We start from the raw sequence: 57,671 nt of genomic DNA on the forward strand, positions 1-57,671 counted from the left end.
GGTGTCGCCGACAGATACCTGCCAGGAGACGACCTCTCCCTCGGTGAGCCCTTCGCCCGGGTCAGGCATGGAGTAGTTCTTCACGTGAATACCTCGATCAGTGTCGCAAGGAGGGGGTCAGTAGGCCAGGGATCGGTCAACGGCGTCAATGATGCGGTCGACGTCGGGGATGTGCTCACCCTCGGCCTTGGCCGGCGGGTATGGGGTCGACCATCCGGTCACGCGCAGCACCGGGGCCTCCATGACGTAGTAGAGCTCCTCGCCCAGACGGGCCGCGATCTCCGCTCCGATGCCCTGGGTGCGAGGCGCCTCCTGAACGATGATCGCCCGCGTCGTGCGCCGCACCGACTCATAGACCGTCTCCATGTCGAGCGGGGACAGGCTGCGCAGGTCGACGACCTCAAGCTCGTGGCCCTCGTGGGCAGCCTCCTCGGCTGCATCCAGGCAGGTCTCGACGAGGGGTCCGTAGCACAGCAGGGTGGCATCAGTTCCGGGACGGACGATGCGCGCCTCGTGAAGGGCACGTTCAGGGGTCTCGGAGACCTCACCACGGGTGTAGTACCGACGCTTCGGCTCGAAGAAAATCACCGGGTCCGGGCTCTCGATGGCCTGGCGCAACATCCAGTAAGCGTCGTCGGGGTTGGAGCAGCTGACCACCTTGAGGCCCGGGGTGGTCGCGTAAAACCCCTCCGGGGACTCCGAGTGGTGTTCCGGGGAGCCGACGCCACCGCCGAACGGAATACGGATCGTCACCGGCAGGGACCACCGTCCGCCCACACGGGCGCGATACCTGGCCAACTGAGAGACGATCTGGTCGAAGGCCGGAGCGCTGAAGCCGTCAAACTGCAACTCGACGCAGGGGCGGTACCCGCGCATGGCCATGCCGATGGCGGTTCCGACGATGCCCGACTCCGCCAGCGGGGAGTCGATGACCCGACGCCCGCCAAATTGTGCTTTGAGACCATCAGTGATGCGGAAGACACCGCCGAGGGTCCCGACGTCCTCTCCCATGATCACCACGTGGTCGTCAGCAGCCAAGGCGTCGGCCAGACCGGCATTGAGGGCCTTGGCCAGGGTCGTCTCCCCCTGCGGGCGCGCGCTCTGTGAGTTCTCGCTCATCAGTTGTCCTCCTCCCACGAGGCGATCTCCTCGGCGTCAGCAAGGACGTCAGGGGTCGGCTCGGCGTACACGTCCGACATGAGCTCTGCCATGACGGGCACAGGGTTCTCGTGAACAGCAGCGCGAACCTCGGCCCCGAAGGCCTCCTCGCGCTCGGCCAGACCGTCAAGCCATTCCTCGTCAATGACCCCGCGATCCTGCAGGTAGGTCCGCAGCCTGACGATGGGGTCGGTTTTCCCCCACGTCGCCTCCTCGTCGGCGCTGCGGTAACGGGTGGGGTCGTCGGTGGTGGTGTGAGCGCCCATCCGATACGTCCACGCCTCGACGAAGACCGGCCCCTTGCCACGACGGGCGTGGTCGAGGGCGGTTCGTAGTACGGCTGTCATGGCGACGACGTCGTTTCCGTCCACCTGCACGGCCGGGATGCCGAAACCGATCGCGCGACGGAACAGGGAGGTCGGGGACTGCACCGTCGTCGGCTCGGAGATGGCCCATTGATTGTTGACGCACACGAACACCACGGGTGCGTTCATCGAGGCGGCGAACACGTAGGCCTCGTTGGTGTCTCCCTCGCTCATGGCCCCGTCACCGTGGAAATCCAGCGCGGCAGCAGGGGCGCCACCGGCCTCGACGTCACGCTGAATACCCATGGCATAACCGACGGCATGCAGAGTGCCCGACCCGATCATCACCGGGTAGGCGCTGAAGTGAGTGGCGACGGTGTCCCAGGCACAGTGGGCATTGCCATTCCACGAGTCGAGGATGTCAGCGACGCTGACCCCCATCGCGTGGGCCAAACCCTGCTCGCGGTAGGTCGGGAAAACTTGGTCGTGGTCACCCAATGCCAGCCACGCGCCAGCCTGAGTGGCCTCCTGGCCCATGTGCGGGGGCCACAGGCCGAGCTCCCCGTGACGCTGCAAGGCGGTGCTCTCGACGTCCAGACGCCGGGTCATGACCATCATCTCGAGGGCCTTGACGAGATCCTCGTCGTCGACATTGACAGGGAAATCCGGGTGGGGGGTGAAGTGTCCCTTGTCGTCGAGAATCCGCACCATTGCAGGATCGGGACGATTGACGGGATGGTGTGTTGCCGGCGGGATGAACGGGTCCGTATCACCCTCGTCAGCACTAAAGGTCTCGGTCACATCTTCCTCCTGGTCGAATGTTCCGTACTTCATTCTGAACGCCGAGGAGTCCAGTTCCAAGCAGAACTCACCGTTTCACAGGGAGCCAATGACCACGAGGTTACCGTTCCGTAGGTTGTCCCCGGTTGCGACCCCGGTAGTTGACTCTCACAGGCGCTTGCGTACGCTCAACTGGTGAGCAAAACAGTGGCGATCATCGGTGCCGGGATGACAGGTCTGACGGCCGCACACCAGCTGCGGGGCCACGGTTGCCGAGTTGTCGTCCTGGAAGCAGGACAATGCGTCGGCGGACAGGTGAGGTCTCGTCGGCTTGGCTCCGACATCGTCGACATGGGAGCCGAGGCCGTGCCGCTACGCGCCCCCGGAGTCTCCGATCTGGTGTCCGAACTGGGGCTGACGGACTCGATGCGCCACCCCGCCCCCGGGCGCACCCTGTTGTCGAGCCGACGCGGGGTCGTCGAGATGCCGGCCGGGGTGACCCCCGTCGGGCCCACGAAGTTCCTGCCGACCATCGCCTCGCGGATCCTCTCCCCCGTCGGTCTGCTGCGGGCTGGTCTGGAACCGTTCAATACCCACCCGCACCCTGACGACGTCAGCGTCGGGCAGTTCATCTCGCAACGTTTTGGTGACGAGGTCGGCCGGGCCGTCGTCGATCCCCTGCTGGGTGGCATCCACGCCGCCGACATCGACACCTTCTCCCTTGCGATGGCGGCCCCAGCCTTGGGACAGACGGTCAAGAAGGGTGATTCCATCGTCGCCGGAACCCTCAAGCGCAACGCCGCCGCGACGTGGTCGCGTATCCGTCATCGTCGGCAACGCTCCGGGCCTGGCACCCCTGCCACCGCAACGTGGCAACACGGGTTGGTGACGCTACCCGAGGCGCTGGCTGAGGGCCTCACCGTCCATACCAACACCCGTGCCACGGGGATCCGACGGGTTGGCCACGAATGGGTCGTCGACGTCACCGGTCCACGCGGGATCGGAGCGGTTGCCGCCGATGAGGTCATCATCGCCACGCCAGCCAGGGTCACGTCGGCCCTGCTGTCCCTGGCCCACCCGGAGGCCTCAGACCTGCTGTCGCAGTGTGAGAGCACCACAGTTGCCACGCTCGTCGTGCGCACTGATCCGGTGGATCACCCGATCGCCACGGCTCAGACGTGGTTCATCGGTTCGGCGTGGTCCCCACTGATTCGCCAGGTGACGAACCTCTCGACGAAATGGCGCCTGCCCGAGACCACTCTCCGGATCGCCATAGGTCGTCAAGGTGGAACACCCATCGACGACCTGTGCGACGACGACCTCGTTGCCATGACCGTGGCAGAACTGGGACGCCTGGGATTGGCCATCCACCCCCACGACCACGTCATCGAACGTCACCGTGGCGCGATGCCGCAGCCAGCCCCAGGTCACCGGGAGCGCATGGGCAAGCTCGCCACCATCCTGGACAACACCGGGCTCCACGTCGGCGGGGCCGGGATCGACGGGGCCGGAGTCGGTACCGCGATCGTCGCCGGCCGACGTCTTGCCCGTCAGATCACCTCGGAGGAGGACAAGTGACCACCACGACTGACCATTCCGCCCAACCGATGCAGCCCGGCCACCCAGGTGCGTCCGCGGGACACCCAGGTGCGTCTTCGGGTCACCCAGGTGCGTCCGCAGGCCATCCCGGAGGGCATCCTGGCGGACACCCGGGAGGTCATCCCGGCGGTCACCCCGGCCACGGCCCGCTCGTCCGCGAGATCAAGCACGACCTCAACGACAAGCCCTTCATCGTCATCTGGGAAGTCACCCGCGCTTGTGCCCTGGTCTGCCAGCACTGCCGTGCCGAGGCTCAACACCACGCCGCTCCCGGCCAGCTGACGAACGCCCAGGGCCACGAACTCATCGACCAGCTGACCAGCTATGAGCGCCCCTACCCGATGCTCATCCTCACCGGTGGTGACTGTTTCGAGCGGCCTGACCTCGTGGACCTCATTGAGTACGGCGTCAGCAAGGGCCTGCACGTGTCGATCTCACCCTCGGTGACCCCGCTGTTCACCTACGATCGGGTCAAGGCCGTGCAGGACGCCGGGGTCTCGATGATGTCGATGTCCCTGGACGGCGGCTCGGCGTCAACCCACGACGCCTTCCGTGGCTTCCCGGGAACCTTCGAGCGCACCGTCGAGGCCTGCCACATGCTGCGCGAGATGGGAATGAAGTTCCAGCTCAACACGGTCTTCACCGCCAAGAACATCCACGAGGCACCGCAGATGCTCAAGAACGCCATTGATCTGGGGGCGTTCATGTTCTACACGTTCATGCTGGTGCCCACCGGACGCGGGGCCCAGCTCGACATGCTGTCCCCGCTGGAGCGCGAGGACGTCCTGTACTGGTTGCACGACAATTCCACGCGCATCGCCGTCAAGACGACCGAGGCCCCGCAATACCGACGCATCGCCTTCCAGCGCGAGGCCGTCCGTCAGGGCAAGGAGCGTCCGGTTCGCCACGGCGAGCTCTACGAGTGGCTGACCCGCGAGACGAACAACCTCCTCGGCGAGGCCATCGAGGACCCGCGCCCACCGCGCACCCCGCTGGCCATCAATTCCGGGTCCGGATTCGCCTTCATCGACCACACCGGGGACGTCTACCCGTCGGGATTCCTGCCGATCCACTGCGGGTCGATCAAGGACAAACCCTTCCCCGAGATCTACCGGAACTCCCCGGCGTTCCAGGGACTACGCAACCCGAATGGGTTCTCCGGCAAGTGCGGAGCCTGCAACTTCAACCACTTCTGTGGTGGATCGCGCTCGACGGCCTACGCCATGACCGGGGACTACCTGGCCTCCGACCCGTCGTGTGCCTACGTGCCACCGGGCTACCATGGCGAGCTGCCCGAGGGAGTTCCCGCCGAGGGACTGCCAAGGCTGTGAGTTCGGTAAGGCTACCATTAGTACGCCCGCTGAAAGTATCAGCAAGGTGAATTCCTCATGGCGAAGTTCCTCCCGACCCTTGCGGGCCCAGCCAAAAATCGGTGACCCTATTCATGTATGCCTTCGGGCACACACGAATACTCGGACGACTCCAGGGAGAACCCATGAATCACCGACACCAGGCCCGCGTCGTCGGCTTGTCGGTGCTGTGCGTGGCCGGGATGGGTGGCAGCCTCATCGCCAACCCGGCTTCCGCCGCACCGAGCGCAAGTGACGCCCCGTCCACATCCTCCAACCCAGCCGAGATGTGCGCGGTCGACACGAACGTCGACATCTTCAACTTCAACGACTTCCACGGCCGCATCGCCAAGGGTGCCAACCTCTTCACCCCCGTCGTCGAGGCTCGCAATGCCAACGGCGACGACAACGTCCTGCTGCTCAGCGACGGCGACAACGTCGGTGGTTCAACCTTCGAGTCCGGCTCCCTCAATGACGAGCCGACCATCGCCATGCTGGACGCCGTCGGCGTCGAGGCCAATGCCGTCGGCAACCACGAGTTCGACAAGGGCTGGAAGGATCTCGCCGAGCGCATCATTCCGCACACCACCAAGAGCCCCTACCTGGGTGCCAACGTCTACGAGAAGGGCCCGACCACGGTGGCCGCTCCTCTCAAGGCGTCGACCGTCATCGTCAAGAATGGTGTGCGCATCGGCGTCATTGGTGCCGTCACCTCGGACCTCCCCTCCCTGGTCTCCCCCGCCGGCATCGCCAACCTCACCATCGGTGACCCGGTCAAGGCCGTCAACGCCGAGGCCAAGCGCCTCAAGAGCGAGGGCCTGGCCGACATCGTCGTCGCCGAGTACCACGACGGTGCTGCTGACGGCTCTGCCGATCCGGCCAGCCAGGGCGGAAACTTCGCTCCGATCTACGCCGACACCTCCGCCGACGTCGACATGGTTTTCACCGGCCACACCCACCAGGTGTACTCGTGGAAGGACAAGGCCGGCGCCCCGCTGCTGCAGGCCGGTTCCTACGGCGAGCACCTGGCCAAGGTGACGGTGGCCTGGGACTCCGAGCACAAGAAGCTGTGCTCGCTGGACGCCGCGATCATCGACCCGGCCGAGACCCCGGCCGATGATCCGACCATCGCCAAGGTCACCTCGATCTACGAGGACGCCAAGGCCAAGTCGGATGAGGTCGGCGCCGAGGTGATCGGGCACGAGGACGCCCCGATCACCACCCCGTCGAACAAGGAAGACCAGAACTTCGCCGCCAACGTCCGTGACCGTGAGTCGACGATGTCCAACATGGTCGCCGACATGTTCAAGGACACCCTCGGCAAGGACGACCCGAACTTCATCGGTCTGCAGAACCCTGGTGGCACTCGCGCTTCCCTGCTCGAGAAGGACATCACCTACAAGCAGGCCGCCCAGGTGCTCCCCTTCGCCAACACGCTGATGACCACCAAGATCACCGGCGCCCAGTTCAAGACGGTGCTGGAGCAGCAGTGGCAGCGCGACACAGACGGCAAGGTCCCGTCGCGTCCCTACCTGCAGCTCGGCGTCTCCAAGAACGTCACCTACACCTACGACGAGTCCCGCAAGGAGGGCGACCGCATCACCGCCATCTGGATCAACGGCAAGCCGATCGATCCCAAGGGCACCTACACCGTGGGTTCGGGCTCCTTCCTCATCGCCGGTGGTGACAACTTCACCGAGCTCGCCAAGGGATCCAAGCCGATCGACACCGGCAAGATCGACCTGTCCGCCTGGGTCGACTGGATCAAGGCTCAGAAGAACCTCACGCCTGACTTCGCCAAGCGTGCCGTCTCCCTGACGACCTCCCTCAAGGACGACATGTCCAAGGAGGCCATCTTCACCGTCGGCAAGCCGGCCGACAAGGCTGTTGCCCCCGACACCGTCGACTTCACCTCGAAGGGCGCCGTCGTCAACAAGACGATGAAGACTCAGATCGTTCAGGGCGACAAGGCCGTCGACGTCGCCGCCGCCCCGGTCAAGGACGGCTCGTCCTCGGTGACCGTCAAGGTGCCGACCGACAAGGGTCTGGTCAGCGGTGATGCCACCATCGTCTTCACCTTCCCGGAGTCGGGCACCACGGTGCGCTTCGCCGCCGAGCTGTCGGTTCCCGCCGGCGCTGAGCCTGGCGGCGTCGTGACCCCGAAGCCCGGTCATTCGGCAACCCCCGGCCACAGCGTCAAGCCGGGAACCCCCGGATCTGTCGATGGCTCCGGCCACGGCAAGCCCGGCCTGCCGAGCACCGGCGTCTGATCTGAGGATCGCCACAACCTCACGCAAACAACCCCGGCCCAGGATTTCCCTGGGCCGGGGTTGTTGTGTGCCTGGGGTCAGCCGAGGCGGGATCGGGGTCCGCCGACCTGGTGGAAATACCGGTTATGACCGTGGGTGCTGCCACCTCGCGTAGCAGCACCCCCCATCACAATCGCGAACACCACACACGGGCAGCGAGGCCGACGCAACCTACCGCCTCCAGGACCGAGGGTCCGCCGACCTGGTTGGCCGCTCAGGCGAGGGACTTCTGCCAAGCCTGGTGGAGCTCGGCGTAGCGTCCACCCCGGGCTTCCAGCTCGGCCGGGGAGCCATCCTCCTGAATCTGGCCGTGTTCCAACACGAGCACCCGGTCGGCGATCTCCACCGTCGACAGGCGATGGGCGATGATGACGGCAGTCCGGTCGGCCAGGATCGTGCGCAGGGCTCGCTGCACCAGACGCTCCGAGGGGATGTCCAGGGACGACGTCGCCTCGTCGAGGATGAGCACCGCGGGATCGGCCAGGAAGGCCCGGGCAAAGGCCACCAACTGACGCTGGCCGGCCGACAGGCGTCCCCCGCGCTGGGAGACGTCGGTGTCGTAGCCCTCGGGCAGGGCGCGGATGAACCCGTCCGCGCCGACAGCTCGGGCAGCGGCCTCAACCTCCTCGCGGGTGGCGTCGGGGCGTCCGAAGGAGATGTTGTCGGCGATGGTGCCGGCGAAGATGAAGTTCTCCTGGGTCACCATCGTCACCGCCCGACGCAGGTCGGCGTCCGACAGTTCCCGCAGGTCGTGGCCGTCAAGACGCACCTGCCCGCGCACCGGGTCGTGGAAGCGCGAGATGAGCTTGGCGATGGTCGTCTTGCCGGCACCCGTCGTCCCCACCAGGGCGACCGTCTGGCCGGCAGGAATGTGCAGGTCGAGGTCAGGAAGCACCTCATGCTCGGAGTTGTACCCAAAGGTGACGTGGTCAAAATCCACCGCTCCGTCGGCCGTCGTGAGCTGGGCGGGGTGTGCCGGCTCCGCAACCTCCGATTCCTGTTCGAGCACTCCCGACAACTTCTCCAGTGCCGAAGAAGCCGACTGGAAGGTGTTGTAGAACTGGCCGATGTCCTTGAGGGGCTCGAAGAATTGTCGCAGGTACAGCAGGAAGGCCGTCAGAACGCCGATCGTCGTCCAGCCGCGCAGGGCGAAGTAACCGCCGACGAGCAGCATGAGGCCGATGGTCATGTTGCCGATCAAGGTGATGCCCGGCATGAAGATCGCGAAGAGCCGCATCGCCCGGACGTTGATGCCGCGGTACTGGTCGGCCAGCTCGGTGAAGATCTCCTGGTTGCGCGGCTCGCGGCGGTAAGCCTGGACCGCCTTGATGCCGGTCATCGTCTCGGTGAACTGAATGATGACCTGGGCCGAGGCGTTGCGGACCTTGCGGAAGGTACGGCTCGACTCCGCCGAAAACCACTTCACCAGCAGGGACACGAAGAACAGCGAGGCCAGGCAGATGAGGCCCAGCCGCCAGTCCATGACGAGCAGCATGACCCCGGTGCCGATGAGGGTGAGCAGGGCCGAGACAAGACCGTCGAACCCCTCTCCCATGAGCTCGGCGATGGCGTCGATGTCGCTGGTCATGCGGGAAACGACACGCCCCGAGGTGTACGTGTCGTGGAAGGCGACATCGAGACCCTGGAAGTGACGAAACACCCGGCGTCGCAGCTCGAGCAGCACGTCTTGACCAATGCGTCCAGACACCCGCAGGAAGTAGATACGAGTCGTCACCTGGATCACCAGGACGATGAGCATGGTGATGACGGTGACAACGAGGTTGTGCGCCGAACCGCCGTGCATGAGAGGCGGGATACCCAGGTCGATGCCGCGGCGAACCAGGGCCGGGGAGGCGAGGCGGGCGATGTTCTCCACGACAATGGCCGCCAGCAACACCCAGACCACGGTCTTGTAGGGCTTGAGAAGGTCCCACAACAACGCCCGGGAGCGAGCCTTGAGCAGGCCGGCAGCCTTGACGGAAACCTCGTTGGCCTCCTCGTTGGCGACGCCGCGCCAGTCATCGGCGGTGCGCGTGGCCTCATCGGTGCCCTTGGCCTCAGCGGAGCGCTTGTCCTGTGCTGAGCGCTTCTGGTCGGCGGTGGTCTTCTCGGGAGTCCTATCGCCTTCTGCCACCTCGTCAGTCACGATCGGCCTCCTTTCCCGTGTTCGCCACATACTCGCCGGACATCCCCTGCTCGGCGTCATAGTCGGCGCTCAACAACTCCCGGTACTCCGGGACGCTCGCCAGCAGTTGCGAGTGCGTGCCAACGTGGGTGATCGTCCCCTCCTGCAGCAGGGCGACCCGGTCGGCCAGCAGGACGGTGGAGGCTCGGTGGGCGACGACGATTCCCGTCACCCCGACGAGGACCCGCTTCAGGGCTGCCTCAACAAGGGCCTCGGTGTTCATGTCCAGGGCCGAGAGGGTGTCATCGAGGACGAGAATGCGCGGGTTGACCAGTACCGCGCGCGCCAGGGCCAGACGCTGCCGCTGACCCCCCGACAGGCTCATCCCTTGTTCGCCGATGCGGGTGTCCAGACCCCACGGGAGGTCCCAGACGAACCCGGCCTGAGCAACGTCTATGGCCTGTGCGATCTCCTCCTCGGTGGCCTCGGGCCGGCCGAGGGTGAGGTTTTCCCGGACGCTCATCGAGAACAAGGTGGCGTCCTCGAAGGCGGTGGCGACGATGCTGCGCAGGTTCTCGACCTCGAGGTCGCGCACATCGACCCCGTCGATACGGATCGCGCCATCGGTGACGTCGGCCAGCCTCGGGACGAGGGCCGTCAGGGTCGTCTTGCCCGATCCGGTGCCGCCAACCAGGGCGATCGTCTCGCCGGGAGCGATGGTGAGGTTGACGTGACGCAGCACGTCCTCGTCAGAGTCGGGGTAGTGGAAGGAGACGTCGTCGAAGATGAGTTCGCCCTGCGGGTCGTCGAGGCGACGCGGCCCGTCGTGGATGGTCTCGGGGGCGTCGAAGATCTCGGTGATGCGGTCGGAAGCCGTCATGGCGTCCTGGGTCATCGACAGCAGGAATCCCAGCGAGGAGATCGGCCAGATGAGGCTGAGCATCAGGGTGATGAAGGCGACCAGGGTTCCCAAGGTGAGGTGACCGTGCGCTGCGGCGTAGGCGCCGATGGCCAACACGACGATGAGGGTGAGGGTCGGGATGGCCTCGAGGAAGGTCCAGAAGGCCGAGACCAATTTCACCCGGTTCAGGCTGGTCTGCCACAGGGTGGTCGCCTTGGCGTCAAACCCCTCGTACACGTGCTCAGACCGGCCGAAAGCCTTGATGACACGCAGCCCATGGACCGATTCCTCGACGGCTGAGGCGACGTCGCCGGTCTGATCCTGGATGGTGCGGGAGATTTTGACGTAACGGCGCTCGTTCCACAGGCACAACCAGACGATCGGGACCGCCGAGACCAGCACGACGACGCCCAGCGGCCAGTACATCCGCAGCAACAAGATCGTCACGACGACGATCTGGAAGGTGTTCATGATGATGAACAACAGGCCGAATGCGATGAAGCGGCGCAGCGTCGAGAGGTCGTTCATGATGCGGCTGAGCAACTGACCCGACTCCCACTGGGTGTGGAAACCCAGCGGTAGGCGCTGCAACTTGGCGTACATGTCCAGCCGAATGCCGGCCTCGACGCCCAAGGTGGCCCGCGCGACGACCCAACGGCGCAGGAACATGAAGAGGGCCTCGACGACGCCGACCCCAATCGCGGCGGTGCCCAGCACCCACAGACCACGGTGGTCGGAGTGGGCGACCGGGCCGTCAATGATGCGTCGGGTCAGCAGCGGGGTGACGATGCCGGCGATCGTCGAGAGGAAGGCGAAGACCACCATGGTGACGAACCGGCCAAGGTAGGGACGCATGTAGGTGCGGGCCCGCCACAGGTTGGCGAGTCGACTGCCGTTCGACGGGGGTGGGGCGAGGGCCGGTTCGCGGGTCAGTGCGTCGGCATAAAGGGTGCGAACTTCGTCGCTGATCCCGGCCTCGGTGGCCTGGCTGCTGTGTTCTGACGTCATGGTGGGCATGAATCTCCCGGCGAGATGGTCGATGGGCTGGTCGGTCCGCGAAGGGCGCGGGTGTGGTGTTCCTCACTCAGGGATTCATGGTTCGAGGATATTGCAGGTTGAGGCGCCAGTCTGCGATTCGATACAACAGACACCGATTGTCAGCCGACCCCGCCCTCGCGTCATCGCTGTCCACCGGAACCACGCCCCTGCCCACCTCAGGCAGACTGGACCCATCGTCTGTGGAAGGAACTCCTGTGAGCAAGCAGAACCCGCCCTCGGTCATTTTTGTGTGCTGGGGAAACATCTGTCGTTCCCCGATGGCCGAATTCGTTGCCAAGAAGATGTTGTCCGACGAGGGCCTGGAGGCCCGCATCACCAGCGCCGGTGTCAGCGATGAGGAGCACGGCTCACCGATGGACCCGAGAGCTGCATCAGTCCTGACGTCCCACGGATACCCCTGCTCGGGCCACAGGGCCCACCAGATCGACGAGTCCGAGATCATGTCGGCCGATCTCGTCATCGCCGCCGAACCGCGCCACATCACGATGATGAAGCGCATGGCACCTGAGGCCGACAATCTCCGCCTCATCCGTGACTATGACCCCAACTGCAAACCCGGCACATCCCTGCCAGACCCTTGGTACGGCTCGGCCGACGGATTCGAGGACACCCTGGCAGCCATCGAGGCCGCAATGGCCGGAATCGTTGCCGAAGTGCGCTCTCTGATCTGATCCAGTTGCCTGCCATCGCGCTGGTCCCCCAAGACCACTCGGGCCGGCACTATAGGCTGTCCCCATGAGTTTGTTCTTGGTCGGTGGAGGGTATGACGACTCACTGGCGGAGGTCTACGACGAGTTCGTCTCCCAGGCCCGCCATCACAACGCTGACGCTCCGGTTGCGGTCGTCGTGGCCGGTCCTGCTTCCGAGTCCGCCGACCACCTCGCCGAGCTGACGCACATCGTCACCTCCCGATGGGCGGACGCGAACATCCTCCCCATCCACCTCGATGGTCCGGGTACCGCCCCGACAATGGGCGATCCTGCCACCCCACTGTGGGCCACCAACGAGTCCTTCCAGCTTCCTGAGGGCCTGGACACCCTTGCCGGCATCATCGTCGGAGGCGGAGCCGTCCCCAGTTACATCAACGGTCTGGCACCAGCCGCTGAGCAACTCTCGATGCTGGTGCGCGGCGGTGCGCCGTGGCTGGGCTTCTCGGCCGGCGCGATGGCTCCCAGCATCACCGCTCTGGCCGGAGGTTGGCAGCTCCAGGGGCGCCGCGTGGGCCAGCCGGCAGGAGCCGAGGGATACGAGGAGGTCACCTTCGTCGAGGGTCTTGGCCTGGTCAGCCTGACCGTCACCACCCACAACGACACCCTGTCTGGCGACGGCCTCCTCATCTCCGCCGTCGAGTCCGGCCTGCTGTCCAGCGCTGTTGCCGTCGACGAAGGCACCTGCCTGCGCATCGACGCCTCGACCGGCCACACCGAGGTGATGGGACGTGGCCTGGTTCGCTGGTTCACCCGCGACGTCAACGGCGTCCTCGTACGTTCCCAACGCTCCATCACCCCAGAAACCACTCCCGCCCCTCACAAGCCCCGCTTCGACGGTCTGGCCAAGGTGGCGGCTGCCACCCGTGCCGCCCATGACAAGGAAGAACGCGAGAAGGCGGCCCTGCAGCGCGCCGAGGAAAGACGCCGTACGCGAGAGGCGAGGCCTGCCGCTGACCAGACCCCGGCCCCCGAGGACTCTCCCGTACCCGAGGACTCCCCCGTACCCGAGGACTCCTCCGTACCCGAGGACTCTCCCGTACCCGAGGACTCCGCCCTCCCCAAGGACTCTGCGACCTCGACGGAACCGGCCACAGAGCCCACCCCCACGACAGACCCGGTGACCCAGCCCACACCAGAGCCAGCCGCTGGCCCCACCCCGACGGAGGACGTCAAGCCATGAGCATGCACATTCTCGTCGTTGACGACGACCGCGCGGTGCGAGAGTCCCTCGCTCGCTCCCTGCAGTACAGCGGCTACGAGGTCGACAGTGCTGCTGACGGCGTCGAGGCCCTTGCCCACCTGTCCGGCAACCATCCTGACGCCGTCATCATGGACGTCATGATGCCGCGTCTCGACGGGCTCGAGGCCACTCGGATGTTGCGCAGCAACGGCAACGACGTCCCGATCCTCATCCTCACCGCCCGCGACGCCGTCGACGACCGTGTGGACGGCCTGGATGCCGGTGCAGACGACTACATGGTCAAGCCCTTCGCCCTGGACGAGCTGCTGGCCCGCCTCCGGGCTCTGACTCGTCGTTCCCGCCCTGAGCCGGAGCCCGCCGAGGCCCCCGAGCAATTGTCCTTCGCTGATCTCACCTTGGACCCAGGCACCCGTGAGGTCACCCGCGGCAACCGTCGTATCAGCCTGACGCGCACCGAGTTCGCCCTGTTGACCGTCTTCCTCCACAACCCGGAGAAGGTGTTGGAGCGCTCGTGGCTGCTGCACGAGGTGTGGGGATTCGACTTCCCGACGACGGCGAACTCCCTCGAGGTGTATATCGGATATTTGCGCCGCAAGACCGAGCACGATGGTGAGCCTCGTCTCATCCACACCGTCCGGGGGGTCGGCTACGTGCTGCGGGAAGCGAATTCGTGATCCGTCGTTGGTGGCGCAGCCTGCTGAATTGGCGCCCACTGCCACGTCGCATGACGATGGGGCGCCGGGTCAGCCTCCTGGTGTCGATTGCCGTGGTCATTGCGGTGGCGTTGACCTCCCTGTCTGCCTGGCTCATGACCCGCATCTCGCTGTACAACGAGCTGGACGAGCAGCTGACACGGATGGCCACGACCATCTCTCCGAGCGTCGCCGCCGACCCTCAGAACCTCGGCGGGCTGGAAGCCGGTTCTCTGGCGGCCACGAACACCACGCTCATCCTGGTGCGGGCCGACGGTCAGGTCACCACCGCCCCGGGGGCCGAGGTCACCGTCACCACCGGGGCGCAGGAACTTGCCGTCGCCCGTACTGGCACGGGTGTCAAGGCCCGCACCGTCACCGACTCCCGTGGTGTTCCGATACGCATCGTCGCAGTGCCGTTCACCTCCGACGGGGTGCACTACGCCCTCGTCGCAGGGCAGGACCTCACGGGCACCAAGGGCACTCTGGGATCATTGTGGATCGTCCTGCTGGGCACCAGCCTGGTGGGTATCGCGCTGACGGCCATTGCCGGATATGTGGCCGGCAACTCTGCCACCCGACCGCTACGCGACCTCTCCCGGGCCGTCCATCGTGTGACGGACACCGACGAACTCAGCCCCATTCCGGTCCGCTCCCACGACGAACTGGGAGACCTCGCCGTCTCCTTCAATGCCATGCTGTCGTCCCTGTCGAACTCACGGGAACGCCAGAAGCAGCTCATCGCCGACGCCTCCCACGAGCTGCGCACCCCACTGACCTCCATGCGCACCAATGTCGAGCTGCTCATCGCCGACCAGAACAGCCACATGCTCCCCGATCAGGCCCGCAGCGAGATCCTTGACGACGTTGCCGCCCAGCTCGGGGAGTTCTCCAGTCTCATCGGCGACCTCGTCCAGCTCTCCCGCGAGGACGCCCCTCCCCCACGGCCGCAGTATTTCGACTTGTCAGATGTTGTTTCGAAGGCTGTCGAGAGAGGGCGACGACGCGGCCCGAACCTGGAGTTCAACGTCCACCTGGAGTCCCATCCGATGCTTGGTGACGAGGCGACCCTCGAAAGGGCTGTGACGAACCTGCTCGACAATGCCGTGAAATTCTCCCCCGTCGGGGGCACCGTGACGGTGACGATGGAGGATGACACCGTCGTCGTCAGCGATGAGGGCCCCGGTATCGACGAGGCGGACCTGCCACACATCTTCGACCGGTTCTACCGCTCCGACCAGGCCCGCAACACCCCTGGCACCGGCCTGGGCCTGTCAATCGTGGCGCACACCGTCACCAGTCACCAAGGCTGGATCAAGGCGTCACGGGCTCCCAGCGGTGGTGCGATGTTCACCATGTACCTGCCTCGGGAAGAACCCCCGGCCGAGGAACCAACGGCCTCCTGAGGACCTCCCTCACCTCAGGCGGACGCAACCGAACTCCCGGCCGTCGATACCAGCACCTGGCGCGGTCAGTGGTCGGAATCGCTACCGCTCGCAGTGGCGATCTTGGTCGCGGTGGGGGGTGAGGACGTCCGCGAAGGGTTCGGCTCACGTGGTGTCGGCTTGGACTCGCGCGGTGTCGGCTTCGGTGACGTCGTCGCTCCAGGCTGCGAAGTGCTGGGGGATGGCGACGTGCCAAGGGTCGGCGAGGCTGCGGACGGCCTGGGAGCACTCGGTTGTCTGCTGGGGGCTCTCGACGGCGTGGAGCTGGGGTTGGAAGGGCTCGTCGACGGGGTTGCGGTGCCCATCGGATGCGGGGTCGGAGGCACCGGATCAGGATGGTGCAACTCGCCAGCAGGAACGGTCGCTCCCTTGATGGGCTTGAGCTTGTCAAGGTCCACCACAGCAGGCTTGCCGTTGAGCCACGGCAGCGGGTCGGTGAACTGCCCGTTGACAACGACCTCGTAGTGCAGGTGGCATCCGGTTGAGTAGCCCGTCGTCCCGGACAGGGCAACGGCCTGGTGGACGTCCACCTGCTGTCCCACCCGCACGCCGATCACCGACAGGTGGCTGTAGGTCGTCGTGACGTGCTTGCCAGCAATGACGCCATGATCGACCTCTACCCGATTCCCGTACCCGCCGACATAGCCTGCGAAGATGACCTTTCCTGGTGCGGACGCCCCCACCGGGGTGCCACACGGGGCTCCGAAATCGACGCCAGTGTGCAGCTTCCAGACGTGAAGGATGGGGTGGAATCTCATGCCGAATGGCGACGTGACAGGACCATTGAGAGGTTTCGACAGCAGGACCCCGGTCGGCTGGGCGACCTTTGACACCGACGGGCTCGGGGTTGGCGCATTCGTCGGAGCGACGGGTGCTGTGACGGCAGGGGCGGAGGACTGCGTGATGACGGGGTTTGGTGCGGTGGAACGGGACCAAGACGCCGGCCACACGGCGGAGGTGGGCTTGGACGTGGACTTGGAGACGACATGCTGATGGTCGGGGACGGCTTTCAGTCCCAGGTCCGAGGGCCACGCGGCGGCCACCGACACCCCGACAACGGCCACGCCAACAACGCCAGCGATGGCGGTCTTGACAGCCTTGCCTCGCGAGACCATGAGCAACCCTCCTCTACCCCGTCAGCATCATTGTGGTCTTCTTGAGTCCACTAATTCCACCTGGTGGATCCTTCGTCTCGGCATGTTCATCCACATGTCACCAATCCCAGCCACGGGGGTTTTCCACAGGCTTCTTGTGGAAAACCCCCGTGGCTGGGGAAAACACATCGGTGTCGTTCCCACAGCAGACGTCGAGGCCGGTGGACAACCCTCAACGATGCCGTGAGACATCGACGCTCAGCGCACGACGGGCAGTTCCGGACCGAGATCGAGCATCTGCTCAACGGCCCAGGGGCTCAGCAGGGCCGGCATCGATTTCGCCAGGCCATACATGTCCTGCCAGCCGACCCAGGCGATCTCCTCGACCTCGTCAGGGTCAGGATTGAGTTCGGCAAGTTCCTCAGGAAGGGACAACTGGGCGACGACGACCGGACACAGCTCATCCTCGACGATGCCGCGAGGATCCGTGGCGCGGTAGGAGAAGTCAGGCAGGACAACACGCATCCGACGCGGATCAAGGTCCAGGCCCAGTTCCTGATGGGTGCGACGCATCGCCGCGTCGATGATCGTCTCGCCGACCCGCGGATGCCCGCAACAGGTGTTCGTCCACACCCCTGGCCATGCCACCTTCGTCAGGGCCCGTCGGGTCAGCAGCACTCGCCCGCCAACGTCCAGGACATGGCAGGAAAAGGCGAGGTGGCGTGGGGTGTGCTGGCTGTGAACGGTCGCTCGGGGAGCGGTCCCGATGTGGTTGCCGTCCTCGTCGAGCAGGATGACGAGATCGTCGTGGACACAATCCGCGTCACAAGCGGGCATGGCCCCGCTCCCGCCATCGTGCTGACCCATGACGCCAAGCTACCAACAACCCTGAATTCCGCGAAGTCGGATGTGACCACGGCCCCGAAGTTGGTTGCGAACTGTTTTGAAGGCACCATTGAGGTGCCGTATTTCCCACGTCATCTGTGACCCTCAGACGGGAGAACCATGTCCAACGTGCTCGACACCATTCTCGTGGTGTACCTCGCCGGGCGTGCCATGACCGGGTGGAAGCGCGGAGCCATCGTCGCAGTGGTCAGCGTCGCCGGATTGGTTCTCGGGCTGTGGGCCGGTCTGTGGATCTCCGGCATCGTTGCCGAGGCATTCTTCGACGAGAACTGGACCTGGCTGGCGGAAGGAGCGGCGCGGGCGTGCATCATCCTCGTCGTCGCCAAAATCATCGAGGGCGTCTGCCTGACCATCGCCCGACGCCTCCGGAATGCCTCCACCTCAGCGCGGTTGGACACTGTGGACAGTGTGGGCGGCGCGGTGCTCCACGTCATCGCGAGTGCCCTGGTCATCACGGTGGCCGCGACAGCTCTGGCACCCGTCCTGCCACCGTCGTGGGCCTGGGCCATCGACGAGTCATCCATCGTCACTCAGACCAACCGCGTCATCCCGGAACAGGTCAACGACGCTGCCACCCGACTGGTCGGGCAGGCGGCCGACGCCTTCCCGAAGGTCTTTGCCGGCGACACCCCCAACCTGCTGCCGCCGGGGCCGGCCCCCGACGACGATGCTGTCACCACCGAGGCGGTGCGGCGGGCAGCCACATCGATCGTCAAGGTGAGGTCGCGCGCCCCGCAGTGTGATCGGGCCTCCGAGGGCACTGGATGGGTGAGCTCCCCTCACCGGGTGGTGACGAATGCCCACGTCGTCGCGGGGTCCGACGGCGTCACCGTGCAGGTGGGCGGGACTGGGGCTCGACTGCAGGCCAGCGTCATCGCCTATGACCCGGACGTAGATCTGGCGGTGTTGGCGGTTCCGAATCTTGATGCCCCGGCCTTGACGATGGCCTCGACCGTCAACAACGGTGACGCGGCGGTCGTGGCAGGATTCCCGCTGGATGGTGGGTACACCTTGGGAGCCGCGACCGTGGGTCCGTCGATCCAGGCCCGCGGCGAGAACATCTACGGCACCGGCACCGTCGTGCGCGAGATTCTCTCACTGCGTGCCACGGTGCGTCCGGGCAACTCGGGTGGGCCGCTACTGACGACCGACGGCAAGGTCGCCGGCACGATCTTCGGCAGGTCCACCAGCCAGCCGCAGACCGGGTACGCGCTGACGAACAACCAGACCCGCGCGTTCATTCGCGCTGTTGGGCCCAGCGACAACCACCCGGTGTCGACCGGCAGGTGCACCGTCGGCTGAACCGTTGTCAAAACCTTGGGCGGTCAATGTTCCCGCTGCCGTGCAAGACCGCGCACGTTTGCCGTCACCGTCCCCTGAATCACAGTCTGACAAGCCCTGATACCACCTCGGCAAGTGAGGTGTGCTGCGTATTGCCCGCCGTGACGCCCGGGGTGTGGATTTCTGGCGCCTTGTCGACCCTTCAGTCCTGGCCCACGCCCCAATAGCATTGGGCCATGGCAGTTTTCATCGTCGAAACCCATTACGACCCCGCCCATTCCGAAGAGCGCATGGCGGCACGTCCGGCCCACCTCGTGAACCTTGACAGGATGCTCGAGCGTGGCCAACTCGTCAACGCTGGCCCACTGGCCGACGGCAGCGGAGCGGTACTCATCTACACCGTCCCTGACCGTGCAGCCCTCGACCATCTGCTCGAGGCGGACCCCTACCCCAAGACGGCGGTCCAGGTGACGTCCGTGCGCGAGTGGACTCCGAACTATCACTTTCATCCGTGAGGCCCGTGAGGGTTGAGCAGCGTGATGTCATGGAGTCATGACGTCACCGCTGCTCTTCCAGCCCCTCACCCTTCGTGGATTGACGGTGCGCAACCGAGTCTGGTTGCCACCCATGTGCCAGTACGCAGTGGAGTCCCAGGATGGGATCCCGGGCACCTGGCATCTGGTTCACTACGGCTCCTTCGCTGTGGGTGGCTTCGGCCTCATCGTCGCCGAGGCCACCGCAGTGAGCCCGGAAGGGCGCATCAGCCCTTATGACACCGGGTTGTGGAATGACAACCAGATAGCGGCGTGGCGCACCGTCACCGATGCTGTTCACCAACTGGGCGGCACGATCGCCGTGCAGTTGGGCCACGCTGGCCGTAAGGCTTCCACCGAGAAGTGGTGGCCAGGATTCCACGGTGCTGTGGTGCCTCCCGAACGGGGCGGCTGGATTCCGGTCGGCCCGACTGACGCACCGGCTGACGGAAAGCAGTACGTCGGCCTGCCCGTGGCAGCCCTGGACGAGGACGGCATCGCGAAGGTCATCGACGACTTCCGCACCGCTGCAGCGCGAGCCGTGGAAGCCGGGTTCGACGCCGTCGAGATTCACAGCGCCCACGGTTACCTGCTGCACCAGTTCTACTCACCGCTGTCCAACACCCGCACCGACGGCTGGGGAGGTGACTTCGACGGACGTGTCCGTCTGCCTTTGGAGGTCGCGCGGGTTGTACGCGGCGCCATCCCCGACGACATGCCCCTGCTGGCGCGCCTGTCGGTCACTGACTGGCGAGACGACGGCTGGCAGGTCGAGGACTCCGTCGAATTGTCGCGTCGTTTTGCCGAGGCCGGCGTCGACCTGCTGGACGCTTCCTCGGGTGGTAACTCATCGGCACCCATCCCCGTCGCCCCGGCCTACCAGGCTGATCTGGCGGCACGGATACGCGCCGAGGCAGGGATTCCCACCGCCACCGTCGGCATGATCTGGACCGCAGAGCTGGCCGAGAAGCTGGTCGAAGACGGCAGCGCCGACGCCGTCATGGTCGGTCGAGCAGCCCTGCGTGACACCAATTGGCCGTTGCGCGCCGCTCACGAGCTGGGTGTTCCCAACGAGGACGCCCCGTGGCATCCGGCGAGGTTCCGAGGAGCCTGGCGCTGATCCTCGTCAACAAGCAATGGATTGTCACGGTGACGGCCCTGTCCCCCTTGGAATGACCCTTGTGAGCGGACCGGGCCGACGAACGTCAGCGATTCCATCTCTTTTTGTGCTTTGCGAACTTCTTGGATCCAGGGCCGAAGATGACGACGTCACTGAGGATGTTCGTCCCGCTCAAGGTGAGGACCGGGGCATCGGGGCCTGGCTGGGAGAGTCCGAGGACCTTGACTTCTCCGAGAACGTGCGACATCGAGTCCTCGATGCGCACCCCGTCGGGTACCAGGAGAGTCGCGTCGCACATGAAGATCGTCAGATCGATGGTGATGTGACGACTTGCCCACGACATGGACGTCAGGTCGAAGCACGGATCCCCCATGATGCCGATGACGTTGGTGTGCTTGGCCATCGTTCGTCCAGAGGCCCAGACCGTGTCGCTCATGATGCAGATCATGCGGTCGGTATCCGGGCCGGGAGCGACGCGCACGGGGTCTCCCTGATGGCCCACAGCGGGCAGGGCAATGTTCTCGACCGTCGCGCCCAGGTCAGAGAGCAACCCGCCCAGATCGCCATAGGTGCGGGCCTGCAAAGCAGCCTCGACGCGTTCGTCATGTTCATCGCGCGTGAGCTTTCCCTCGACCCACGCATTGTCGAGGATGTCCGTTGCCCGAGCGCGCTCAGCATCACCAATCCGCCAGTCGTCCGGGACCGTCATGGCGCAAGCCTACCAACGTCGGACTCCCCACAACATGCGTTGACTGTCCTTGATCAGCGTTCATATAGTGACCAGTGCACATGGTTCCCGTGTTCGCACGGGCCAAGAGGGAATCCGGTGAGAATCCGGAGCTGCCCCGCAGCGGTGTACGAGAACGACCGCCGTCATCACGCACTGTGCTTCGGCATGGGAAGCGACGGCCAGTAGGCAAAAAGTGCTCGTGAGTCCGAAGACCTGCCAGGTGTGGTCCCGCAACCGCGGGGCCCGGTTCGCGATCTCGCGGGAAGTATCGCAGCGTTCATGGGGACCAGTGTCCCCGCCGCATTCCGCCCGGTCGCGTGCCTACGGCATCGCACGGAGGAATTGCAATGAGCGCCGACCCCATTTCAACCATCCGCGTCCGCAAACGCGACGGATCCCTGGCCCCCTACGACGGCAACGAAGTCGCCGCATCCATCATGGATTCAGCCCGTGGGCTGGACGACGCCGTCGCCCGGGCAACCCTGCTGCAGGCTGAGGTGGAGATCACCCTGTTCGACGGCATCACCACCGATGCCCTGGACGAGGCCGTCATTCAGGTAGCCCTGGGCAATGCCAAGGACGACCCGGCCTTTGACACCATCGCAAGCCGTATCGCGGTCAAGAAGCTGTACAAGGAGGTCTTCGGCAACACCCATGACATCGTGGGTGACGTCGCCCCGGATCGGGTGCGCGATCTGCACCGTCTCTGCTTCCCGAGCACGATCAACAGTCTCGTCTCCGGCGGTCACCTCGACCAGCGTCTGGGCCAGGTCTTTGACCTTGACGCCCTGGCGGACGCCATCGACCCGACTCGTGACGACCTCCTCAACTTCACCGCCGTGCGCACCATCGTCAACCGTTACCTCTTGCGCACCGACAATCAGGCATTGGAGGTGCCTCAGTACTTCTGGATGCGCGTGGCGATGGGGCTCAGCCTGACCGAGGATGATCCGACCTCCTCGGCGCTGGCCTTGTATGACTCGATGAGCAACCTGCGTCACCTCGCGGCCGAATCGACCCTCGTCAACGCGGGAACCCCGGCTGGTCAGCTGTCCACCTGCTTCGTCATGCGCACCGAGGATGACCTCGAGCACATCGCTCGGACGATCCGTGACGTCATGTGGATCACCAAGGGCACCGGCGGCATGGGCGTTTCGATGTCGGATCTGCGCTGCGAGGGGTCACCGCTTCGCTCCGGCAACACCGCCTCGACTGGGCCGATCCCTGTCATGCACACCATCGATTCGACGCTGCAGGCAGTCTCGCGGGACGGGGAGAAACTCGGCTCGCTGTGCTTCTACATGGAGAACTGGCACATGGATTTCCCGCAGTTCCTCGATCTGCGGCGCGACTCCGGTGATCCTTACCGACGCACCCGCAACGCCGACACTGCGGTGTGGATCTCCGACGAGTTCATGAAGCGGGTCGCCAAGGACGAGGACTGGTACCTCTTCGACCCCGCCGAGACCCCCGATCTCACCGAGCTGACCGGGTCGGCCTTCTCGAAGCGGTACGCCCACTACATCGAGCAGGCCGAGGCCGGGGCGATCACGCGGTTCCATCGCACCACCGCCCGCGAGCAGTTCCGGGCCATCCTGGTGAGCCTGCAGACGACGTCCCACCCGTGGCTGACATGGAAGGACAGCGTCAACACCCGTGCGTTGAACAACAACACCGGGACGATTCACTCCTCGAATCTGTGCACCGAGATCTGCCTTCCCCAGGATCGCGACCACACCTCGGTGTGCAATCTGGCTTCGGTGAACCTCGCCGGGCACCTCGTCGGTCCGCGGGGGAAACGTCGCATGGACTGGCAGCAACTGGCCGCCACCACTCGCCTGGCGGTACGTCACCTGGACAACCTCGTCGACATCACTGCCTCGGCGGTGCCCCAGGCCGAGCGTTCCAATCTGGAGAACCGGGCCATCGGCCTGGGCGTCATGGGGCTGACGGACATGCTCGAGCAGGTGCGGGTGCCCTATGACTCCCCCGAGGCCTGCGAGATCGTCGACCGGGTGATCGAGTTCATCAGTTGGCACGCCATCGACACCTCTGTTGACCTGGCCGTCGAGCGTGGCTCGTACCCGATGTTCGAGGGCTCCGGCTGGTCGAAGGGAATGGTCCCGGTCGACACCCTGACCGTCCTCGAGCATGACCGTGGCATACCCGTTGACGTCGACCGGACGACGCGGATGGACTGGGACGGGCTGCGCGCCAAGGTGAGCCAAGGGATGCGCAATGCCACCGTCATGGCCATCGCCCCAACGGCGTCGATTGGCCTGGTTGCCGGCACGACCCCGGGCCTGGACCCGCAAGTGTCCCACGTGTTCTCCCGAACGAGCTCGGACGGGACGTTCCTCGAGGTCAACCCCAACCTCGTGGCCGACCTCAAGAAGCTCGGGCTGTGGGAGAAGGTGCGCGAGGAAGTGCTGCGTCACCAGGGCGATCCCAGTCAGATCGACGCCATCCCGGCCTCACTGCGACGTGTATACGGCACCTCCTCCACCCTCGACCCGATGGCCTACCTCAACGTGGCTGCCCGGGCCCAGAAGTGGGTGGACCAGGCCATCAGCCGAAACATCTACCTGGCGTCCCGGTCGGTCGGTGACATGGAGGACCTCTACACCGCTGCATGGCGCATGGGAGTCAAGACGACCTATTACCTTCACATGCTGCCCCGTCGCACCGCCGACAAGCCAGCGGTAGCGGTCGCCAAGGCTGCAGGGCGCCGCAACGGCCCTCGTCGCGGATTCGCGACCACAGTACGTCGCGACACCAGCGCCAAAGTATGCCTTGGGACTAGCATCACCCCTTGTTAATGTTGCGTGCCGTGGACGATCTCTTCAGCCCGCCAGGAGGCGAATGGCACCCGGTATCCCCGCAATTCGTGACCGTCAAGAGGCTCATGGTCTGCCTGACCTGGGGCATCCAGACAGTCATTCTCGCCGTCGTGCTGGGAATCTTCGTGACCTGGTGGGCTGGTGTCATCGCCGCCGTAGTTGGCTTGGTCCTCACCGGATGGCGGTTTTCGCGGATGCCGGCCGTCGTGGCTGCGATGGGCTGGTGCGAACGGGGAAGCGACCTGTGCATTCGCTCCGGGCCGTGGTTCCGGGAGATGGTCATCGTGCCCTATGGCAGGATGCAGGCCGTCGAGATCAAGGCTGGCCCCGTCGACCGGCACTGGGGTGTGGCATCCGTGGAGCTGGTCACCGCAGCGATGGCGACCAACGCCTCGATTGATGGTCTGCCCGCCGAGGAGGCCAAGGCCCTACGCGACCGGATCACGGAGATGGCCGAGGAGAAGGACGCGGCCCTGTGACCCCAGATCAACAGCGCCTCGACGAGGACCGACGCGACATCACCATTCCCCCCGCCCCGGTTGTCGAGCAGCCTGCGCCCGAGGGGGTCGTGGAGAGACGCCCACACTGGGCCACCCCTTTGGTGCGCGGCTGGATGGTCATCGCTGCCGCAGCCTTCATCCTGCTCAAGCAGTTGCTCCAGGACGGCAAGGACCTGCGCTCGTTGTCCGTCCGCGAACTGGGATTCGGCGGAAGCATCATCGTCGTCGTGGCCATCCTGCAGATCATTGTGGGAGCCTTCGTGTGGGCGACCACGAGGTTCCACATCGACGAGGACGAAGTGCGCATCGAGCACCGCTTCATCACCCACGAATCCGATCGGCTGGCCCTGTCCAAGATTCAAGGAATCGACGTCGTCCAGCCCTTCGCCGCCCGGATCGTCGGTCTGGCGAGCCTCAACATCGACGTCGGAGCGTCCGACTCCAAGAAGATCGAGTTCTTGAAACGTAGCGAGGCCTACGATCTGCGCGACCTGCTCATCTCGCGAGCACACCGCGACGCCGCCCCGTCTCCTACCGACAGTGCAGGTGACGGTGTCGGATCTCAATGGTGGGATCGACGCCGAGACGAGCACGAAATCGTCAACGTCACAGCCAAGCGAGCCCTCATCGCCGGGTTCTTGTCGATGACGTTCGTCTTCCAAGTATTGGCCCTGATCGCGTCAATCGTCCTCAGCGTCGCCGCCCATCAGCCTCTCGGTATTGCCGCCATCCTGGCCGTATCGCTGTCCATGATCGGGGTGGTGTGGAAGCAGCTCGACGCCGCGTGGAAGTTCCGTCTGCTGAGGTCGGCAGGTGCCCTCAAAGCCGTCCACGGTCTGACCAGCCTCACGACGCGCACCGTCCCGGTACACAGGGTGCAAGCAGTGGAGGTGGTCACGCCGCTGCTGTGGCGTCCGTTCGGATTGTCCCGTATCACAATGACGGTGCTCGGTGGCGCTGGTCTGTCGGACGTCGAACAGTCGACCGTTCTGCTGCCCATCGGCGACGACGCCCAGGTCCGCGCCGCCCTTGACGCCTTGTGGCCAGGGTTCCGGCTGGATTCGGTGCACCTCAACGGCATCCCGAAACGAGCCCGGTGGTTCCGCTGGTTCGACCAGAAGGTCATTGCCTGGGGGTTTGACGACGAGGTCGTCGTAACACGGCAGGGGCTGTTCAACCGCACCCTGAGCGTCGTCCCGCACGCCCGATCTCAGTCGGTACGGCTGGCACAGGGTCCGCTGCAGCGTCAGCTCGGACTGGCCGATGTGTCTGTGCACACCCCGTCGGGTCCGGTGACGGTGTCGTGTACCAACCTCGACGCATCGGATGCGCGCACCTTTGTCATGGGCCAGATGGACCGCACCCATGCCGCCCGGGCCCGGGAACTGCGCGACCCCGACCGGTCTCACCCTGGTCAGACGGACCCACTCGACACCGCTCACCATCGGTAACCGCCTCTGACCTCGGTCTCCCCTCCTTCCGCCACCACCCACTACCCTTGTCGCCATGAGCAACGTGCTGGGAATTGACGTCGGCGGCTCCGGGATCAAGGGGGCCCCGGTAGACCTCGACATCGGAGACTTCGCCGAACCGAGACTTCGTATCCCCACCCCTGAGAAGTCGTCCCCCGAGAACGTCGTCGCCGTGCTGCGCGAGATTGTCGACAACTTCGCCCCCACCATTGGCGACGGACCGGTCGGCATCTCCTTCCCCGCCCCGGCACGCCACGGCGTCATTCCCTTCATCTCCAACCTCGACCAGGGTTGGGCTGGTTTGCACGCCGAGAACTACATCAGTGAGGCCCTCGGCCGTCCCGTGACTGTCCTCAACGACGCCGACGCCGCTGGCCTGGGCGAGGTCCACTACGGCGCGGCGAAGGGCGTCCCGGGCGTCGTCATCCTCACCACCCTGGGTACTGGCATCGGGTCGGCTGTCATCAACAATGGCGTCCTGCTGCCCAACACCGAACTCGGTCACTTGGAGATCGACGGCCACGATGCCGAGAAACGCGCCGCGTCCTCGGTCAAGGACCGCAAGAAGATGTCCTACAAGGATTGGGCGACCAAGCGTCTGCAGCCCTACTACGAGGTTGTCGAGATGCTTTTCTCCCCCGACCTCTTCGTGGTCGGTGGAGGTGTCTCCAAGGATCACGAGAAGTTCTTCCAGTACCTCGACCTGGAGACACCGATCGTCCCGGCTCAGCTGTTCAACCGTGCCGGCATCATCGGCGCAGCTTGGCAGGCCCAGTGGCGTCTGGATCACCCTGACGTCAGCGAGGAGCAGGTCGCGCAGGCCGCCACGAAGGCCGAGAACGACGACTGAGACCTGAGTAACCCTGCATCACAGTCACGATCGCCCATCCGGAAAGGATGGGCGATCGTACTTCCTCCCGCTATCGCTGCGATCAAACCCGTGTACCACTCACTTTTGGTACCGCAGCACGATGTCTGATGATCCGCCCCACTGGCACGGTGGACACCATCCCGATCATCGCCCAATGACGAGGAAGGACATCATGACCAGTCAACAGCTCATCCTTGGTCTCATTGCCATCGCCATTCTCATAGTCCTCGCCATCCCCACCCTCATCGTCAAGACTCGCAAGGAGCACAAGTCATCAAGCCCCACAGGGAGCGCAGGTGAGTCCAGGCCGGCAACAAGGGGGCAGCGATTCGGTGCCCTGCTCGTCGATGTGATGTTCGTGTTCGCCCTCAACGGCATCGGGTGGGGCCTCTTCACGGGCGGCACCGCGCTGTACGAGCTCAGCGACATCACCCGCACGACCGCCATCGAGTCGGCCATACACCCGATCGGCACCGCACTTCTCCTGGCCATCAATATCGGTTATGTCATCGTCTCTGCGGCGGGACGCTTCGGCTTCTCGCCTGGAACCAACGCCATGCATCTCGCGTGGGTTGACGCGGATGGGCGCCCGTCTGGACGAGTTCACACCCTCGTCATCGGTGCGGCCTTCATCCTCTCGGTCTTCGGCAAGACATCAGTTGGCATGTTCGCGTCGATCGGCATCGTCATCCTGTTCCTTGAGGCCGTCTCGCTGCTATGGGACGAACGGGGCATCATCGCCAAGATCATGCATCTCCATCTCGTCGACGCGAAGGCCACCACGGCACGCGCGCAGTGACGCGGTGACGCAGCGATCGCCCGTCTCAGATTGAGACGGGCGATCGCTCATTCCCGGCCGTCGCCGGGGCAGCCAGCGCGTGGGCTCAGCCCTGACGAGCCTTGAACCGTGGGTTCTTCTTGTTGATGACATAGACACGGCCACGGCGGCGTACCACCTGGGAGCCGGGCTGGTTCTTGAGGGATCGCAGGGAGTTCCTGACCTTCATGATCCTCCTGTTCGTCATAGTCTCACATAGTTGATAACGGTTCTCATTATCTTAGCGTCCTTGTCAAACAGCCCCACAACCCAAGTTCGACTTGGTTTTCGTTCCGCGGGAGGATGCTTGCCGATACCCTGCCCTGTCATATTGGCCTTAGCCCATCGCTGGAAGGACTCATGCTCGCAAAGTCACTCATCTCGGTACTCATTGGCGCAGGCATCAGCGTCGTCGCATTCGTCCCCGTACTCATCCACCAGTTCAGGCGCTTCGGCGCACCCTCTTTCGGACGAATGGTGCTGATCTTCACCAATTTCGTGTACGTCAGCGCGCTCATCGCCTACACGATCTTCCCGGTGCCCCCACTGTCCGATGAATACTGCGCAGCCCATCCGCGTCGCTTCATCCTCGATCCCACAGAGTACTTCCGCGACATGGCCCACCAGCTCGCCGGCGAACCCATCACGCAGGTGCTCACCAGCCCGCCAATGCTGCAAATGGTGCTCAACATCGCCCTTTTCGTTCCACTGGGCTTTTTTGCCGTCCGATTGCTCCGGATGCGCCCCTGGGCCGCGATGCTGTTCAGCCTCGGAACCTCCCTAGGCATCGAGCTCACCCAGTACACCGGAAACTGGTTCCTATCCAACTGCCAATACCGCGTCGCTGACATCAACGACCTCATCACCAACACCCTCGGTGGCGTCCTCGGCGTCCTCGCCACGACGTTTGCCCCGCACTTCTCGCAGGCCCCAGAAACGATGGAGAAGCAGGCCGACGAGCCGCGCGCAGTCACGAAGGGACGACGGTTCCTCGCCCTCCTCATTGACGTCTGGTGGGTTATTCTCATCGACATCGCAGCCATGGGCGTCACAGCCGCGATCGTGATGGTCATCCTCTACCACAACCCTCAGAACAAGGCTGCCGCCGAACATGCCCTGACGACCTACGGGACATCGCTTCTCGTGGCTTTCAACCTCGTCTACGTCATCATTGCCATGACTGGACGCCTCGGCGTCTCTCCGGGGATGGGGACAGCCCACCTGGCCTGGACCACGTCCCGCGGGGTGCCCGCAGGCCGACGTCACAGCCTCGTCATCGGTGTGGCCTTCATGTGCTCCCAGCTCGCCAACACCAGATTCAGCATCCTGGCGACTATCGGAACAACCGTCCTGGTCGTCGAGGCCATCTCGGTGTTGTTTACCGCGCGTGGCCTGATCGGAAAGATCATGAGACTCAACCTCGTCGACGCCCGAACCATCGAGGAACGTCCATAATTGTCACGAGTGCCGCAGACATCCACGTCTGCGGCACTCGTGCGTGAACTGATCAGTGAAGCTCGACGTCTCCAGATGAGTCGGAGACGATCGCCGTCCCGCAGGTACCATCAACCAGACCGCGAATATCCTCGAGGGAACCGATCACAGCACGCTTTCCGGTCGCCAGGGCGAAGTTACAGGCTGCCCGCACCTTCGGCCCCATCGACCCCGCCGCAAACCTCGCATTCAGGGCGTCCTCGGCACGCATCTCCTTGATGAACGTCTGATCGGGGGTACCCCAGTTCTCATAGACGCCGTCAACGTCGGTGGCGATGACGAGCAGATCAGCCCCGGCTCTCACCGCCAACTCCGCCGATGCCAAGTCCTTGTCGATGACAGCTTCGACACCATGAAGGTTGCCCTCCTCGTCGAAGACACACGGAATGCCCCCGCCGCCCGCACACACGACCAGGACGCCGGAATCGACCAGTTGACGGATGGCTTTCTGCTCGACGATGTTGCGCGGCTGGGGGGATGCCACCACTCGGCGGTAGTACTCGCCGTCGGCAGCGATGGACCACCCCTTCTCGGCTGCCAACTTTTCGGCAGTCTCCTTGTCGTAGACCGGACCGATCGGTTTGGTGGGGTTGTCGAAGGCAGGATCATCGGCGTCGACGACCGTCATCGTGATCATGGTGACGATCTGCTGCTCCTTGGGCATGACATTGCCGAGCTCCTGCTCGATCATGTAACCGATCATGGCTTGGGACTCGGCGCCCAGCACGTCCAACGGATAGATGCCGACTTCCTGGTAGGCCGTCGACTGCAAGGCCAGCAGCCCCACCTGGGGGCCGTTGCCGTGAGCCACGACGACCTCATGATCGACGGCGACCTCCTTGATCCGCTCAGCCGCAATCCTCACATTGGCGCGCTGATTGTCTGCCGTCATGGGTTGACCACGTCGCAGCAGAGCATTGCCGCCCAATGCGACCAAGATTCTCATGGGTTCTTCCTCCCGTCCCACCGTCAAGCCAGGGAGGCGACCATGACCGCTTTGATGGTGTGCATGCGGTTCTCCGCCTGGTCAAAGGCGATGCACGCCGGGGACTCGAAGACCGACTCGGTGACCTCGATGCCATTGGTTAGCTGCGGGTAGGTTTCGGCGATCTCGGCGCCCACCGTCGTCTCGGCGTTGTGGAAGGCAGGCAGGCAGTGCATGACCTTGACACGCGGATTGTTGGCAGCCTTGACCAGATCATCGTTGATCTGGAACGGCATGAGGGTGTCGATCCGCTCGCCCCAACTCTCCACAGGCTCACCCATCGACACCCACACATCCGTGTGAATGAAGTCGACGTCACGGACGGCTTCCTCGGCCGACGCCGTGACAAGCACCTTGCCACCCGATTCCTTGGCCCACGCCTGGCACTGCTCGACGAGTTCAGCCTCGGGCTGCAGACCCTCCGGGGCTCCAATCCTGACGTCCATACCGAGCTTGGCACCCAGCAGCAGGAGGGAACGGCCCATGTTGTTTCGACCGTCGCCGACGTAGGCGAACGTGATCTCGTGGAAGGGCTTGTGAGCGTGCTCCTGCATGGTCAGGGCGTCGGCGAGCATCTGAGTGGGGTGAAACTCGTCGGTCAGACCATTGAACACCGGGACTCCAGCGTATTCGGCCAACTCCTCGACGACGGATTGATGGAACCCGCGATATTCGATGGCGTCATACATGCGTCCCAGCACCCGGGCGGTGTCCTTCATGGACTCCTTGTGACCGATGTGGGATCCACTCGGACCCAAATACGTCACGTGTGCGCCCTGATCATGGGCCGCTACTTCGAAGGCGCACCGGGTGCGGGTCGACGATTTCTCGAAGATGAGGGCGATGTTCTTCCCCTCGAGCATGGGCTGCTCGGTCCCGCAATACTTGGCCTGCTTGAGCTGGGCAGCGAGCCGGACGAGGAACTCGATCTCCTCGGTGCTGTGATGTGCCAGCGACAACAGATGACGATTCTTCAAATTGAATGCCATGACGTTCATCCTTTCCCACATGTGCCTGAGTGGTCATTCACCCAGGCAACGACATGACGATGCGCAAGATGGGCGACGTTACCCATCGCATCACGGACACAACCAGCCTAACAGCCGCGACCGTGTCCGATCATCGGTGGGGACTAACCGACTCGACGCGTGCGCACCACCGTCGGAGTGCCATGATCACATTCGGTCGGGAGCGTCAATACCCAACAAGTCCAGACCGCGAGCGTGGGCGTACTGCAGGTAAGGGCCGGTGTCGCCAGTGGTCTGCACCATACGCTCGGCGTCGGACACGTAGTCCTTCTGCAAACCATTCGACAGGTCGGCGTACTTGATGGCAGCCAGGGCAATATTCGGCGCAGTGTGGGTCTCAGCCCCTTCCAGCAGGCTCGCCGAGGTGACCGTGAGCTGGCGATAATCTTCACCGCATGGTGCTGGCCAAGTGTGAAGGCATCTGGGGTTACACCGCCTGTGTATCTGCTGGCATGCGCGCAAAGATCGAGTAAGCACACCATCTCGCCATCAAAGTCCACCGAGAAGATCGACGGCGTCGTGGCCACCATCATGGCCGTCGACCGCGCCATCCGACGAACAGGCGACCACCACACCAGCAGCGTCTGCGGCCAGTTCGGACTACTGGTGCTCTGAGCAGACACGCTGCTTGCGACCGAAGTACAAGTCAGCATCTGACTTTGATGCATTCTGCAGAATTTCATTTTCCGTGAAGCGGATCATTCTGTCCCCGAACTTACATTCTAAGTGGAGATGCCAGACAACTGCATTATGATTTGGAGCTTCACCGGCGATTGAATGGGTAGGGAAATTGTTGAGCAGCATTTCTACAAGACCCGTACCGATACCTTGCCGCTGGCGTGTCAACTCCACATTCGACAGCACGAAGCTGTCATCTCGGAGTTTCATCCATACCATACCGAGGGACCGCCCAGCACCATCACAGAGGGAGAGTACGGCTCGCGGCGCTGGCAGACGATCACCGTCAATCGGCGTCAGACGGACGTTTGACCTGCACAGGACGCGGACACCTCTGGAGGTTGTGTATTCGCCAATGACGACCATTGATCTTCTCTCGTTCTCGTTTGACTCAATCTTCCCACCGATAGGAGCGCGAATGGTATTGAATCGCCCCGGGATATCCCGAGACTCTGAACTTTGGAAAGGTCGGAGTTATGTCAGTCAACACGAACAAGCGCTACCCCGCTGAGTTGAGGACCCGGGCGGTGCGGATGTATCCCGAGATCCGACCGAAACTGGAGCAGCCCTACTACGCTGTCCACACCCCGCCCAGAAGGAGCTGGAACTGTCACACCACTGAGTTCCCGGACTCACCGGGGCAATTCAAGATACTTCTTGAGTGTCGGCTGGGCCTCACACAACCCCTAGTCTGCGTCATGAACGGCAACTGGTGTTCTTCGGCCCTGGTTCCGGGATGCGGGTGCTTCGGTAGAGGAATCTTGCGGTCCGACCTGGCTAGCGGACGCCTTCCTCATACCCGTGCACCAGCGTGAACTCGGGGTCCCTCACATGCTGCGCCCAGCGCGCAGAGCCTCTTGTTCGCTACGCCCTACCTGCCAAGCCGGATTGACCACCGATTCACCCAATTGGCACCGCTTTGCCCTTCGACAGGGATCCCAACACTGTGATCAACGTCTTGAGAGGCAATGCCCAGCGTAGCCGCCGAGAGCCCCTCGTGAGACAGCAGCCATGCGCTGGCGATAGCTTCATGGTAGTTGTCACGCCTGCGACACCATCCAGCAGGCGCGCCGGCAGCTCGCCGTCGAGCCCGGCCACGACCCAAAGTCCGGGCTACTGCCCACAGACGCGTCTCGCAGGAGCGGTCACAACTGCTGCAGCGGTGGTGGCACGAACAGCTCACGGGTGCGAGAAGCCGCCACCCAGGTCCCCTCCACAGCCATGGAGCCGTCCCGCACGAAAACTTCCACTGCCGCCAGCGCCTCTGCCTCATCGCAGAACCACGCCATCGGGAAGAAGAATGACTCCCCTGCCAGTTTCATCGAGACCGCAGTGGGATCATCCGGATCAGCTCCCACTCGCACCATCAGGTGCTCCTGCAGCGTCCGGCCCTTACCAGCCGTATGCATGACCACCCACCCGTGCGAAGTATCCCTCAGCACACGCAACTCACTGCCGTCGCGGCGAAACACCCCCATCAACGACCCCGGCTCCCCAAGAGCGGAAAGCAAGGGCGCCGCAGTCACATCCTCAACCGCTACGCGCTCCCGCTCGGACACCACCACCGTGCCCAAACTCCCCGGCTCGAGCCTACCCCGCAGCCCCCACAACCTCTGGATCACCGTTCCTCCTCCAACGCCGCACAACAACGACAGTGCCCTGACAACGATCCACGCCGAAGACTGCTCCCTGGGCAAGATCAGCAGCCCCACCACAGCCGCCACAGCAGCAACGCCACCCCACCAGCCTGGCAACAAACCCACAACAATCCCTGCCACGATCCCCACCAGCACCATCGCCAGCGACCAAGCAACAGGCAGCCACACACACGCCACAACCAAGGCTGCTACCCCACAGCCCACTGACCACCACAAACGCGACCGCTGTGCCGCCGGCCACCTCACCGACCCGCTCATCACGTCAGCACCGGAAGAAGCGTAGTAATGCCCCCGATACCCGCTGAGCCGATCACACTCTTCGCGTTGGGTCCGAAAGACTTCAGCCGCGTGCCGAAGTACGAGTACTGACTGAGCGTCGTTGTGCCCGGCGAGGTGGGAACAGTATGCCCCAACAACGCCGTCCAGCCAGCGCCAACGAGAGTGGACTTCCCAGCAGACTTCCAGTCGATGTCCTGCCCTGGATCCGCAATCAATTGTGCTACCAAATCCCCTCCGCCTGCACCCGCCGCACTCAACGCAACCGTGGACCCTACTGCAAGACGCCCGGCAGCTTAGCCGGTCAGTGCCTTGGCGATGGTGCCACCTTCAGGACCAGCCACTCCGGAAATACCGCCGGCAACGAACCCACCAGCGAAAAAACCAACATAACCGCGCACCGTCGCCGGCCCATCATGGCCTAGGCCATATGCAAGCGTACTCGCTCCGCCACGAACGGCCCCATTCACCAGGGAACTCGCGGCAACCGCCCACACACCGTTAGTCGAAGCAGCCCGAACGGCACCAAGTTCCGCACCGCCGATCCCGCCTAGCGCAACACTGACGCCGACCTGTACCCAATCCACACCGCCTGCAGCCACCCTCTGATAGATCGTGTCGCCGGCCCGTTAGCGGTCGGCCCATCGTTTGACAGTGGGCCACGAGACCTGGACCCTCGTGGCGATCCTCCTGGCTAAAAACGTCCCCATTCCCGTTTATAGAAGGTGCCATCAATATCGGGGTCAAGCACTGCGTTCCGCCAGAAATCGCTAGTAAAATCACATATCCATCGCCCTCTGCCAGAACAGCATCACGCTCCTCAAGCGAGGTCAAGTGCTTCGGGTTGGGGACTAGCGTGACCTCCAATGACGACTCCCGAACCAATAAAATATCGTCGAACGTCAACACTAGCACAGGGCACTGACTCAACAACGGTAAGCCATCGGCCCAGAACACCCATACCAATCCATTTGGACGCAACTGCGAACGAACCTGCCCCAAATCCCGGGCCGGACACTTCCATGCACGAAATGCGCTATACCCATAGTGAGAAACCTCGATCACTACAACATCAACATCGACAAGGATTTCCTCTCGAGAATTCCAGAAGTTATCGTCGGCCTCCTCTGTAATGAAATGAAGATCCTCGTCTTCTCGAGATACCTGTGGCCACACGTCAAAGCCCATACACGCTGGCCCGTCCAACTCCAACCTGAGTTCGCGGGGACCGGCATCGCACAGCATGATCGCCCCACACGAATCGTGGTCTGCACGGATCCACCACCCATCACCGACAAGAGTGCAACCCCATTCGTAGTGGCGCAGGCCCTCCACATACCACCGGATCGCCTCGTGTGACTCCATCTGCCGGCCAGTCCACAACGTAGGCTCATCGTCAGGAACCTCCGGAAACCAGCGCAAGTCCGACACACGCAAGCTCTTCTGGTCCAATTTGTCGGCCACATAGTTCAAGAACGACGCCACACCATCCAAGTACTCCTCAAAGTTCGGATCATCCTCGATATCGCCCTTATCCTAATCACGCTTCAGATAAAACTGAATTTCCGTACCAATAAGTTCACTGCCCGTCGCTTCCGCACCCTTTCCAGCGACACAGTCTTCCCTTTTTTAAAATTCACACTATAGGTACCCATGCGTTTCCCATGCATCAGATCTTCCACCGATGCAGTCCCTCGAATAGCCCTTGACCATGACGGGTGTTATCGATCGAGATCGCGGTCGGCATCCTCTTCGGCTTCGGATGCTCAAATACAGCCTCCCCATGCGAGACAACTCCACGAACCTTCTTAGAACCAAGTTCCCCCGCTTACGAACTCTTACCCACCAACGCGATGGCCATACCAGAACCAAGACCCTCTGCTAAAAACCGTGGCTATGCCTTTTTGCCGCGCTTGCCCTCAGCAGCACGATAGTTCGCGACCCCCTCACCAAGCGCAATCTCGCCAGCCAACGACCTCTGCACAGCATCAGCACCCACCCGCACCGACGCCACCGGCGTCCCATCAAAATACGTCACCCGCCCCGGCGTCACCGCCCGCAAAGCCTTCGCCACCTCATTAAAAAACCGAGTCATCGACTCAAGTTCCGGATCCCACACCGCCGACACCTGATCAGGCTGCACCGCGCCATCAGGCCATCGAGCCAACTTGACCCATGCAATGGTCCCACCTTCTGGCTCATCCGGGTCCTTCGGGCTTGTCCGCGTAGCCAACCCCGGATCCACCTCCGGAGACCACAACACCAACATCGGCCCGGCGATCTGTGATGGCGAATCAACGATCGCCTCCGCAGGCAGCGGCAACGCGAGCAAGTCGCGATCAAGCAACTTCGTGCCCGGCACACGCGAACGCACCTCCTCCCACGCCCGCCCCCGATCCACATCAGTAAGAAACAACCGCAACCGCCGCGTCCGCGTACCCATCCCTCAAACCTCTCTTCCACCTATTTCCGCCCCCTAGGCTTATTGATAGCAATCACCGTCGCATTGCCGCCTGGCCCCGGAAGATCGTTGGCCGGTCGATCACCGGCTCCAACTCAGCGCTCCGCAGCAAACACCCAGTGACACTCAGTCGTGGTCGGGGCGAGCGAAGAAGACTCCCTCTTCTGTTGTGCGTATGACCCGCGCCGCCCGCACAAAATCCGGATACGAATCATACGTGTCCCGCGGCGCATAGTTCACCGCCGATAAAAGAGATCCGTCGCCAAGCATCGGCTCCAATTCCGTCCTCCCGCAGTTAACATACTCAGGCGAAAAAATGCGACAGGCCATCTCTGTCATCGCCATGGCCACATCCTCATCATCCTCATCCACGTTCGCCGGTGATCTCCTCCCCCCTGCCGCGAAGCGAAACAAATTCTTCCGCTTCGCATAATCATTCGCGCTGACGTTCACGCGAAGAGGACCCTGCGGGGCCCAGATAGAGGCCAAGCCCCCGTCGGCCACGAGATTTCGGACCAACTCGTGCTCGGTCACTACTGGGGTGGCCAACGCCGCCCGTTTCGAGTCTGCAGTAAATCGCCATTCGCTCAACTCAGGATAAAGACCACCCACCTGATTACACCACTCAACCACACGCGCGGCAACATCCTCCATCTCCCACGAAGACGGCCGCCAACCACACCTCAATGACCACATCACACATCATCTCCTGTTCACAACAACGAAACTACCTAAGAAAAGGCACATGACTGATCTTAATCTTCGTAGAAATGATCTTACGCGCCGCCCGAGCAGCCTCTTCTTCGGCAAATATCCAATGGATGGGCGTTGACCCCGCCGCCTCTAGCTGGTGGAGGGCCGTCTTCTGGAGCTTTTTAGCAGCCTTACTCCACTTCGCGGGTAGTAGTTTCTCATATCCGAGCCCCTTGGCATCAATGAGTTCTCCATTCTGGAAACCGTCAAACTCGACGCCATTGACATAGTAGCCTTCAGGGCGACCCGTGATCTGCAACTCATAAGCTCGAAAATTAGGCCTCAACATGGGTCTTTATATTGCCATCACACCCTTCGCACTCCGCTCACGGACAGCTCCACGCCGGGAGGCTTCACGGTTCTCCTGCCGGAATCAGGCCTCCAAATTCTCCTGCGTCTCTTCATCGAGATAGGCCGCCATCGCGGCCAGCCACGACGGGATGTCGTCGAAGGTGTCTACCAGCGAGCCTGCGTACCAGAATACGCGGCCTCGCCCTCCACGATCCGTCTCGAGGAAGAACTGATCCACGTCAGAGCGACTAGCTGCAGCCAGAAAACAGTCAGCCAGCGACGGGGTATCCGTCGCGAGCTGATTGGCCGCTTCGGCAATCATGCCCGGGCGAGAACGTAATTCAGGCCGCCCAAATAGTACGCAGTCTTGATAAAAGGAAGGCCATCCGTCAGCAAGCCGGAGAACCTCCACGTAGGCTTCGGGCACCTCTGGGTGATGACGACGGACATCCCAACACTCCGACTCACTCAAGCCAGGCCGAGGACCTTCATGCTCCCACATGGGCCGAAGATCAGACGCCGTCCACCGCTCGTTGGCGGCACACAACTGCGCCCATGCCTCACTGAGGTCCATCGAGACTACTCCCATCAAATACCGAGCCACTCCCCGCGTCGACCTTCATTCAGAACGCACCCCGGGGCTGGAAAAGCCTCCTCTAGCAGGATCCTATTCCCCGAAGACCTCATCGTCGGTGGGATGCCCCGCCCTATGAGCGTTGGCCCGCCAGCCCGCCCGGTACCAGCCCGATCAGCTTCAAAACGAAGAAGTTTCCCAATCGGTATCCGGGCTACTTCTTGGGACGGCTCTTCTTCTCGGCAACGCGATAGCGCGCAACCCCCTCACCAAGCGCAATCTCGCCAGCCAACGACCTCTGGGCAGCATCAGCACCCACCCGCACCGACGGGACCGGCGTCCCATCAAAATACGTCACCCGCCCCGGCGTCACCGCCCGCAAAGCCTTCGCCACCTCATTAAAAAACCGAGTCATCGACTCAAGTTCCGGATCCCACACCGTCGACACCTGATCAGGCTCAACAACGCCGTCATCATGTCGCGGGCCCCGCTTGACCCATGCAATGGTCCCACCTTCTGGCTCATCCGGGTCCTTCGGGCTTGTGCGCGTGGCGTATCCCGGGTCCACCTCCGGAGACCACAACACCAACATCGGCCCGGCGATCTGGGATGGCGAATCAACGATCGCCTCCGCAGGCAGCGGCAAAGAAATCAAGCGGTTATCCAGCAACTTCGTGCCCGGCACACGCGAACGCACCTCCTCCCACGCCCGCTCCCGATCCACATCAGCAAGAAACAACCGCAACCGCCGCGTCCGCGTACCCATCCCTGGAACCTTTCCGCTCTCAGCCACGCCTTCTTAGCACCAATCCGCTCGAAAGATTACGCGGATCGGCCATAGCAGCCGCAGCCTACTGAAGAGACGGGGAATCAGTGGCGGGATCTGTCACATCGATCCCGGCTTCCAGCGCCGCACGGAGCGCCTCCCGAGCTGATACGGGATGCGCAACTAGCTCCACCATCCCCTCAGCCACAGCGCGCAAGTCAGGTCCAGGCCCAGTCGCCACGAGGTGAGTAGCATCGACATGGAATTCCAGATGCCGCCTACGGGTCGGCTCAAGCCACGAGACCATCGAGGCCCACCACGCCGCATCTGGCACGATGCCCATACCTTCGAGGGCGGGACCCAGCACAGCCGCCGCTCGGTTCAGGTCCAGTTTCAACTCGCCTCGATGAATGGTCACGATGCGAGAAGCCCCCGCAGCGCCCCCACTGCCAGGATCGACGAGCAGCCAACCCTGGGCATCGGCAACCTGCAAAGCCAGACCCCACGAACTCAGCATCTCGTAACGCGGAAGCGGCTCCACTGGCGAGTCAAGGAGATGACCATGCTCATCCACAACCCGGTTCTCCATGCGGAAGTGATGGACCGCTAGACGTTCACCGGGCTCAAAATCCAAACTCGCCACCCTGCGGAACCACTTCCGGCGAAACTCCTTCTTGTTCACCAAGACATAGGAGCCAAGCCTCCTTGACGCCTGCAAGCACGACCGATCATCCCCAAGATCCACCTGGCTGGCATCAGCATCGAACTGATACATCAGAACCACCGGGGCCTTCACCATCTCCAGATCAGGATCAATGACTCGACCCAAGAACTCCTGCTCCCCGACACAGATCGCGGTCACATCTCCGGCATGGGGAACAAAGCCCTTTTCATAATTCATCTGCTCAACCAAGAAAATTCTCCAAACCGTTCTTCTCGAGAATATCTATACCATGCGCAACAGCCTCAGCATGAAATAGACTCATACTCTATATATAGAGTGAATTGTATTTAGCCAGCCGCCATCTTTCTCAAGTCTCCGCGCAAAAATGATCTTCTCCGCGGCAGATCATCCGTCCGTATTCCCCACGCCCCTCCATAAGTCGCCCAGCCCGGCTAGGCCAAAAGGCCAATCTGGTCCACCCGAGCACCCGCATCCCGGAACCAGGGTCGAAGAACACCATATGATAGCGCTCTGCCATCTCCGGCAACACGGGTACCGACTCCTGCATGAGGCTGTTCCCCAAAGCCACATGCAGCAACTCTCCCGAAGCCTCCGCCAGCAACGGCATCGCCGCCCACACACAACTCTCGTCATCGCGCTCCGGCAACTCCGCCGTCACCTCTGCCAGGAACGCACGAACCACAGGCCCAGCAGGACCACGCTGAGTGCCCTTCAACCGTTCGTAGCAAGCCGCCCAATCGGCGTCCGGCCCGTTGTCGCACAGACCCTCTGGCCAAAAGGCCACTACATAACTCACCGAGCCCCCATCCAGAAATCTCGCAACTGCGGGGGGATCACGCTGTCCTGCGGCACAGCAGCGACCATCTTGCCACCGCACATACGATCAGCTAATTCGAACTCACTGCGCTCGATCTTCTTCCTACGCTTCCGCGCCAGCGTGCGCGGCACACCTTCCATGACAAAGACTGGCGCAAAACCCTCAGCCAGCCAGTGAGGCACCTGTACCCCCCACTGCCAACACATCCAACTGCAACCATGACGACACAACACACATCGCAGCCTGTTCCCCAAGTGAACACGTCTGTACCCATTCCGCTGCCTGGTCCTCACCCAGCGCACGCGCAGCATCAACAAAGACCCGCAACTCGGTATCTGAGCCAAACGCCGGAATCGCCTTTCTTTGATTTTTCGTGAATGGTGCCTTGAGGCCATTCTTCACCTCTACGAAAATGAAGTTGCCCTCAGCATCCCTTAGCAGTAAGTCCGGGCGGATCCAACCCGTCAAGGACGCATTATGCGCCAGCACCCATCCGCCGTCGCCGGCAACGTAGTAGTCGTGCAGGACCTCGACTGCGATGTTGTAGACCGTGGCGACCTCACCAGTGGCTTGGACCGGCAGACCAGCACCAGGGCATCCGCTCAAGAAAGCCTCGACCGCAGTTTTCATCTCAATAGCCGTGCCACACTGCTCAGGAGTGACCTCCGAGAACGAGCCGAAACACGTCATCTGGGTGGCGTGACCCAAGACAGGCTGTGACCCGAACCGTGTCTGGTAACGCCTCAACCGGTGCCCACGACTCCACCCGGGATAACGACTCCTCACTGTCAAACTATGAGGAACTTCTCGCAGCCGAGCAGCGAGCAGGGACAGTCACCGCACCGAAACGATGATTCTCGCAATGGCCTCTGTGGGCTCAAGACAGGTCGAGGCCCTCGACCCGCGAGCACCTGTTAGTCGTTGTCGGGGCGAGCGAAGAAGACTCCCTCCGCTGTCGTACGTATGACCCGCGCCGCCCGCACAAAATCCGGATACGAATCATATGTGTCGCGCGGCGCATAGTTCACCGCCGACAAAATAGAACCGTCTAGAAGCCTCGGTCCTAATTCCGCCCTCCCGCAGTTAACATACTCAGGCGAAAAAATACGACAGGCCATCTCCGCCATCACCATGGCCACATCCTCATCATCCTCGCCCACGACGCCCGGTAAGCTCCCCATTGCCACAAGGCGAAACAGGTCCTCCCGCTCCGCATAAGTATCCAAGTCGAGGTGAACGTTGAGATCACCCTGCGGGGCCCAGATAGAGGCGAAGCCTCCTTCGGCCACGAGACGTCGGACCAACTCTTGCTCAATAGCCACTGGTGTGGCCAACACTGCCCGCTCCGAGTCTGCAGTGAATCGCCATTCGCTCAACTCAGGATAAAGACCACCCACCTGGCTACACCACTCAACCACACGTGCAGCGATCTCCTCCATTCTCGGAGAAGATAGCTGCCACGCACACCTCAATGACCACATCACACATCATCTCCTGCTCACAACAACGAAACTACCGAATACAAGGGACATGACTGATCTTAATCTTCGCAGGACCCAGCCGACGCACCTCTGAAACAGCCCTGTCTTCGGTAAACATCCACCTGAGATAACGACTCCTCACGGTCGAACGATGAGGAACTATTCACAGCCGAGCAGCGAGCAGGGACGGTCACCGCGCCGAAACGTTGCCTCTCGCAATGGCCTCTGTGGGCTCAAGACAGGTCGAGGCCCTCGACCCGCGGCCACCTGTTAGTCCTCGTCGGGGCGAGCGAAGAAAATCCCCTCCGCTGTGGTACGGATGACCCGCGCCGCCCGCACAAAATCCGGATACGAATCATATCTGTCGCGCCGCGCATAGTTCACCGCCGATAAAAGAGATCCGTCGTCAAGCATCGGCTCCAATTCCGCCGTCCCGCAGTTAACATACTCAGGCGAAAAAATACGACAGGCCATCTCCGCCATCGCCATGGCCACATCCTCATCGTCCTCATCCACGTTCGCCGGTGATCTCCTCCCCCCTGCCGCGAAGCGAAACAAATTCTTCCGCTTCGCATAATCATCCGCGTCGACGTCCACGCGAAGAGGACCCTGCGGGGCCCAGATAGAGGCGATACCCGCCTTGGCCACGAGACGTCGGACCAACTCATGCTCGGTCACCACTGGTGTGGCCAACGCCGCCCGCTTCGAACCTGCAGTAAATCGCCATTCGCTCAACTCAGGATAAAAACCACCCACCTGGCTACACCACTCAACCACACGTGCAGCAACATCCTCCATCTCCCACGAAGACGGCCGCCAACCACACCTCAATGACCACATCACACATCATCTCCTGCTCACAACAACGAAACTACCGAAGAAAAGGCACATGACTGATCTTAATCTCCTCAGGACCCAGCCGACGCACCTCTGAAACAGCCCTGTCTTCGGTAAACATCCACCTGAGATAACGACTCCTCACGGTCGAACGATGAGGAACTATTCACAGCCGAGCAGCGAGCAGGGACGGTCACCGCGCCGAAACGATGATTCTCGCAATGGCCTCTGTGGGCTCAAGACAGGTCGAGGCCCTCGACCCGCGGCCACCTGTTAGTCGTTGTCGGGGCGAGCGAAGAAGACTCCCTCTTCTGTCGTGCGTATGACCCGCGCCGCCCGCACAAAATCCGGATACGAATCATATCTGTCGCGCCGCGCATAGTTCACCGCTGACACAAGAGCACGGCCGTCAAGCATCAACTCCAATTCCTCTTTCCCGCAGTTAACATACTCAGGCGAAAAAATGCGACAGGTCATCTCCGCCATCGCCATGGCCACATCCTCATCGTCCTCATCCACGTTCGCCGGTGATCTCCTCCCCCCTGCCGCGAAGCGAAACAAATTCTTCCGCTTCGCATAATCACTCGCGCTGACGTCCACGCGAAGAGGACCCTGCGGGGCCCAGATAGAGGCCAAGCCCCCGTCGGCCACGAGATTTCGGACCAACTCGTGCTCGGTTACCACTGGTGTGGCCAACGCCGCCCGCTTCGAACCTGCAGTAAATCGCCATTCGCTCAACTCAGGATAAAAACCACCCACCTGGCTACACCACTCAACCACACGTGCAGCAACATCCTCCATCTCCCACGAAGACGGCCGCCAACCACACCTCAATGACCACATCACACATCATCTCCTGCTCACAACAACGAAACTACCGAAGAAAAGGCACATGACTGATCTTAATCTCCTCAGGACCCAGCCGACGCACCTCTGAAACAGCCCTGTCTTCGGCAAATATCCACTCGAGATAACGACTCCTCATGGTCGAACGATGAGGAACTATTCACAGCCGAGCAGCGAGCAGGGACAGTCACCGCGCCGAAACGAGATTCTCGCAATGGCCTCTGTGGGCTCAAGACAGGTCGAGGCCCTCGACCCGCGGGCACCTGTTAGTCGTTGTCGGGGCAAGCGAAGAACACTCCCTCCGCTGTCGTGCGTATGACCCGCGCCGCCCGCACAAAATCCGGATACGAATCATATGTGTCCCGCGGCGCATAGTTCACCGCCGATAAAAGAGAGCCACCCGCAAGCATCGGCTCCAATTCCGCCCTCCCGCAGTTGACATACTCAGGCGAAAAAATGCGACAGGCCATCTCTGTCATCGCCATGGCCACATCCTCATCATTCTCGTCCACATTGGCCGGTGCTCTTCTCCCCCCTGCCGCGAAACGAAACAAATTCTTCCGCTTCGCGTAATCATCCGCGCTGACGTCTACGCTGAGATGACCCTGCGGGGCCCAGATAGAGGCGAAGCCCCCGTCGGCCACGAGATTTCGGACCAACTCGTGCTCGGTCACCACTGGGGTGGCCAACGCCGCCCGTTTTGAATCTGCGGTAAATCGCCATTCGCTCAACTCGGGATAAAGACCACCTACCTGGTTACACCACTCAACCACACGTGCAGCAACATCCTCCATCTCCCACGAAGACGGCCGCCAACCACACCTCAATGACCACATCACACATCATCTCCTGTTCACAACAACGAAACTACCGAAGAAAAGGGACATGACTGATCTTAATCTCCTCAGGAATGATCTTACGCGCCGCCCGAGCAGCCTCTTCTTCGGCAAATATCCAATGGATGGGCGTTGACCCCGCCGCCTCTAGCTGACGGCGGGCCGTTTTCACGAGCGGGCCACGAGCCCTACTCCAGTCCGCGGTTAGTAATTTCTCATATCCGAGCCCCTTGGCATCAAGGAGTTCTCCATTTTGGTAACCGTCAAACTCGACACCATTGACATAATAGCCTTCAGGCCGACCCGTGATCTGCAACTCATAGGCTCGAGCATTCGCACTGCCGTGATTCTTCGATGGCCCCCACTCCCCAGGCCCACCGAGACCACAACCGGTAGCGGTTCCGTTGTGTGCTAGGATCCAGCTGCTGTCGTCGGCTACGTAGTAGTTGTGTAGGTCTTTGACTGTGAAGTTGTAGACCGTGGCGATCTGGCCGGTGGCCTGGATCGACACGACGGTGACGAGATTACCAGTCTCGTCGTAGAGCTGGTCGCCGGCTCGTAGGTCCTGGGCCTCGACCCAGCCCTTACCATCGACGTAGAACGGGTGCACGGCGGTGGTGGTCACCGTGCCCGACTCAGTCGTCACCTGCCAGGTCGCGACCTGGTCATGAATGTAGGTGTCAGTGACCTCACCGGGCTCGGTGTGGCCCGTTTCCGGGTTGTACGCGGCGACCATGTCACCGGCAACAACATCTTCGATGTTCTTCGAGGTGCCATCAGCCATCAACACCTGGGTACCGGCCACGAAACAGCCGTGCCGGGACACATCGGTCACCGTGGACAGGGCACCCGCGCCACCACCCACCAGGCCCCCACCAGCAGCACCGACCGCCACAGCCTTCAAACCGCCACGCAGGGTATGGGGGCCAGGGCCGGCCCAGTAGGCCCCAGCCTGGCCGATACCACCGTCGATAGCACCTTCCGTCAGACCAGAAACCACGTTCTTACCCAGACACGTCGCCGCCTTACCGGCGGCCCACTTGCCAGCTGCAGCCCCCAACCCGCCACCGACCAGGCCGGCAGCACCCGAGACCGCAACCTCGCCCCACGTGACAGACCCCGTGGTAGCTTTCTGCGCGATCGTGTCGATACCAGCACCCAGCAAGACACCGCCCAGTGGCCCGCCCACACCCGTGGCCATGAGCACACCACCGGCAGCAACCATCGCGCCACCAGCGACGTATTCCCAGTTGTTCTTCAACCAGCCACCAGCAGCATCGGCAGCCTTGGCCAACGGAGACCGGGCCGCATCGCGATAACCCTTAAGATCTTCATCAGTGAGCGGGCGAAGCCCTAACGGGTCAGAAAAATTAACCGGATCATTACCGGCAAACGCATACGGATTACCCGACCAGCCAGCACCAGCCACACCCGGCAACGGATCAGTCGACAAAAACCCACGCGTGGCCGGATCATAGACACGCGCCTGCATCCACTCCATGCCCTGGACCAGCAACGACCCCTGAGCCGACACACCCACGTTCGTCGCGACCGCCCACGGATCCATCGGGTTGCCGCCGTGGTCACGCGCCGACCACTGCGGCGGAAGCCACGAGGCGTCAGGGCCATCGACCATGCCAGTGATACCAGCCTCGGTAACCACCGAGCGCGCCCCGTACTGGACCAGCGTCGGCATGAACGACGACGAGTCCCACCACACGCTGTCCTGATCGACGCGAGCAAGCTCACCCAGCGCGTCAACCCACAGCCGCTGTGTCTGCGCGGCGACCTTGTCGCCGTCATGGTTGATCTGCGTGATCGAATCCAGGAAGCCACGCGGATCCCACGTGAAACGACGCTCACCTGCCGGCCCCTGCTCGCGCACACGACGACCGGCATCGTCATAAGCGTAGGTGGTCGTGCCGTCAGGATTGGTCACCGACACCAGCTGCGAGGCGGCATCATAGGTGAACCGCGACACCGTCCCAGCCGCATCCTCGATCACCATCCGGCCGTTAGCGTCATACTCCCACGTGGTGACCAAGCCCTCGCTGGTCTGGGCCCGAACCAGCTGACCGGTCTGGTCGTAGGAGTAGAAAGTCGTGATGCCGTCAGTCTTGTCTGCCACGACCCGACCGTTCTCGTCACGGGTGATCACCGACTCGCTGATGAAGCCGTTGCGCTCGACCCGCTGGCGCACCACGGCACCGTCGGCGTACTCCCATGAGGCATACAGCCCATCAGTGAAGACGCTGACGATGCGTCCCAGCGAATCACGGTCGATGACCACCCGACCCAGACCCTCCTGGATGAAGGCGCTGACCCGATTGTTCGCATCATACTCGTACGACGTGGACTGCCCATTCGGGCGGATCATGCAGGTACGACGACTATTCTGGTCATACTCCCAGCGCACCCCCTGGTCGCCGCGACCACGCCACAGCAGGTTACCGCGGACATCGAAGCGCAACTCGTGGCGGGCATCACCCTCCACGATCGTCGTCGTACGACCGACGAAATCACGGGTGGTGGCAGCCAGCAGCGTGTCATTGACCCACTCCTCGACCTGGCGACCAGCCGAATCGTAGACCCACGACATCGACGCCCCCGCACCATCAACACGCCGAGTGACGCGGCCAGCCGCATCGTAGGAGTACCGCGTGACCCGCCCCAGCGGATCGGTGCTGGTCAGCAGACGACCCATCGGATCGTAGGTGTGCCGGGTCACCCCGCCCATCGGATCGGTGACCTCGCCGATGCGGCCCAGCTCATCGTAGGCGAAGTGGGTCACACCACCGGCGGCGTTAACAACCTCACTCATCTGGCCCGCCGCGTCGTAGCGGAAGCGACGCGTGCCGTACCAGGAATCCTGCGACCACACGACCCGGCCCAGCTTGTCGTACTTCAACCGCGTCAAGCCGCGCCCTGGCTCCCGACGCGCCACCGCACGACCACACTCGTCGAAGGTTGTCGTGACGCGCTCACCAGTCGGCCAGACCTCACCCTCGATACGACCGTCGGCGTCGTAGATCATCTCGTAGCGGTCACCGCCAGTCGAGATCGTCGCAGCCCAGCGACCACACTCGTCGTACTCGTAACGGAAAGTCTGGCCCATCGGCTGGGTGACGGCTACAGGACGACCGGCAAGGTCACGCTCAATCGAGGTGACACCGCCCGCCTCGTCAATGATCTCGACAGGTAGACCCGCCAGGTCGTAGCGGGTCTTAGTGGACGTGGCATCGGCGTTGATATGGCAGACCATGCGCCCGAGACGATCATAGACCGCCTCTTCGCGCTTGCCGTCATCAAGGTAGGCGGTCGGCAGGGCCATCTGGTTAGTTTCATAGCGCCGCACACCGCCAGTGGCATCGGTGGTGGCCTTCAACGTGCCCTCAGCGTCGTAGGAGAACTGCCACACCCCACCAGAAGCATCCTTCATGGACTGCATCCGCGACATCGCGTCGTAGGAGAACTGCCAGGCCGAACCATCCGGCAACTCGACCCTGGTCAAGTTACCCAGATCGTCAACCCGACGCTCCACTCGCCGTCCCAGCTCGTCGATCGTGGCCGACTCCTCGCCAGCCTCGTCACGCTCAACCTCCACACGCCCACCCAGCGGATCGACCGTCGCCAACAGCCGGCCACCAGCGGAATATTCGAAACGCCACACCGCGCCGTCGGGGTCGATGCGCTCGACGCACATGCCGCGCTCGTCGTAGCGGTAACGGGTGGTATGCCCCAGCGGCGTGATCGCCGCCACGACCCGGCCCTGTTCGTCGCGCTCCAACCGTGCGGTGTGACCCGCAGCATTCGTAGTAGAGACCAGGTCACCGTGGGCGTCGTAGCCCATCGTCAAGGTCACACCGGTGGGATCAACAACCTTGGTCAGCAGCGAACCGTCCCATTCCAGCACCGTGACCCCGCCGACCGGGTCAACGATACGCGCCGGGTTCCGGTTATCGCCCTGATAGACCATCTCGGTCACCGAAACCTGATCGTCGTTGATGACGCGGACCTCGATGAGGCGGTCCTGCTCGTCAAAGTCCTGTTCGATGCGGGCACCCGACACGGTCTGCTCAGCGATGACATGTCCCCGAGTGTCAAAACTACGCACCACGGTACGACCCTCACGGTCAGTGACCATGACCTGATTACCAAAGCGATCCCACGACGCCGACTGGCGGTGATCCTCAGCGTCAACGACGCCGACCAGGCGACCCTTACCATCGTGGACATAGGTGTTAGCGCGCGCACCGTCCTCGTCACAGACCACAGTCACCCGGCCCCCCAAATAGGAGTAGCGCGAGAGGCGACCATGTGGGGAACGCTGAGTGACAACACGGCCCTGCCCGTCATAGGTGTTGTCCACCTCGACCACACCATCAGCATCAACGACACGGCGCATCAAGCCTTGTTCGTTCCACTCGTACCGATGCGTAGCGGTATCACCAGTGGACTCAACCAGCCGTTCCTGCTCATCGTAGACATAGCCGACCCGGCGACCATCACTGGCCAATGCCTCGACAACGCGGCGACCATCCTGGCTCCACACCAGTTCGACTGCCCGACCGAACTCATGCTCCAGGCGAACGAGGCGATCCTCGGAATAAGTGAAGGCAACACGCGAGCCAAGACCCCGATCCTGGAAGACCGGCCGACCCGCCTGACTGAACGCGAAACTCCCGCCATCATTGTCACGGATAAGGAAAGCCACGCCGCCCATGCCAGTCGGCTGCTCAAGCCACAAATTCTCACACTGGGCGCGCCCCCAGCCCTCACCCATGCGACCAAACACGATATGACGCCCGTCAGCCTGGACCCAACGCGCCGACTCGTCCGTAACCACCAAGCGAGACTCAGCCAGGCTCGACCAGCCAGGACCAAAAGCCCCACACACCTGCGACATAGAGTTATACACACGGCCCCACTCAAGGGTCGCCGACCCACCAGTGAAACCCAAATCCACCTGCGGCTCAACAAAATTCCCCGTCGCCGCATTAACCGGATCATCAGCAAACCCCGACGTCGGCTGGCCACCCATAGCGGTGGGAGGATCGACGACGATGTCGTCGCGAGACGACGAGATGCCGCTAGCCTGCAGAGCCGCATCCAGCGCACTATTGGGCACCGCCATGCCCGTGCCGCCAGCATTCACAAAAAGCTCGCGCACCCTGTCGGCCCACGTGATCTCGTCAACGTTCGCCTTGTTCCACGCGGTAAGAGCGGCGGCGACACTAGAAGCATCAAAAGTCACCCACGAGCAGGATCGTGCAAAGGCGGCCAGCGCCGCATCTACCTTCCCCGGGTGGGGAAGCATCGAGTCATTCAGGCTGGCAGTCTGCCTGCTAAAGGACTGCAAATTGTCGGTGTTACCCGCAGATGTCCCATATGCACTACGTTGACCCTCAAGCGCCTTTCGCGGCGGCGGCGGCGTAGCCGGCGCCCAGGCCGTTGGACCGTCCAGCTTCTCAGAGAAGTTAGGCTCAGGCATGTCGTCAGTGTGGAGAACATCAGTGAAGAACTGGGCAAAGTCGCCTCGGTCCTTGCGACGCTGCGCCCAAGCGGCGGCGTCGGCACGGCGCTTGTTTTCGTCGCGGGCCGCCTGATCTAGGGTATCGATTTTAGTAGCCGCATCGTCGAGGTTGCTAGCGATCTCGTCGAGGTCATTCAACTGCTGGGTCCCGTTGGCCTCGAAAAGTTCTGCGTAATACCCTTCGAAGCCCTCAGAACCCTTGTTACGCGCAGCTGCCCGTGCCCCCCGCTGGCCGCGGAGCGCCGATGCGGCAGCACGCAGCACCGAGCGAGTCTCAGACGCGACGCCAAAGTCATAGGCGACGGGCGACATGCCGGACAACTTGTCGAGATCGTAGTCGTCGGAATTGGCCATGGTTCAGCCTCTCGGGTGGGACACTAGAGTGTTGACGAAATACCAGGAAGCAATCTAACGCCTCAGAAGCTCACGCCAGCAGGCTTTCCCTGAGGTTATCGATGTCAGAAGGTGCTGCCGGTAGGCGACATCGCCTGGATAAGTGCCCCCTGGCCGCCCATGCATGCGTAGCCTCGGCCAGAACTGATCCGCACCGGAGCCGAGCGTGGGACCGTGATGCCCAAGAGTTCACCATCGTAGTCACGATTGGGGACCAGCAAGACCCCGCAACGAGACTTACGCACGACCTTCGTCCAATGCGAGTACAGACTACGCAAGTCGTCTGAACGTCCCGCGGCGATCACATGGACGTGCGGCAGATTTGATCCCACCAGGTCCGTGATGGATTGATCTGCATCGTCGAAGCGCTCGGCGTCATCGATGAGCAGGACTAACGGCGCTGTCCGCATACGCGCGGCCGCCACCAGCGCCGGAATCTCGTCGGGGTCAACCGCCACGTTGTCAAGATCGGAAGAAGCGATGGGGGAACGCTTGGAGCCGATACCCCACACAGCCAGGTCGGTCCCTTCTGCCACCGCGCTCGTACGCAGCGACTCGGCAAGGCCCATCAGCAATGTCGACTTGCCCGATCGAGCGGGGCCGGCGATGAGCATGTGCTCACCTTCGTAGAGCTCGAGATACTGCGGGGCCATGTCTGCTTCCCGGAGACCGATAGGGATCCGCCATGGCTCATCGCCCAAGTGCGCTACCGCGTCTAGTTCAGTCACGCTGACGTGGCCGGGCAGTTCCCGAACCACCTGCTCCTTATTGGGTGCGCCCCAGCGGTTCGCAATGACTGCCACCGCGTCAGACAGCGGAACAGAAGGGGTTGCGACGTGCGTCTGCAGCTTGGTCACACTAGGCACGCAGCGGCCGGGAACCGGCGACGGGGCCTCAGCGGGTTTCAGGCCACCTGTGCTGTAGTCATAGGGGTCAGCTAGGCGGAACATCCACTTCTGAGTGGTGACCTCGTCGATGGCGGAAGGGATAGCGCGTGCCCGGCTGGTCGTGATGACAAAGTGCATGTTGAGATCTGGGCCGTCAGCGTAGGCGCGGTACATCCCCTCCAGCAGAGCCATGCCTTCGAAATCTTGGTACTCGTCACGCAGGGCGGCCAGCCCGTCGATGATGACAACCATGCGCCGGTACGGCCCCGAGGTGGCCCGACGGGTCTCAAGCTCCTGCCGGAGGAAGCGCAGGAGGCGCATCTGCTTCTCACGTCCGCCTGCTCCCGAACCGACATAGGCCGACGTATGGGGCAACTTCTCAAGGGGTTCGAGGTCGCGGGCACCCATGTCGAGCACGATCAGGTCAAGATCCTTCGGGGCGTAATGCTGCGCCAAGGTCAGCGCGACTGTCGCGCAGGCCGTCGTAGTGCCAAACCCCGGGATCCCGACCAGCATGAGGTTTCCACCGGCCATATCCCAACCACCAGGGATCTGGCGCTGGCGGTCCGGGTCGTCGGAGACCGCGAAGTTGACCTGCTCTCCAACGACCTCGCCCGCCGTTGGGAGGGGTGGGCGTCCCTCAATTGGCCCTGTCTCGAAGCCTGCTAGATCGACTCGTTCGCCCAGCGCCTCGGGCCACACGGGCCGCGGTGGGGCGTAGCCAGCTTTCTCGTTCGCCTCGACAATCGCGTCGATCAGCAAGTCCAGATCGGACTTAGCGTCCTTGCGCGTGGGCTTGGGAGGGTTGGGGATCGGCACACCGTCACGTAGCTCTTGGATCTCGATCGCGTTGTCCTGGTCATTCTGCGCCGCACCTGTAACCAAGGCGGTCTGGACCGGAGTGATGTCGTCCTGGCCGAGCTTTACGTATGCGCGCCCCTTCTGCGCATTGGCGATAGCGGCAGCGTCGGGAACACCGATAACGTTGTTAGAGTCCTCGCGGCTTTGCACACGCAGCGCTACGCGAAGGTTGGTGTTAGCGAGGATGTCGTCGTTGACAACCCCGGCAGGGCGCTGAGTGGCAAGGATCATGTGGACGCCCAGAGTTCGCCCGACCGTGGCGACGCGCACCAGTGAACTCAGTACTTCCGGAAAGTCCTTGGCCAGCATGGCGAACTCGTCGACGACGAGCAGAAGGCGCGGAAGCGGCTCTGAAGGCTTAGCCCGGATGTAAGCGTCGAGGTTGTCGACTCCCTCGCCAGCCGCAGCGAACAGTCGCTGGCGATATTCCATTTCAGCTTCAAGGGCCCGTAAGGCACGGTTGGCCAACTGCTCGTCGAGGTTGGAGATCGTTCCGATGGTGTGCGGCAGGCGCTCACAGGCAGCGAAGGCCGCACCGCCCTTGAAGTCGATTAAGATGAAGGTGAGTTTCGTCGGCGCGTTGCAGGCTGCCAGGCCAGCTACCATTGATCGAAGGAACTCCGACTTGCCGGAACCCGTCGTTCCGCCAACCAGACCATGCGGGCCGTCCTTGACGATATCGAGGCTGTAGACGCCGTTCTCGCCAACCCCCACCGGGGTGGATACTCCCCGGGAAGTCTCCCAGGCGTGGAGGATCTTGCCGGCCGTCGGGGCCTCCAAGTCGATGAGGGGCGGTAATCGCACCAGGCTGGGCAGGGCGGCACCCGGAGTCTTGAGTTCAGGGTCTTCAAAACGCGCAAGGTCGAGGGCGCAGCGCTGGGCGCGTTCCAAGGTCACACCTGCGAGGACCACGTCGTCGACCTTCTTGAGATCATCCGGGCGGGTCACTGTCGCGGCTGCGTCATCAGCCACAGTCACGACGACCGTACAGGCCGCAGGAAGTTGATCTTCCGCCGCTGCGATAACAATCCCCGAAACCTCCCGGGACATCTCACGTGCGGAAGAAGCCTGCTTATTCATATGACGCCCAAACCCCAGCAGCGATCGGGCGGGAGACTCGCGGCCCTCCGTGAGGACATCGGAGTCGAGGACAAGCAATACCGACATCGTCGGATGGGATTGGATCTCGTCACGCAAGCCACGCAGCATTTCGTTGGAACGCTGTCGAGCGTGCGAAAACCAGCGATCAGCCGAGGCGTTGCCGAGGCGCCGCGTGTGCGGCAGCCATGTTGTCCACTCCCAATCGGTTTCACGGCCCTGGTCGCAGAAGACGCCGATCGTGACATCAGCCGGGCCAGAATGAACCGCGGCTTGGCACACGAGGCTGCGTGCAAGAGCGAGAGCTCCGTCACGGTCGCCGACGATGCCGACGACTCCAGCGTCGCTGAGGTTGACCTCGACAGGCGAGCACGGAATCATGCTGGCCGCAATGACCTTGCGAACTCGCTCATCAGGCCTGCCTGCCCCAGAACGTTCAACGGGCGGATCCCATGGCACAGCGCCCATCCCTGCGTGGAGACTAAGGAAGTCGTGCGCGCCAAAGCGGCGCTGCCACAACTGGGTGGTGGGGATCGCCGCAACACGAAGTGTCGTCGCTGGGTCTGGGCACTCGACGCGCCGCCGCGCGGCTTCTTCGGATGCAGCCTTGGCCAGGTCCCGACGCAACGTCTCGAGGGCGAGCGCAAAGCGCTTGTCCTCAGCCTTGCGTTCCTGCTTACGGCGCGACTTCTGCTCATACCACGAGCCGACGGCCATCACCGGGCTCAGAACCGCAAACATGGCGTACATGGGGTTTTTCATCACCACGACCATGGCGACCGCCATGACCAGGGGCACGACCACCGCAATGATGTTGAACTTTGCGCCGTCAGGGATTTCCTTGGGCTCGGGGCAGACAATCGGATCCGGCCGTGGAGGCTGGCCAGGGCGCGGAGGCCGGTTAAACGGCGCCGTACCTGCTGGGGTGACATTGTGCAGCGATCCAGCGCGCGGCGCGGGATTCTCCTGAAGGCTCTCACGCAACAGCAGGGTCGAGCCGCCCACGGCCAACGTGGTATCGACGGCGACAGACTGCCCTGCGGATGAGTCCACCTTAAGCCCGTCGGCCTCCGAGGAATACGCAAAGGTGCCGTTCGTAGAACCCTGATCGATGACTCGAAGACCAACATCGTCACGCTGGATGTGGACGTGATCCCATGAAACGCTGGCGGAAGCGATCGAGAGGTCGGCATGAGGAGAACGGCCGATGGCCAACGGTCGGTCAACGGGAGGCTGCAAGACACTGCCAGCCTCCAAGCCTCCAGCCTGGGTGATACTCCACCCCTTCAGAGGAAGCGCCGGACGCAAGGGTTCGCGAGAGATACGCATGCCATCGAGCAACTCCAGCCGAGCAAGCAAACTGTCGGCGCGGACCTCTCGGTCGTCAAGCCACAGAGTACTATCCGCAGCCGGACGTGTGCCGGTCACATTCTCGACCAAGTCAGCCAGGGTAGCCTTCGCGGAGAAGCGAGCCACATCTAGGTCGCGCTGGACTGAGTCGAGATTGAACTGAAGGCGCACGCCTACTCCTTCTACATGGTTGTCAGGGATGGTGGAGCGCGACCCCGAGGGACGCTTACGAACGCTATGGCCGAGCAGGGAACCACACAAGCGGAGCCACCCCCGACGCCGGAGCTGGCCGTAGCCCAAGTGTGTCTTGTCCGGAACTGAGGGGAACTACGCGGTCCTTCGGGAACGCTGCCGGGCGCGTGAAGTCCAGCGGGCTCCCAGTAATTCCCTGGTCATATCCAACGGTCATGTTGGCAAGACTGGCCGACACTGCACCAGAGTCCTTCACCTGTGCCTTCTCCACTGCGCGCACCAACGCCACGACGGCGTCGTGGCTACGGCTATCGGCTACTGCGGCGACAGCGCTGAAAGAGTCATCCCCTACCGGGTTCTTGGCACCGGGATCGGCGGCCAGCAAGCGCAGTCCGGCGAGATAAGCCGACATGGATCGGGCCGCTTCGTCGGTGCCCAGGCTCTGTGCGTCACCGCTCGCCGCTCCGACGGAAAAGAGCTCGGTGGAAGCAGTGCCATTGGCCTCCACAAGCCCCTGGTAGAAGCCGGGGCTGAGCGCCTCAGGCGTCAGCACGACGGGAACGTGGGAGCCGACGCCCTGGATTAGTGCGACGGTCTGGCCCAGCGTGAGAGCCGGGCCCGCAGCGACGATCCCCTGCGGCTTACTCCGGCCGAGAGTCTTTGATAGGGCCTTGGCAGAAACGCTGCGGTCGATCTTCGGGTCGAGCGGCAGTATCCGGGCACCCTCGATCCCCTGCGGGATCTTCCCGCCGGCATTGATAGTCAGCAGAGGATCCAACTTTTGCTGCGTGATCAAGTTGGCCATCACCGCAGCGATGTCCTCGTCACTCGGCCCGGTGCTCCACGCGCCGGTCGGCAACGACGCTACATCGGAGTAGTACGGCAAGAGCACTGGGGTGCCGCTGTGAGCCGCAGCCTTCACACCCGCAAGGAGGTGATCGCCGGTTGATGCATATACGATGCCGCTGACGTGGGCCTTGCGAGCCTTCGCGACGGCCTCCGCCGAGCCCGATGCGGTCCCGTGATCGTCGAAAACCGTCAGACTGATCTTTGTCCCCGACATCGCGAACCGATGGATTGCAACTTCGGCGCCAGCGGCAGCATCGCGCCACTCGCTGCCTTGCCCGGGATCAGAGGACAGCGTCAAGATCAGCGCAATGCTCGTGTCCTTCGGCACGTCGGCATGCAATTGAACAGGTACTGAAGCGGCCGGGAGTTGCGGCTTTTCCCGGTGCTGCATGCTCCACACCCCCCAACCGGTTACGGCGACAACAAGAACTGCTGCTGCGATGAGAAGGGCGTGAAGACGCTTACTCACTTGGTGGGTCCGATCGTGAAGTTGTAAACCGTTTGGGTGCCGGCGCCAGCAGGAACCTTGGCACGGAATGCGGGAAGTTCCCCCTGAGACTCCGTAGCCGCCTTCAACTGGGCCTGACGCATCAGAAGTGTATCGATGTCGCGGCCTCGCACCGAGGCATACTCCGTCGCCGCCCCCGAGGCCATGGCTAACTGGTAGTCGGCAGAGCCGACCTTGGCTGAACTAGTAGCCATGGCACCGAGCAGACCGCGACCCTTGACCTTGCGATCGCCGAGGTCCAGCAACACCTTGTTCAGGTCAGCCTGAAGTAAAGCACCAGCGCCAGACAAGTCACGCGAAGAACGCGAGAAACTTGACGCGATGTCAGCCAGATTGGTTTTGACCATCTCGTCAATGGCCTCTCCCAACTTGGCACTGGATCCAGCCAATTGGGCGTCTTCCTCCCTAATACTCTTTGTCCCGTTGCGGGAGATAGTCACGCTGGCGGAATTGAGGCCCTCAACCGACGCAACGAACATGTTGCTGACGCCTGATGCGTCAACCAAGGTGTCCTCAACCACGCGTCGCTGAGTCTGAGTGATGGATGTGGCAAGGTCCGCGCGTGCGTTTGCCGTGGCGCGACTGAAGCCTTCCGTAATTGCGGCGCTTAGACCTTCCTGTTGCGCCTGGAGCGCCGTCAGACGGGGGCCCATGTGGTCACGGCCTTCCGCCAGGCTGGTCACCGCCGCCTTCAGTTCCTGGCTATACGAGTCGGTGAAGGTATGGCCTTCTTTCAATGCAGCGATGCCACCGTCGATCCACTTGATGGCGAGGTTAAAGGCGTGATACGTCGTGGGATCGTCATCCGGAGCATTTACCACAGTCCAGTTGATAACCTCTTGCCATGCTGCAGACTGCTTCTCGAGCAGGCTAATGGCCGCATCAATCCCCGCCAGCTGATCGGTCAAGCGCGTCCGCATGTCATCGGTGGCCTTCCACTTGGCCGGGCGCTGGGACGCGCGGGTCCTCCGGCCAGTGCACGTCGTCCCTGTCGACATCGCGCGCAACTGGTCGCGCGTGTAGGGGGCAGAGGGGGCTGCCGGAGTCGGGGTTGGGGTTGTCGGAGCTGGGGTCGGATCAGGGCTAGCCGAGGGGTCCGGGGTGGCCGACGCCGAGGCGCTGGGGCTGCTCGTCAGGCTGGCGGTGGGCCCCAACTCGCAGACGCCGTCGGCGATGGCCTCCATTTGAGCCAGCATGCCGGTGGCGGGGTCGGCGATCTCGGTCCTCTGGGCTCGCAGCCTTGCCAATGCCACATCCACGTCGGACTTTTGACCTTCGGCGTGGCGGTGGAGGGTAGTCATGCCATCCTCAATGCGGCCTTTCGCGGTTCGAAGGTCGTACAACGCTTCAGCGTAGTGACCATCCATTACTCCACCATGACCAGCGAGGCTCTCCAAGTCCTTCACACCACTGTTAAGTTCTTGAAAGCCGGTTATCGCATCATTTACGGCCGTTGGGTCCAGGCTAGCGACGAGTTTCTGCCCCTCCTCGTTGATCTTGAGCAGCGAGTTGTCCATCGTCATTTGGGTCATGCGCAGGTCACACGTGACCGAGCCCGACGCACGAGGGTCCATGCACTGCTCCACAGTCGGCGTAGCCGGACCGACGGTCAGCAACAGTTGTCTGACCACCTGCGCCCGGCATTGATCAGTTGCGGTCGCATAGCCGTTCAACTGGCTAGAAACCTGCATGAGGTTGCCGTAGACGCTCGTGGCGGCGTGAGGAGTTGCCACGGTC

46 protein-coding genes, 3 pseudogenes and 1 riboswitch (2 of these 50 only partly in view) are annotated in these 57,671 nt (G+C 62.9%); of the genes and pseudogenes, 21 read left to right on the top strand and 28 right to left on the bottom strand.

Annotated features, from left to right (window positions below):
* The 3 genes in view from O6R08_RS09685 to pdhA are tightly spaced (at most 48 nt apart) and all read right to left on the bottom strand, a layout consistent with a single transcriptional unit that may run on beyond the window.
* Positions 1-69 carry the beginning of a dihydrolipoamide acetyltransferase family protein gene (locus O6R08_RS09685; RefSeq protein ID WP_271419351.1) on the bottom strand. Its footprint begins 1,341 nt before the window's first position, so only the first 69 of its 1,410 coding nucleotides appear in the window; the start codon lies at positions 67-69; the stop codon falls past the left edge of the window.
* Between the two features lie 48 nt (positions 70-117).
* On the bottom strand, positions 118-1,119 hold the full coding sequence (locus O6R08_RS09690) for an alpha-ketoacid dehydrogenase subunit beta (protein WP_271417930.1): 1,002 nt from the start codon (positions 1,117-1,119) through the stop codon (positions 118-120).
* On the bottom strand, positions 1,119-2,174 hold the full coding sequence (gene pdhA / locus O6R08_RS09695) for a pyruvate dehydrogenase (acetyl-transferring) E1 component subunit alpha (RefSeq protein WP_271419352.1): 1,056 nt from the start codon (positions 2,172-2,174) through the stop codon (positions 1,119-1,121). The genes O6R08_RS09690 and pdhA overlap by 1 nt, the downstream gene beginning before the upstream one ends.
* A 297-nt stretch (positions 2,175-2,471) precedes the next feature.
* Here pdhA and hemG point away from each other — a divergent pair, with 297 nt between their 5' ends.
* The 3 genes from hemG to O6R08_RS11345 all read left to right on the top strand — a co-directional run bounded on the left by hemG (position 2,472) and on the right by O6R08_RS11345 (position 7,461).
* Positions 2,472-3,821, top strand: a complete 1,350-nt coding sequence (gene hemG / locus O6R08_RS09700) for a protoporphyrinogen oxidase (RefSeq protein ID WP_271419353.1) — start codon at positions 2,472-2,474, stop codon at positions 3,819-3,821.
* A complete protein-coding gene (locus tag O6R08_RS09705) occupies positions 3,818-5,173 on the top strand; it encodes a TIGR04053 family radical SAM/SPASM domain-containing protein (protein WP_271417931.1) in 1,356 nt (451 codons plus the stop codon). Before hemG ends, O6R08_RS09705 begins: the two co-directional genes overlap by 4 nt.
* 164 nt (positions 5,174-5,337) lie before the next feature.
* Positions 5,338-7,461, top strand: a complete 2,124-nt coding sequence (locus tag O6R08_RS11345) for a bifunctional metallophosphatase/5'-nucleotidase (RefSeq protein WP_333907892.1) — start codon at positions 5,338-5,340, stop codon at positions 7,459-7,461.
* 253 nt (positions 7,462-7,714) lie between these two features.
* Here the strand turns inward: O6R08_RS11345 and O6R08_RS09720 are convergent, their stop codons facing one another.
* Complete coding sequence (locus O6R08_RS09720; protein ID WP_271417932.1) at positions 7,715-9,646, bottom strand: ABC transporter ATP-binding protein; 1,932 nt, start codon at positions 9,644-9,646, stop codon at positions 7,715-7,717.
* Positions 9,639-11,543, bottom strand: a complete 1,905-nt coding sequence (locus tag O6R08_RS09725; protein ID WP_271417933.1) for an ABC transporter ATP-binding protein — start codon at positions 11,541-11,543, stop codon at positions 9,639-9,641. The genes O6R08_RS09720 and O6R08_RS09725 overlap by 8 nt, the downstream gene beginning before the upstream one ends.
* A gap of 236 nt (positions 11,544-11,779) precedes the next feature.
* Here O6R08_RS09725 and O6R08_RS09730 point away from each other — a divergent pair, with 236 nt between their 5' ends.
* The 4 genes from O6R08_RS09730 (at position 11,780) to O6R08_RS09745 (ending at position 15,594) form a co-directional block, all read left to right on the top strand.
* A complete protein-coding gene (locus O6R08_RS09730) occupies positions 11,780-12,256 on the top strand; it encodes a low molecular weight protein-tyrosine-phosphatase (RefSeq protein ID WP_456298775.1) in 477 nt (158 codons plus the stop codon).
* Between the two features lie 64 nt (positions 12,257-12,320).
* Positions 12,321-13,475: a cyanophycinase gene (locus O6R08_RS09735; protein ID WP_271417934.1), complete on the top strand. Its 1,155-nt coding sequence runs from the start codon at positions 12,321-12,323 to the stop codon at positions 13,473-13,475.
* A 2-nt stretch (positions 13,476-13,477) separates the two neighbouring features.
* Positions 13,478-14,170: a response regulator transcription factor gene (locus O6R08_RS09740; RefSeq protein WP_271419356.1), complete on the top strand. Its 693-nt coding sequence runs from the start codon at positions 13,478-13,480 to the stop codon at positions 14,168-14,170.
* 50 nt (positions 14,171-14,220) lie between these two features.
* Positions 14,221-15,594 (top strand): HAMP domain-containing sensor histidine kinase, encoded by a 1,374-nt coding sequence (locus tag O6R08_RS09745; protein ID WP_271419357.1) that lies wholly within the window; start codon positions 14,221-14,223, stop codon positions 15,592-15,594.
* Positions 15,595-15,659: 65 nt separating this feature from the next.
* On the opposite strand, the gene O6R08_RS09750 is transcribed toward O6R08_RS09745, so the two are convergent.
* Both O6R08_RS09750 and idi read right to left on the bottom strand, forming a co-directional pair.
* A complete protein-coding gene (locus tag O6R08_RS09750) occupies positions 15,660-16,748 on the bottom strand; it encodes a M23 family metallopeptidase (RefSeq protein WP_271417935.1) in 1,089 nt (362 codons plus the stop codon).
* Between the two features lie 237 nt (positions 16,749-16,985).
* Positions 16,986-17,522, bottom strand: coding sequence for an isopentenyl-diphosphate Delta-isomerase (idi, locus tag O6R08_RS09755; protein WP_271419358.1), 537 nt, complete (start codon positions 17,520-17,522; stop codon positions 16,986-16,988).
* Between idi and O6R08_RS09760 the strand changes: the two genes are divergently transcribed.
* From O6R08_RS09760 to O6R08_RS09775, 4 genes are all read left to right on the top strand, one after another.
* Positions 17,427-17,714 carry a hypothetical protein gene (locus O6R08_RS09760; protein ID WP_271419408.1) on the top strand — a complete coding sequence of 96 codons (288 nt, stop codon included), beginning with the start codon at positions 17,427-17,429 and terminating at the stop codon, positions 17,712-17,714. The two genes, idi and O6R08_RS09760, sit on opposite strands and share 96 nt — an antisense overlap.
* 18 nt (positions 17,715-17,732) lie before the next feature.
* Positions 17,733-18,935, top strand: a complete 1,203-nt coding sequence (locus O6R08_RS09765; RefSeq protein ID WP_271417936.1) for a MarP family serine protease — start codon at positions 17,733-17,735, stop codon at positions 18,933-18,935.
* Between the two features lie 215 nt (positions 18,936-19,150).
* Positions 19,151-19,429, top strand: coding sequence for a YciI family protein (locus O6R08_RS09770; protein ID WP_271417937.1), 279 nt, complete (start codon positions 19,151-19,153; stop codon positions 19,427-19,429).
* 37 nt (positions 19,430-19,466) lie between these two features.
* Positions 19,467-20,567 carry an NADH:flavin oxidoreductase/NADH oxidase gene (locus O6R08_RS09775; RefSeq protein WP_271417938.1) on the top strand — a complete coding sequence of 367 codons (1,101 nt, stop codon included), beginning with the start codon at positions 19,467-19,469 and terminating at the stop codon, positions 20,565-20,567.
* A gap of 85 nt (positions 20,568-20,652) precedes the next feature.
* On the opposite strand, the gene O6R08_RS09780 is transcribed toward O6R08_RS09775, so the two are convergent.
* Positions 20,653-21,276, bottom strand: a complete 624-nt coding sequence (locus O6R08_RS09780; protein WP_271417939.1) for a DUF1707 SHOCT-like domain-containing protein — start codon at positions 21,274-21,276, stop codon at positions 20,653-20,655.
* Positions 21,277-21,340: 64 nt separating this feature from the next.
* A riboswitch (cobalamin riboswitch) is annotated at positions 21,341-21,532 on the top strand.
* Between the two features lie 112 nt (positions 21,533-21,644).
* On the opposite strand from O6R08_RS09780, the gene O6R08_RS09785 reads away from it, so the two are divergent.
* The 7 genes and pseudogenes from O6R08_RS09785 to O6R08_RS09820 all read left to right on the top strand — a co-directional run bounded on the left by O6R08_RS09785 (position 21,645) and on the right by O6R08_RS09820 (position 27,779).
* The gene (locus O6R08_RS09785; RefSeq protein WP_333907893.1) at positions 21,645-24,116 is read left to right on the top strand and encodes a ribonucleoside-diphosphate reductase subunit alpha; all 2,472 of its coding nucleotides are present in this window, start codon (positions 21,645-21,647) and stop codon (positions 24,114-24,116) included.
* Positions 24,117-24,352: 236 nt separating this feature from the next.
* A complete protein-coding gene (locus O6R08_RS09795) occupies positions 24,353-24,616 on the top strand; it encodes a PH domain-containing protein (protein WP_271419359.1) in 264 nt (87 codons plus the stop codon).
* Between the two features lie 134 nt (positions 24,617-24,750).
* Positions 24,751-25,122 (top strand): annotated as a pseudogene (locus tag O6R08_RS09800) (PH domain-containing protein); the annotation flags it as partial.
* Positions 25,123-25,386: 264 nt separating this feature from the next.
* A pseudogene (locus O6R08_RS09805) lies at positions 25,387-25,752 on the top strand (PH domain-containing protein); the annotation flags it as partial.
* Between the two features lie 69 nt (positions 25,753-25,821).
* A complete protein-coding gene (locus O6R08_RS09810) occupies positions 25,822-26,088 on the top strand; it encodes a PH domain-containing protein (RefSeq protein ID WP_271419360.1) in 267 nt (88 codons plus the stop codon).
* Between the two features lie 55 nt (positions 26,089-26,143).
* A complete protein-coding gene (ppgK, locus tag O6R08_RS09815; RefSeq protein ID WP_271417940.1) occupies positions 26,144-26,959 on the top strand; it encodes a polyphosphate--glucose phosphotransferase in 816 nt (271 codons plus the stop codon).
* Between the two features lie 193 nt (positions 26,960-27,152).
* Positions 27,153-27,779, top strand: coding sequence for an RDD family protein (locus O6R08_RS09820; RefSeq protein WP_271417941.1), 627 nt, complete (start codon positions 27,153-27,155; stop codon positions 27,777-27,779).
* 85 nt (positions 27,780-27,864) lie between these two features.
* Here O6R08_RS09820 and ykgO read toward each other — a convergent pair whose 3' ends face one another.
* Positions 27,865-27,987 carry a type B 50S ribosomal protein L36 gene (gene ykgO, locus O6R08_RS09825; protein WP_071346306.1) on the bottom strand — a complete coding sequence of 41 codons (123 nt, stop codon included), beginning with the start codon at positions 27,985-27,987 and terminating at the stop codon, positions 27,865-27,867.
* A gap of 170 nt (positions 27,988-28,157) precedes the next feature.
* On the opposite strand from ykgO, the gene O6R08_RS09830 reads away from it, so the two are divergent.
* The gene (locus O6R08_RS09830; protein WP_271417942.1) at positions 28,158-29,252 is read left to right on the top strand and encodes a VanZ family protein; all 1,095 of its coding nucleotides are present in this window, start codon (positions 28,158-28,160) and stop codon (positions 29,250-29,252) included.
* Between the two features lie 52 nt (positions 29,253-29,304).
* On the opposite strand, the gene arcC is transcribed toward O6R08_RS09830, so the two are convergent.
* From arcC to O6R08_RS09845, 3 genes and pseudogenes are all read right to left on the bottom strand, one after another.
* Entirely contained in the window at positions 29,305-30,237 is a 933-nt protein-coding gene (gene arcC, locus O6R08_RS09835; RefSeq protein ID WP_271417943.1) for a carbamate kinase, read from the bottom strand.
* 23 nt (positions 30,238-30,260) lie between these two features.
* Positions 30,261-31,265, bottom strand: a complete 1,005-nt coding sequence (locus tag O6R08_RS09840; RefSeq protein WP_271417944.1) for an ornithine carbamoyltransferase — start codon at positions 31,263-31,265, stop codon at positions 30,261-30,263.
* 213 nt (positions 31,266-31,478) lie between these two features.
* Positions 31,479-31,658 (bottom strand): annotated as a pseudogene (locus O6R08_RS09845) (arginine--tRNA ligase); the annotation flags it as partial.
* An 84-nt stretch (positions 31,659-31,742) separates the two neighbouring features.
* Here O6R08_RS09845 and O6R08_RS09850 point away from each other — a divergent pair.
* Complete coding sequence (locus O6R08_RS09850) at positions 31,743-31,919, top strand: hypothetical protein (RefSeq protein WP_237721899.1); 177 nt, start codon at positions 31,743-31,745, stop codon at positions 31,917-31,919.
* Positions 31,920-33,127: 1,208 nt separating this feature from the next.
* Here the strand turns inward: O6R08_RS09850 and O6R08_RS09855 are convergent.
* Complete coding sequence (locus tag O6R08_RS09855; protein ID WP_271417945.1) at positions 33,128-33,760, bottom strand: hypothetical protein; 633 nt, start codon at positions 33,758-33,760, stop codon at positions 33,128-33,130.
* 1,203 nt (positions 33,761-34,963) lie between these two features.
* On the opposite strand from O6R08_RS09855, the gene O6R08_RS09860 reads away from it, so the two are divergent.
* Positions 34,964-35,275: a hypothetical protein gene (locus O6R08_RS09860; protein ID WP_271417946.1), complete on the top strand. Its 312-nt coding sequence runs from the start codon at positions 34,964-34,966 to the stop codon at positions 35,273-35,275.
* 535 nt (positions 35,276-35,810) lie between these two features.
* Here the strand turns inward: O6R08_RS09860 and O6R08_RS09865 are convergent.
* From O6R08_RS09865 to O6R08_RS09930, 15 genes are all read right to left on the bottom strand, one after another.
* Positions 35,811-36,290 (bottom strand): DNA ligase, encoded by a 480-nt coding sequence (locus O6R08_RS09865; RefSeq protein WP_271417947.1) that lies wholly within the window; start codon positions 36,288-36,290, stop codon positions 35,811-35,813.
* 213 nt (positions 36,291-36,503) lie between these two features.
* Positions 36,504-36,749, bottom strand: a complete 246-nt coding sequence (locus O6R08_RS09870) for a hypothetical protein (protein ID WP_271417948.1) — start codon at positions 36,747-36,749, stop codon at positions 36,504-36,506.
* 355 nt (positions 36,750-37,104) lie between these two features.
* Positions 37,105-37,419 (bottom strand): Tox-REase-5 domain-containing protein, encoded by a 315-nt coding sequence (locus O6R08_RS11465; RefSeq protein WP_408640105.1) that lies wholly within the window; start codon positions 37,417-37,419, stop codon positions 37,105-37,107.
* An 84-nt stretch (positions 37,420-37,503) separates the two neighbouring features.
* Complete coding sequence (locus O6R08_RS09875) at positions 37,504-37,743, bottom strand: hypothetical protein (RefSeq protein ID WP_271417949.1); 240 nt, start codon at positions 37,741-37,743, stop codon at positions 37,504-37,506.
* Positions 37,744-38,209: 466 nt separating this feature from the next.
* Positions 38,210-38,788 carry a DNA ligase gene (locus O6R08_RS09880; protein WP_271417950.1) on the bottom strand — a complete coding sequence of 193 codons (579 nt, stop codon included), beginning with the start codon at positions 38,786-38,788 and terminating at the stop codon, positions 38,210-38,212.
* 58 nt (positions 38,789-38,846) lie between these two features.
* Positions 38,847-39,662: a hypothetical protein gene (locus O6R08_RS09885; protein WP_004809520.1), complete on the bottom strand. Its 816-nt coding sequence runs from the start codon at positions 39,660-39,662 to the stop codon at positions 38,847-38,849.
* A 763-nt stretch (positions 39,663-40,425) separates the two neighbouring features.
* On the bottom strand, positions 40,426-40,893 hold the full coding sequence (locus O6R08_RS09890; protein WP_271417951.1) for a hypothetical protein: 468 nt from the start codon (positions 40,891-40,893) through the stop codon (positions 40,426-40,428).
* A gap of 284 nt (positions 40,894-41,177) precedes the next feature.
* Complete coding sequence (locus O6R08_RS09895; RefSeq protein WP_271417952.1) at positions 41,178-41,702, bottom strand: hypothetical protein; 525 nt, start codon at positions 41,700-41,702, stop codon at positions 41,178-41,180.
* A gap of 312 nt (positions 41,703-42,014) precedes the next feature.
* Positions 42,015-42,542 carry a hypothetical protein gene (locus tag O6R08_RS09900; protein ID WP_271417953.1) on the bottom strand — a complete coding sequence of 176 codons (528 nt, stop codon included), beginning with the start codon at positions 42,540-42,542 and terminating at the stop codon, positions 42,015-42,017.
* Between the two features lie 312 nt (positions 42,543-42,854).
* Complete coding sequence (locus O6R08_RS09905) at positions 42,855-43,100, bottom strand: hypothetical protein (protein WP_271417954.1); 246 nt, start codon at positions 43,098-43,100, stop codon at positions 42,855-42,857.
* Positions 43,101-43,693: 593 nt separating this feature from the next.
* Positions 43,694-44,221 (bottom strand): hypothetical protein, encoded by a 528-nt coding sequence (locus tag O6R08_RS09910; RefSeq protein ID WP_271417955.1) that lies wholly within the window; start codon positions 44,219-44,221, stop codon positions 43,694-43,696.
* Positions 44,222-44,294: 73 nt separating this feature from the next.
* On the bottom strand, positions 44,295-50,150 hold the full coding sequence (locus tag O6R08_RS09915; protein WP_271417956.1) for a polymorphic toxin-type HINT domain-containing protein: 5,856 nt from the start codon (positions 50,148-50,150) through the stop codon (positions 44,295-44,297).
* A gap of 104 nt (positions 50,151-50,254) precedes the next feature.
* Positions 50,255-54,556 (bottom strand): FtsK/SpoIIIE domain-containing protein, encoded by a 4,302-nt coding sequence (locus tag O6R08_RS09920; RefSeq protein WP_271417957.1) that lies wholly within the window; start codon positions 54,554-54,556, stop codon positions 50,255-50,257.
* Positions 54,557-54,620: 64 nt separating this feature from the next.
* On the bottom strand, positions 54,621-55,895 hold the full coding sequence (locus O6R08_RS09925) for a hypothetical protein (protein ID WP_271417958.1): 1,275 nt from the start codon (positions 55,893-55,895) through the stop codon (positions 54,621-54,623).
* Positions 55,892-57,671, bottom strand: partial view of a hypothetical protein gene (locus tag O6R08_RS09930; RefSeq protein WP_271417959.1) — the 3' portion only. The gene runs 656 nt beyond the window's last position; only the last 1,780 of its 2,436 coding nucleotides appear in the window; its start codon lies off the right edge, out of view — the gene reads right to left on this strand; it ends in the stop codon at positions 55,892-55,894. The genes O6R08_RS09925 and O6R08_RS09930 overlap by 4 nt, the downstream gene beginning before the upstream one ends.

Source organism: Cutibacterium equinum, from assembly GCF_028021195.1.
Lineage (GTDB): Bacteria > Actinomycetota > Actinomycetes > Propionibacteriales > Propionibacteriaceae > Cutibacterium > Cutibacterium equinum.

Coding starts and splice junctions, on each gene's coding strand:
- O6R08_RS09690 (WP_271417930.1), bottom strand. CDS start 1,119: ATGAGCGAGAACTCACAGAGCGCGCGCCCGCAGGGGGAGACGACCCTG.
- pdhA (WP_271419352.1), bottom strand. CDS start 2,174: ATGGTGCGGATTCTCGACGACAAGGGACACTTCACCCCCCACCCGGAT.
- hemG (WP_271419353.1), top strand. CDS start 2,472: ATGACAGGTCTGACGGCCGCACACCAGCTGCGGGGCCACGGTTGCCGA.
- O6R08_RS11345 (WP_333907892.1), top strand. CDS start 5,338: ATGAATCACCGACACCAGGCCCGCGTCGTCGGCTTGTCGGTGCTGTGC.
- O6R08_RS09725 (WP_271417933.1), bottom strand. CDS start 11,543: ATGCCCACCATGACGTCAGAACACAGCAGCCAGGCCACCGAGGCCGGG.
- O6R08_RS09735 (WP_271417934.1), top strand. CDS start 12,321: ATGAGTTTGTTCTTGGTCGGTGGAGGGTATGACGACTCACTGGCGGAG.
- O6R08_RS09740 (WP_271419356.1), top strand. CDS start 13,478: ATGCACATTCTCGTCGTTGACGACGACCGCGCGGTGCGAGAGTCCCTC.
- O6R08_RS09745 (WP_271419357.1), top strand. CDS start 14,221: ATGACGATGGGGCGCCGGGTCAGCCTCCTGGTGTCGATTGCCGTGGTC.
- O6R08_RS09750 (WP_271417935.1), bottom strand. CDS start 16,748: ATGGTCTCGCGAGGCAAGGCTGTCAAGACCGCCATCGCTGGCGTTGTT.
- O6R08_RS09760 (WP_271419408.1), top strand. CDS start 17,427: ATGGCAGGAAAAGGCGAGGTGGCGTGGGGTGTGCTGGCTGTGAACGGT.
- O6R08_RS09765 (WP_271417936.1), top strand. CDS start 17,733: ATGTCCAACGTGCTCGACACCATTCTCGTGGTGTACCTCGCCGGGCGT.
- O6R08_RS09770 (WP_271417937.1), top strand. CDS start 19,151: ATGGCAGTTTTCATCGTCGAAACCCATTACGACCCCGCCCATTCCGAA.
- O6R08_RS09775 (WP_271417938.1), top strand. CDS start 19,467: ATGACGTCACCGCTGCTCTTCCAGCCCCTCACCCTTCGTGGATTGACG.
- O6R08_RS09780 (WP_271417939.1), bottom strand. CDS start 21,276: ATGACGGTCCCGGACGACTGGCGGATTGGTGATGCTGAGCGCGCTCGG.
- O6R08_RS09785 (WP_333907893.1), top strand. CDS start 21,645: ATGAGCGCCGACCCCATTTCAACCATCCGCGTCCGCAAACGCGACGGA.
- O6R08_RS09795 (WP_271419359.1), top strand. CDS start 24,353: ATGGGCTGGTGCGAACGGGGAAGCGACCTGTGCATTCGCTCCGGGCCG.
- ppgK (WP_271417940.1), top strand. CDS start 26,144: ATGAGCAACGTGCTGGGAATTGACGTCGGCGGCTCCGGGATCAAGGGG.
- O6R08_RS09820 (WP_271417941.1), top strand. CDS start 27,153: ATGACCAGTCAACAGCTCATCCTTGGTCTCATTGCCATCGCCATTCTC.
- ykgO (WP_071346306.1), bottom strand. CDS start 27,987: ATGAAGGTCAGGAACTCCCTGCGATCCCTCAAGAACCAGCCCGGCTCC.
- O6R08_RS09830 (WP_271417942.1), top strand. CDS start 28,158: ATGCTCGCAAAGTCACTCATCTCGGTACTCATTGGCGCAGGCATCAGC.
- arcC (WP_271417943.1), bottom strand. CDS start 30,237: ATGAGAATCTTGGTCGCATTGGGCGGCAATGCTCTGCTGCGACGTGGT.
- O6R08_RS09840 (WP_271417944.1), bottom strand. CDS start 31,265: ATGGCATTCAATTTGAAGAATCGTCATCTGTTGTCGCTGGCACATCAC.
- O6R08_RS11465 (WP_408640105.1), bottom strand. CDS start 37,419: ATGTTGAGGCCTAATTTTCGAGCTTATGAGTTGCAGATCACGGGTCGC.
- O6R08_RS09875 (WP_271417949.1), bottom strand. CDS start 37,743: ATGATTGCCGAAGCGGCCAATCAGCTCGCGACGGATACCCCGTCGCTG.
- O6R08_RS09885 (WP_004809520.1), bottom strand. CDS start 39,662: ATGAATTATGAAAAGGGCTTTGTTCCCCATGCCGGAGATGTGACCGCG.
- O6R08_RS09890 (WP_271417951.1), bottom strand. CDS start 40,893: ATGAAAACTGCGGTCGAGGCTTTCTTGAGCGGATGCCCTGGTGCTGGT.
- O6R08_RS09895 (WP_271417952.1), bottom strand. CDS start 41,702: ATGGAGGAGATCGCTGCACGTGTGGTTGAGTGGTGTAGCCAGGTGGGT.
- O6R08_RS09900 (WP_271417953.1), bottom strand. CDS start 42,542: ATGGAGGATGTTGCTGCACGTGTGGTTGAGTGGTGTAGCCAGGTGGGT.
- O6R08_RS09910 (WP_271417955.1), bottom strand. CDS start 44,221: ATGGAGGATGTTGCTGCACGTGTGGTTGAGTGGTGTAACCAGGTAGGT.
- O6R08_RS09915 (WP_271417956.1), bottom strand. CDS start 50,150: ATGGCCAATTCCGACGACTACGATCTCGACAAGTTGTCCGGCATGTCG.